Origin of the sequence: Skermanella stibiiresistens SB22 (assembly GCF_000576635.1) — a bacterium.
In the GTDB taxonomy this organism is placed as follows: domain Bacteria; phylum Pseudomonadota; class Alphaproteobacteria; order Azospirillales; family Azospirillaceae; genus Skermanella; species Skermanella stibiiresistens.
In genome coordinates, this window is record NZ_AVFL01000030.1 from 1 (window position 1) to 55,813 (window position 55,813).

56 protein-coding genes and 2 pseudogenes (1 of these 58 cut by a window edge) are annotated in these 55,813 nt (G+C 66.4%); 23 read left to right on the forward strand and 35 right to left on the reverse strand.

The genetic code is table 11. The features are described 5' to 3' along the window. A partial coding sequence (locus N825_RS40130; protein WP_211098422.1) for a hypothetical protein occupies nt 1–339 on the forward strand: 339 nt, incomplete at its 5' end. A gap of 141 nt (nt 340–480) precedes the next feature. Here the strand turns inward: N825_RS40130 and N825_RS39225 are convergent. The 3 genes from N825_RS39225 to N825_RS28330 all read right to left on the reverse strand — a co-directional run bounded on the left by N825_RS39225 (nt 481) and on the right by N825_RS28330 (nt 4,178). Further along, nucleotides 481–627, reverse strand: coding sequence for a hypothetical protein (locus tag N825_RS39225; RefSeq protein WP_157619592.1), 147 nt, complete (start codon nt 625–627; stop codon nt 481–483). Next, complete coding sequence (locus N825_RS40945; RefSeq protein WP_051513377.1) at nt 628–2,493, reverse strand: methyl-accepting chemotaxis protein; 1,866 nt, start codon at nt 2,491–2,493, stop codon at nt 628–630. Nucleotides 2,494–2,645: 152 nt separating this feature from the next. Beyond that, complete coding sequence (locus N825_RS28330) at nt 2,646–4,178, reverse strand: response regulator (RefSeq protein WP_157619593.1); 1,533 nt, start codon at nt 4,176–4,178, stop codon at nt 2,646–2,648. Between the two features lie 349 nt (nt 4,179–4,527). Between N825_RS28330 and N825_RS28335 the strand changes: the two genes are divergently transcribed. Beyond that, the gene (locus tag N825_RS28335) at nt 4,528–5,487 is read left to right on the forward strand and encodes a crotonase/enoyl-CoA hydratase family protein (protein ID WP_198038930.1); all 960 of its coding nucleotides are present in this window, start codon (nt 4,528–4,530) and stop codon (nt 5,485–5,487) included. Here the strand turns inward: N825_RS28335 and N825_RS28340 are convergent. Then, entirely contained in the window at nt 5,484–8,234 is a 2,751-nt protein-coding gene (locus N825_RS28340) for an ATP-binding protein (protein WP_157619594.1), read from the reverse strand. The two genes, N825_RS28335 and N825_RS28340, sit on opposite strands and share 4 nt — an antisense overlap. Nucleotides 8,235–8,376: 142 nt before the next feature. Between N825_RS28340 and N825_RS28345 the strand changes: the two genes are divergently transcribed. From N825_RS28345 to N825_RS28360, 4 genes are all read left to right on the forward strand, one after another. Beyond that, the gene (locus N825_RS28345; protein WP_037459364.1) at nt 8,377–9,288 is read left to right on the forward strand and encodes an MBL fold metallo-hydrolase; all 912 of its coding nucleotides are present in this window, start codon (nt 8,377–8,379) and stop codon (nt 9,286–9,288) included. Between the two features lie 81 nt (nt 9,289–9,369). Beyond that, entirely contained in the window at nt 9,370–9,705 is a 336-nt protein-coding gene (locus N825_RS28350; RefSeq protein WP_037459366.1) for a cupin domain-containing protein, read from the forward strand. A gap of 114 nt (nt 9,706–9,819) precedes the next feature. After that, a complete protein-coding gene (locus tag N825_RS28355) occupies nt 9,820–10,062 on the forward strand; it encodes a hypothetical protein (RefSeq protein WP_037459367.1) in 243 nt (80 codons plus the stop codon). Nucleotides 10,063–10,065: 3 nt separating this feature from the next. Beyond that, on the forward strand, nt 10,066–10,329 hold the full coding sequence (locus N825_RS28360; RefSeq protein ID WP_037459372.1) for a hypothetical protein: 264 nt from the start codon (nt 10,066–10,068) through the stop codon (nt 10,327–10,329). A 13-nt stretch (nt 10,330–10,342) separates the two neighbouring features. Here the strand turns inward: N825_RS28360 and N825_RS28365 are convergent, their stop codons facing one another. From N825_RS28365 to N825_RS28375, 3 genes are read right to left on the reverse strand one after another with little or no spacing between them, the layout of a single operon-like run. Beyond that, a complete protein-coding gene (locus tag N825_RS28365) occupies nt 10,343–10,948 on the reverse strand; it encodes a CDP-alcohol phosphatidyltransferase family protein (protein ID WP_037459373.1) in 606 nt (201 codons plus the stop codon). A gap of 22 nt (nt 10,949–10,970) precedes the next feature. Next, nucleotides 10,971–11,825, reverse strand: a complete 855-nt coding sequence (gene pssA, locus N825_RS28370; RefSeq protein ID WP_037459374.1) for a CDP-diacylglycerol--serine O-phosphatidyltransferase — start codon at nt 11,823–11,825, stop codon at nt 10,971–10,973. Between the two features lies 1 nt (nt 11,826). Beyond that, on the reverse strand, nt 11,827–12,573 hold the full coding sequence (locus tag N825_RS28375; RefSeq protein WP_281174387.1) for a phosphatidylserine decarboxylase: 747 nt from the start codon (nt 12,571–12,573) through the stop codon (nt 11,827–11,829). A 175-nt stretch (nt 12,574–12,748) separates the two neighbouring features. Between N825_RS28375 and N825_RS28380 the strand changes: the two genes are divergently transcribed. Next, nucleotides 12,749–13,195: a hypothetical protein gene (locus N825_RS28380; protein ID WP_037459376.1), complete on the forward strand. Its 447-nt coding sequence runs from the start codon at nt 12,749–12,751 to the stop codon at nt 13,193–13,195. A 24-nt stretch (nt 13,196–13,219) separates the two neighbouring features. Here the strand turns inward: N825_RS28380 and N825_RS28385 are convergent, their stop codons facing one another. Further along, complete coding sequence (locus tag N825_RS28385) at nt 13,220–14,371, reverse strand: LysM peptidoglycan-binding domain-containing protein (protein WP_037459381.1); 1,152 nt, start codon at nt 14,369–14,371, stop codon at nt 13,220–13,222. Between the two features lie 301 nt (nt 14,372–14,672). On the opposite strand from N825_RS28385, the gene N825_RS28390 reads away from it, so the two are divergent. The 4 genes from N825_RS28390 (at nt 14,673) to N825_RS28405 (ending at nt 18,132) form a co-directional block, all read left to right on the forward strand. Continuing rightward, nucleotides 14,673–15,257 carry an LOG family protein gene (locus tag N825_RS28390; protein WP_037459382.1) on the forward strand — a complete coding sequence of 195 codons (585 nt, stop codon included), beginning with the start codon at nt 14,673–14,675 and terminating at the stop codon, nt 15,255–15,257. A 220-nt stretch (nt 15,258–15,477) separates the two neighbouring features. Beyond that, nucleotides 15,478–16,701, forward strand: coding sequence for an NADP-dependent isocitrate dehydrogenase (locus tag N825_RS28395; protein ID WP_037459384.1), 1,224 nt, complete (start codon nt 15,478–15,480; stop codon nt 16,699–16,701). 173 nt (nt 16,702–16,874) lie between these two features. Then, on the forward strand, nt 16,875–17,252 hold the full coding sequence (locus tag N825_RS28400; RefSeq protein WP_037459386.1) for a Gfo/Idh/MocA family oxidoreductase: 378 nt from the start codon (nt 16,875–16,877) through the stop codon (nt 17,250–17,252). A 304-nt stretch (nt 17,253–17,556) separates the two neighbouring features. Next, nucleotides 17,557–18,132, forward strand: coding sequence for an OmpA family protein (locus tag N825_RS28405; RefSeq protein WP_198038931.1), 576 nt, complete (start codon nt 17,557–17,559; stop codon nt 18,130–18,132). A gap of 199 nt (nt 18,133–18,331) precedes the next feature. On the opposite strand, the gene N825_RS28410 is transcribed toward N825_RS28405, so the two are convergent. The 13 genes from N825_RS28410 to flgB all read right to left on the reverse strand — a co-directional run bounded on the left by N825_RS28410 (nt 18,332) and on the right by flgB (nt 31,935). After that, nucleotides 18,332–18,700, reverse strand: a complete 369-nt coding sequence (locus tag N825_RS28410; protein WP_037459387.1) for a GcrA family cell cycle regulator — start codon at nt 18,698–18,700, stop codon at nt 18,332–18,334. A 466-nt stretch (nt 18,701–19,166) separates the two neighbouring features. After that, nucleotides 19,167–20,354 carry a vWA domain-containing protein gene (locus N825_RS28415; protein WP_037459395.1) on the reverse strand — a complete coding sequence of 396 codons (1,188 nt, stop codon included), beginning with the start codon at nt 20,352–20,354 and terminating at the stop codon, nt 19,167–19,169. A gap of 75 nt (nt 20,355–20,429) precedes the next feature. Continuing rightward, complete coding sequence (locus tag N825_RS28420) at nt 20,430–20,753, reverse strand: hypothetical protein (protein WP_037459397.1); 324 nt, start codon at nt 20,751–20,753, stop codon at nt 20,430–20,432. Nucleotides 20,754–20,836: 83 nt separating this feature from the next. Next, entirely contained in the window at nt 20,837–21,691 is an 855-nt protein-coding gene (locus N825_RS28425; RefSeq protein ID WP_037459399.1) for an AAA family ATPase, read from the reverse strand. 3 nt (nt 21,692–21,694) lie between these two features. Continuing rightward, nucleotides 21,695–24,355, reverse strand: coding sequence for an alanine--tRNA ligase (gene alaS, locus N825_RS28430; RefSeq protein WP_037459452.1), 2,661 nt, complete (start codon nt 24,353–24,355; stop codon nt 21,695–21,697). Nucleotides 24,356–24,582: 227 nt separating this feature from the next. Beyond that, nucleotides 24,583–25,659, reverse strand: a complete 1,077-nt coding sequence (gene recA / locus N825_RS28435; RefSeq protein ID WP_037459400.1) for a recombinase RecA — start codon at nt 25,657–25,659, stop codon at nt 24,583–24,585. Between the two features lie 148 nt (nt 25,660–25,807). Then, nucleotides 25,808–28,345, reverse strand: a complete 2,538-nt coding sequence (locus N825_RS28440) for a PAS domain-containing hybrid sensor histidine kinase/response regulator (RefSeq protein ID WP_245613259.1) — start codon at nt 28,343–28,345, stop codon at nt 25,808–25,810. A gap of 167 nt (nt 28,346–28,512) precedes the next feature. Continuing rightward, a complete protein-coding gene (gene flhB / locus N825_RS28445; RefSeq protein ID WP_037459401.1) occupies nt 28,513–29,589 on the reverse strand; it encodes a flagellar biosynthesis protein FlhB in 1,077 nt (358 codons plus the stop codon). A 7-nt stretch (nt 29,590–29,596) separates the two neighbouring features. Next, nucleotides 29,597–30,373 carry a flagellar biosynthetic protein FliR gene (locus tag N825_RS28450; RefSeq protein ID WP_245613260.1) on the reverse strand — a complete coding sequence of 259 codons (777 nt, stop codon included), beginning with the start codon at nt 30,371–30,373 and terminating at the stop codon, nt 29,597–29,599. 4 nt (nt 30,374–30,377) lie between these two features. Then, on the reverse strand, nt 30,378–30,650 hold the full coding sequence (gene fliQ, locus N825_RS28455; protein ID WP_037459402.1) for a flagellar biosynthesis protein FliQ: 273 nt from the start codon (nt 30,648–30,650) through the stop codon (nt 30,378–30,380). Nucleotides 30,651–30,713: 63 nt separating this feature from the next. Continuing rightward, a complete protein-coding gene (fliE, locus tag N825_RS28460) occupies nt 30,714–31,019 on the reverse strand; it encodes a flagellar hook-basal body complex protein FliE (RefSeq protein WP_037459403.1) in 306 nt (101 codons plus the stop codon). A 49-nt stretch (nt 31,020–31,068) separates the two neighbouring features. Continuing rightward, nucleotides 31,069–31,479 carry a flagellar basal body rod protein FlgC gene (gene flgC / locus N825_RS28465; RefSeq protein ID WP_037459404.1) on the reverse strand — a complete coding sequence of 137 codons (411 nt, stop codon included), beginning with the start codon at nt 31,477–31,479 and terminating at the stop codon, nt 31,069–31,071. A 45-nt stretch (nt 31,480–31,524) separates the two neighbouring features. Next, complete coding sequence (gene flgB / locus N825_RS28470) at nt 31,525–31,935, reverse strand: flagellar basal body rod protein FlgB (protein WP_037459405.1); 411 nt, start codon at nt 31,933–31,935, stop codon at nt 31,525–31,527. 320 nt (nt 31,936–32,255) lie between these two features. On the opposite strand from flgB, the gene N825_RS28475 reads away from it, so the two are divergent. The 4 genes from N825_RS28475 to fliP all read left to right on the forward strand — a co-directional run bounded on the left by N825_RS28475 (nt 32,256) and on the right by fliP (nt 34,065). Beyond that, nucleotides 32,256–32,564, forward strand: coding sequence for an EscU/YscU/HrcU family type III secretion system export apparatus switch protein (locus N825_RS28475; RefSeq protein WP_037459406.1), 309 nt, complete (start codon nt 32,256–32,258; stop codon nt 32,562–32,564). Continuing rightward, on the forward strand, nt 32,561–32,929 hold the full coding sequence (locus N825_RS28480) for a hypothetical protein (protein WP_037459407.1): 369 nt from the start codon (nt 32,561–32,563) through the stop codon (nt 32,927–32,929). Before N825_RS28475 ends, N825_RS28480 begins: the two co-directional genes overlap by 4 nt. 63 nt (nt 32,930–32,992) lie before the next feature. Continuing rightward, entirely contained in the window at nt 32,993–33,289 is a 297-nt protein-coding gene (locus N825_RS28485) for a flagellar biosynthetic protein FliO (protein WP_084165137.1), read from the forward strand. Next, complete coding sequence (fliP, locus tag N825_RS28490) at nt 33,286–34,065, forward strand: flagellar type III secretion system pore protein FliP (protein ID WP_051513386.1); 780 nt, start codon at nt 33,286–33,288, stop codon at nt 34,063–34,065. Before N825_RS28485 ends, fliP begins: the two co-directional genes overlap by 4 nt. Before the next feature lie 100 nt (nt 34,066–34,165). On the opposite strand, the gene N825_RS28495 is transcribed toward fliP, so the two are convergent. The 3 genes from N825_RS28495 to N825_RS28505 form a co-directional block, all read right to left on the reverse strand. Continuing rightward, nucleotides 34,166–35,056 (reverse strand): YsnF/AvaK domain-containing protein, encoded by an 891-nt coding sequence (locus tag N825_RS28495; RefSeq protein ID WP_051513388.1) that lies wholly within the window; start codon nt 35,054–35,056, stop codon nt 34,166–34,168. A gap of 22 nt (nt 35,057–35,078) precedes the next feature. Further along, nucleotides 35,079–35,477 (reverse strand): DUF2382 domain-containing protein, encoded by a 399-nt coding sequence (locus N825_RS28500; protein WP_037459408.1) that lies wholly within the window; start codon nt 35,475–35,477, stop codon nt 35,079–35,081. A 191-nt stretch (nt 35,478–35,668) separates the two neighbouring features. Continuing rightward, on the reverse strand, nt 35,669–36,577 hold the full coding sequence (locus N825_RS28505; protein WP_037459409.1) for a LysR family transcriptional regulator: 909 nt from the start codon (nt 36,575–36,577) through the stop codon (nt 35,669–35,671). 341 nt (nt 36,578–36,918) lie between these two features. Here N825_RS28505 and N825_RS37065 point away from each other — a divergent pair, with 341 nt between their 5' ends. Further along, nucleotides 36,919–37,641, forward strand: a complete 723-nt coding sequence (locus N825_RS37065) for a YsnF/AvaK domain-containing protein (RefSeq protein ID WP_051513390.1) — start codon at nt 36,919–36,921, stop codon at nt 37,639–37,641. A 69-nt stretch (nt 37,642–37,710) separates the two neighbouring features. Here N825_RS37065 and pyk read toward each other — a convergent pair whose 3' ends face one another. Beyond that, nucleotides 37,711–39,132, reverse strand: coding sequence for a pyruvate kinase (pyk, locus tag N825_RS28515; RefSeq protein WP_037459410.1), 1,422 nt, complete (start codon nt 39,130–39,132; stop codon nt 37,711–37,713). Between the two features lie 322 nt (nt 39,133–39,454). Next, nucleotides 39,455–40,528, reverse strand: coding sequence for a tartrate dehydrogenase (locus N825_RS28520; protein WP_037459411.1), 1,074 nt, complete (start codon nt 40,526–40,528; stop codon nt 39,455–39,457). A 307-nt stretch (nt 40,529–40,835) separates the two neighbouring features. On the opposite strand from N825_RS28520, the pseudogene N825_RS41060 reads away from it, so the two are divergent. Together N825_RS41060 and N825_RS41065 are read left to right on the forward strand one after the other, a co-directional pair. Next, nucleotides 40,836–40,880, forward strand: a pseudogene (locus N825_RS41060) (hypothetical protein); the annotation flags it as partial. A 149-nt stretch (nt 40,881–41,029) separates the two neighbouring features. Next, nucleotides 41,030–41,179: pseudogene (locus tag N825_RS41065) on the forward strand (LysR family transcriptional regulator); the annotation flags it as partial. 129 nt (nt 41,180–41,308) lie between these two features. Here N825_RS41065 and N825_RS40495 read toward each other — a convergent pair. The 7 genes from N825_RS40495 to N825_RS28560 form a co-directional block, all read right to left on the reverse strand. Continuing rightward, nucleotides 41,309–41,590, reverse strand: a complete 282-nt coding sequence (locus N825_RS40495; RefSeq protein ID WP_037459413.1) for a hypothetical protein — start codon at nt 41,588–41,590, stop codon at nt 41,309–41,311. 78 nt (nt 41,591–41,668) lie between these two features. After that, nucleotides 41,669–44,785 carry a tetratricopeptide repeat protein gene (locus N825_RS28535; protein ID WP_051513392.1) on the reverse strand — a complete coding sequence of 1,039 codons (3,117 nt, stop codon included), beginning with the start codon at nt 44,783–44,785 and terminating at the stop codon, nt 41,669–41,671. 6 nt (nt 44,786–44,791) lie between these two features. Continuing rightward, nucleotides 44,792–45,442, reverse strand: coding sequence for a protein phosphatase CheZ (locus N825_RS28540; protein WP_037459414.1), 651 nt, complete (start codon nt 45,440–45,442; stop codon nt 44,792–44,794). Between the two features lie 85 nt (nt 45,443–45,527). Beyond that, nucleotides 45,528–46,346: a MotE family protein gene (locus N825_RS28545; RefSeq protein ID WP_051513393.1), complete on the reverse strand. Its 819-nt coding sequence runs from the start codon at nt 46,344–46,346 to the stop codon at nt 45,528–45,530. 34 nt (nt 46,347–46,380) lie between these two features. Beyond that, complete coding sequence (locus tag N825_RS37070) at nt 46,381–47,133, reverse strand: DUF6468 domain-containing protein (protein ID WP_051513395.1); 753 nt, start codon at nt 47,131–47,133, stop codon at nt 46,381–46,383. Continuing rightward, nucleotides 47,130–48,212, reverse strand: a complete 1,083-nt coding sequence (fliM, locus tag N825_RS28555; RefSeq protein ID WP_037459415.1) for a flagellar motor switch protein FliM — start codon at nt 48,210–48,212, stop codon at nt 47,130–47,132. Before fliM ends, N825_RS37070 begins: the two co-directional genes overlap by 4 nt. 40 nt (nt 48,213–48,252) lie before the next feature. Next, nucleotides 48,253–48,840, reverse strand: coding sequence for a flagellar basal body-associated FliL family protein (locus N825_RS28560; protein ID WP_037459416.1), 588 nt, complete (start codon nt 48,838–48,840; stop codon nt 48,253–48,255). 482 nt (nt 48,841–49,322) lie between these two features. Between N825_RS28560 and flgF the strand changes: the two genes are divergently transcribed. The 5 genes from flgF to N825_RS28585 all read left to right on the forward strand — a co-directional run bounded on the left by flgF (nt 49,323) and on the right by N825_RS28585 (nt 54,433). Then, a complete protein-coding gene (gene flgF / locus N825_RS28565) occupies nt 49,323–50,048 on the forward strand; it encodes a flagellar basal-body rod protein FlgF (RefSeq protein ID WP_037459468.1) in 726 nt (241 codons plus the stop codon). 37 nt (nt 50,049–50,085) lie between these two features. Then, nucleotides 50,086–50,871, forward strand: coding sequence for a flagellar basal-body rod protein FlgG (flgG, locus tag N825_RS28570; RefSeq protein WP_037459417.1), 786 nt, complete (start codon nt 50,086–50,088; stop codon nt 50,869–50,871). A gap of 15 nt (nt 50,872–50,886) precedes the next feature. Then, nucleotides 50,887–51,840, forward strand: coding sequence for a flagellar basal body P-ring formation chaperone FlgA (gene flgA, locus N825_RS28575; protein WP_051513396.1), 954 nt, complete (start codon nt 50,887–50,889; stop codon nt 51,838–51,840). 100 nt (nt 51,841–51,940) lie between these two features. Then, on the forward strand, nt 51,941–52,738 hold the full coding sequence (flgH, locus tag N825_RS28580; protein ID WP_037459418.1) for a flagellar basal body L-ring protein FlgH: 798 nt from the start codon (nt 51,941–51,943) through the stop codon (nt 52,736–52,738). A 381-nt stretch (nt 52,739–53,119) separates the two neighbouring features. Continuing rightward, nucleotides 53,120–54,433: a Gfo/Idh/MocA family protein gene (locus N825_RS28585; protein ID WP_037459419.1), complete on the forward strand. Its 1,314-nt coding sequence runs from the start codon at nt 53,120–53,122 to the stop codon at nt 54,431–54,433. A gap of 16 nt (nt 54,434–54,449) precedes the next feature. Here N825_RS28585 and egtD read toward each other — a convergent pair whose 3' ends face one another. Together egtD and N825_RS28595 are read right to left on the reverse strand one after the other, a co-directional pair. Beyond that, a complete protein-coding gene (egtD, locus tag N825_RS28590; protein ID WP_051513398.1) occupies nt 54,450–55,451 on the reverse strand; it encodes an L-histidine N(alpha)-methyltransferase in 1,002 nt (333 codons plus the stop codon). A gap of 89 nt (nt 55,452–55,540) precedes the next feature. Further along, nucleotides 55,541–55,813, reverse strand: the 3' portion of a protein-coding gene (locus N825_RS28595; protein WP_037459420.1) for a GNAT family N-acetyltransferase. The gene runs 9 nt beyond the window's last position; 273 of the gene's 282 nt are visible here — the last part of the coding sequence; the start codon falls outside the window, past its right edge — the gene reads right to left on this strand; the stop codon is at nt 55,541–55,543.

Consider the following 55,813-nt stretch of genomic DNA (forward strand, 5'->3'; position numbering starts at 1 on the left):
CCGCCTGCGCATCCCTTCTCTCTATCGATCAACTTGTCAAAGATCCGGGCGATCCATCGGGGATCGCGACCGCCGAAGCGGCATTTTCAATCACTCCAGACACCAACCGCGAGCCGTCCCAAAACCCTTGGGCCGAAGCTCACCGTGTCATCCGGGAAGATATTGAACCGCGAAGCGTCGTCCGCGTTTCGTACCTTCTATCTAGCAGGCCGTTCGAGCTTCGTCAACCCGTTCAGCGAACTTTTTTCAGTAGTTCCGTTCGACCCAAGGGCTAAACGAAGAACTTGTGTTGATTTAGTAGTTTTCGCCGCCGAAAACAAGTTGAGCAATGCTGCCTGATCTTGTTCTTTGGCAATCGATTACTCGACCTGCACAAGCGTCCCATTTGGAGTTTACTGCTTCCGGGCTGTCCGTGAACCGCCCGGCTCCGTGTGGGAGGCGCCTTATATGGGGGTTCCGTGGCCGTGTCCAGATCAAAAATCATCCCATCCGCTTTTCCGCCGATCCGCCGTCACGCCTGAAGAAATCCATCAACTCGTTCAAATGCCCGGCCTGCCCGGTCAATGTCCGCGCGGCCTCGGCGCTTTGGATGGCCAGATCGGCGTTGCTCTGCGTCATCGTGTCCATCTAGGCGACCGCGCCGTGGATCTGCTCCAGCCGGGTGGCCTGTTCCCGCGTGGCGTTGACGATGGTGATGGCGCGATCGGCGACCACCGTGACGGATGCGGCGATCGCGTCCAGCGCCTTGACGGCGGCGGTCACCAGATCGACCCCACTGACCACATGGCCGCCACTCTCCTTCAGCAGCCGCTTGATGTCGCCCGACGCCTCCCCCGCCCTGCGGGCCAGCATGCGGACCTCCGCCGCGACCACGGCGAAGCCCCTGCCCTCCTCGCCGGCCCTCGCGGCCTCGACGGCGGCGTTGAGGGCGAGCAGGTTGGTCTGGAAGGCGATCTCGTCCATCAGCCCGATGATCTCGGCCGCCCGCTGGGACGACCGTTCGATCCTGTGCATGGCGCTGACGGCGTCCTCGGCCACCTGCCCCGCGGAGTTGGCGAGGCTCCGCGCCTCCTCGACCGAGCGGGAGACCTCGACGGCACTCTCGGCGTTGCCCCGCACCGATGCCGTGAGGTCGCGCATGGCCGTGGCGGTGCGCTCCAGGTGCTCCGCCTGTAATTCGGCGCTGCCGGCCAGATCGCGGCTGCCGTCGGCGATCTCCCCGGCGGTCCCGCCTATGCTGTCGGCGGCGGCGTCGATCTCCGCGACGATCCGGCCCAGGCGCTCGGCCATGCGATTGGTGTTGGTCTTGATCGTGGCGAAGACGCCTTCGAAGTCGTCCTCGATCCTGCGTTCCAGATCACCGCGGGAGATCGCCGACAGGACACCGTCGATCGCCGCCAGACTGGTGCTGACGGTCGCGGTCAGGTCGTTGATGCCGCCACACAGCAGGCCCATCGCCCCGTCGGTGACCTCCAGCCGGCGGCCGAAGTCGCCATGGGACGCCGCCTCGACCAAGCTGGTGATCTCGTGCTCGACCTCGCCCAGGATGCGGTCACGCTCCGTCATGTCGCCGACCGAGCGGTTGATCACCTCGGCCACGGCGCGATAGCAGCCCTTCAAGCCGGTCAAGGTGACCTTGCGGTAATAGAGCTTGCGGCTGGCGTGATCCATCGCGGCCCCGACCTCCCGGCTGAAGCAGTCGGCCAGATCCAGCACGTCGTTGACCCTGGTGAACAACTGGCGGAGGTCACCGCCCTCCGCGATCCCGGTGATCCGGTGATCGTAGTTGCCGGCCGCCGCCTCCGCGCACACCGCGTCCGCCTGATGGATCGCCCGCTGGATCCTGCCCACCATCAGGAGGATGCCGAAGGCGGCGCCCAGGGTCGCCAAGGCCGGCGGCACGATCCACCATGCCGGCGGAGCGTCGACCAGCGCCGGGGCCAGCGCCGAGACCAACATCGACGCCACCCCGGCCACCGCGGCGAGGACGGCCAGTCGCCTGATCCTAGAGAGAGAGAGGATGAACGCGTCATAGTCGCACCCCTTGCGCTCCAGCACCTCGTGAAGCATCGCGGTGGATGCCGCCATGCCGTCCTGGCGGCTGCCCGCCGCGGTCTCGACCTCGAGCATGCGGTCGTAAAGCGTCTCCACCGCCGCGATGGCGTCGCGCCTCGCCCAGCGCCGGAACGAATGATAGCCGGTGATGGCGCCGGACCGGTCGAAGCTGGGCGTGACATGGGCGAAGACCCAATAATGGTCGCCATCATGGGCCAGGTTCTTGACGTAGGCGAAGATCTCGCGACCGCTGGAGATGGCGTCCCATAGCAGCTTGAACACCGCGCGCGGCATCGCCGGATGGCGGATCATGCTGTGGGGCTGGCCCAGCACCTCCTCCTCCGTGTAGCCGGCGATCCTCAGGAAGACGGAGTTGGCATAGGTGATCCGGCCCTTGAGGTCGGTCTTGCTGACGATGATCTCGTCCTCACCAAACATCCGTTCGCGCCCGGTCGGGGCCGCGTCGTCCTTCCCGCACGGTTCGCCATTTGGTTGTCCCCTTCGCTATCAGGACATCCTTATACACGAACACGAATATATGACATTTGATCTAAATCAAGCTGTCTCGGGTTGAACTCCCGGGTTGGGCGTCAGGCGGCCTCGAACAGGCTGGAAGGCACCGTCAGCGAGATACGGGCGCGGCCATCCCGTTCGCCCAATCCGATGCGGGCCTCGAGCTGGTCGGCCAAAGCCGCCATGACGGCTGGACCCAAGCCATAGCGGCCTCCGACGCGCGGCGGCCCGGTGGCCGGATCGCGGTCGAACTCGAAATCCAGCGTCAGTCCACCCGATTCGTGGGTGATCCGAACGGTGAGACCGCCATCGGCCCCACCCTCGGTCTGGCCACCCTTGGGTACGGCGTCATCCGCGGCGGTGAACAGGATCTCGCCGATCAGGAGCCCCAGCGGACCGGCCAAATCCAGTTCGAGCGCCAGTGATCCGATGTCGGCCCCCCGCAGGAGTTGCCGGGCCGCGTCGAAATTCGGGACCAGACTGGTGCAGAGATCCACCAGATAGCCGTCGAACCTGACGCTGGTGATCCGTCGCGGCCCCAGCAAATTCCGGAACAGCAGGCCCAGGCCGTCGATCCTCTGCTGCGTCCTGCGGAAGCCATGCTTGAGATCGTCGTCCGGCATGCTCAGGGTTTGCAGATACAGGACGGTGCTGATGACCTGCAGATTGTTGCGGACGCGGTGGTGCAGCTCGCGGAGCAGGATCTGGCTCTCCGCCAGCGCGTCGCGCAGCGCCGCCTCCATGTCGCGGCGGGTCGTGATGTCGTGGGTGACCATGGAGAAACCCGCGAGTCCCCCGGCGTCGTCGCGCATCGCCGTGACCAGGATATCCGCTTGGAAGCGGGACCCATCCTTGCGGACGCGGACGTGCTCGCCATGGACGCTGCCGTCGGCGGCGGCCGAGGCCAGCATTGCGCCCACCCCGGCGCCCCCTCCGGCGCCCATCGCGGCGGGAGCGGGATCGGAACCGTCGGCGCCGGTCGCCGCGGCCGGATCGAGCAAGCCGGCGGGCTCCCCCAGGATCTCCGATTCGCAATACCCCAGCAGCCGTTCCGCCCCGGCGTTCCAGCTGGTCACCAGACCGGCCGGATCGAGCATCACGATGGCGTAGTCGCGCACCCCCTCCACCAGCAGGCGGAAGCGCTCCTCGCTCTCGCGCACGGTCTGGCGGTGGATCACCACTTGCTGGGCGCGCAACCTCAGCAGATTGCGGGCGCGGGTCTGGAACTCCCACGGATCGACCGGGCTGAGGATGAAGTCGGTCGCCCCCGCCTCCAACGCCTCGCGCCGGATCTCGTGGTCCTCGTAGGCCGTCACCACGATGACCGGGACATCGGCGGTGCTGGCCTGCCGCCGCAGTTCGCGGATGAAGCCGGCGCCATCCATCAACGGCATCTTGAAATCGGTGATGACGAGATCCGGCACCGTGCGCGAACAAGCCTCGAGCGCCTCGACCGGGTTGGGAAAGGCGGACACGGTGATGTCGTCGCCAACCGAGGACGCGAACTTGGTCAGGATCTTCCGATTGACGCTCCGGTCGTCGATGATGAAGACCTCGGCACCCATGATCGCGACCCCGGTTTCGGATACGGAAACCCTTAAGAAACTCACCGTTAAGACTGTCCCCTCAAGATCTCGGACCAGATGGCATTGGGCGCTCGCATATCAGGGCAACCCTCAAAAGGAGATGGGGGGAACGACTCACGCACAGGTCAGGTTCATCCTTGCTCCGTAAAACTTTATCGAACGTAGATACGAGTTTCGAGGCAATCCTTACGGAGGTAAATCTAGATCCCCCCCACCAATAAATCAAAGCCCGCTTTAGACCCGATAGATACGATTAACTGTTTCTTAGGGGAGTACCACCAAATATTGGGTGAGCGAGCGCCCGCGAAGACATTGGCACTTGGGCATCATATCCGGCTGTTACATTGCATTCTATGAAGTGATGGAGAAAGTCATGCTTGAGCGGATCAGCGGCCAGCTTCTCAACTCGGTTATGATTGAAAAGACCGCGGTCGTGCCGGAGCAACCGAGACAGGCTCCGCTGCATCTGGACCGGCAGTTCCGGGAACTGGACATCGACTTCGACGCAGGGAACGGGGTTTTCTGGTGCCGTTTCCGCTTCAGCGACCGCCCGAGCTTCACGCCCGGCGTTCTCCAGGAACTGCGGCGGGTCCGCCAGATGCTGGCGTCGCGCGGCGAGGCGACCGAGCCGCAGGTCAAATACGTGGTGCTGGGCTCCAGGATGCCGGGCGTCTTCAACCTGGGTGGCGATCTCGGGCTGTTCGCGGAACTGATCCGCCGCCGCGACCGCGACGCCCTGACGACCTACGCCCGCGCCTGCGTCGCCGAGATCCACGCCAACTCGATGGCGCTCGACCTCCCGGTCATAACCATGTCCCTGGTCCAGGGCGACGCGCTCGGCGGGGGCTTCGAGGCGGCGCTGTCCAGCAATGTGATCGTGGCCGAGCGGAGCGCCAAGTTCGGCCTACCCGAGGTGATGTTCAACCTGTTCCCCGGCATGGGCGCCTACAACTTCCTGGCCCGCCGCAGCAGCGCCGCCATCGCCGAGAAGCTGATCATGAGCGGCCGGGTCCACACGGGGGCCGAGCTGTTCGACATGGGCATCGTGGACGTGCTGGCGGAGGATGGCGAGGGCGAGGAGGCGCTGCTCGACTATGTCCGCAAGAACGGCCGCCGCCACGCCGCCCACCGCGCCATCTACCAAGCCCGCCAGCGGGTCAACCCGATCACCTTGCGGGATCTCAACGACATCACCGACCTGTGGGTCGACACCGCCCTGACCCTCGGCGCCTCGGACTTGAAGATGATGGAGCGGCTGGTGGCCGCCCAGGACCGCCGCCGCGCCCGCACCGGCGGCGGCGACGACTTGCGGCTGGGTGCCGTCGGCGATTAGGCCAATTCCCTCAGGCTGGCGCGGACCCGGACGAACTCCGCCTGGATATCGCGGACGCGCCGGTATCCCTGGTCGGTCAGGTTCTCCCGCGACAGATCCCGGCACGACAGCAGCATCCGCACCATGGGCGCGGCACCGACATAGGAGGCGCTGCTGCGCAGCGAATGGGCGTGGTCCTTGAAGGCGTGAAGGTCGCCGCACGCCCAGGCGTGCTCCAACTCGCCCAGCAACTCCTCGGCGTCGCGCACGAACTCGTCGGCGATTTGGGACAGGAACGCCGGATCGTCATCGACCGAGCGCAGGCGGTCGAGCGCCGTCACGTCGATGCTCGGCTCATCGAAGCCGGGGCCTTGATCCGAGAGCGACGGGAGCACGGGTCCCAGCGGCGGGAGATCGGCCGCGGCAGAAACCGCCGGGGTTGATCCGGCCGGTTCCGAATGGGCGTCGACCAGGCGCGCGATGGTCGAGAACAGCGCCTGGGGGTCGACCGGCTTGGTCAGGAAGGCGTCCATCCCAGCCTCGGCGCACTGACGCCGCGCCGCTTCGGTCGCTTCCGCCGTCAAGGCCACGATCGGGAGATGCGGCCGGTCGGTATGGGTGAAGCGGTACATTCGGGCGACATCCAGGCCGCTGACCGCCGGCATGTTCATGTCCATCAGCACGATGTCGAATCGGGTGCGGTCGAGCAGGTCGAGCGCCTCGTCGCCATCGGACGCGAAGATGGCGTCGTGTCCGGCCCGTTGCAGGATCTTCTCGATCACCCGCCGGTTGATCGCGTTGTCCTCGGCGACCAGGATGCGGCAGCGCCGGCCAAGGCGCTCCAGAGGGATCGAGGGATTGGCGGCTCCCGCCGCGATAACGGCCAATCCCCCCGCGACCTCCAGCGCCTTCGCCACCTGCCCGCCCTCGTCGGAACAGCTCAGCACCAGCTCCGCGCGCCATCCCCGGGCTCGGCGCACCGCCTCCATCGGCGGGGCTCCCACCAGCACCACGACGGCGCGCTCCACCCCCTCGCCGCTTTCCAGCCAAGCTTCCAGGGCGTTGGTCTGGTCGTCCAGCGCGTCGACGGGGATCAGCAGGACGGGAGAGCCTTCGCCCGCGCGGAGCGCCGTGGACAGCAGGGCGTCGGCATCCAGCGAATCGGTGATGCCGCCGGTCTCCCCGCCGGTCTCCCCGACGGTCGGTCCGCCCCTGTCCGAATCGAGGGCGGCCCTGATGGCGGTGACCCGAGCGGGAGCGCCGACCGTCACCGGCAGCGCCGTCACGGGCAGGCTCGCCGCCGCGCGGACCGGGCTCTCCGCCCCATCCAGGTTGGAAGGCAGGTTCAGGGGCAGCGTGATCCAGAACTCGCTACCCCGATGAAGCTCGCTCGCCACGCTGATGGTGCCGCCCATCAACTCGATCAATTGGCGCGAGATCGCCAGCCCCAGACCCGTGCCGCCATAGCGCCGGTTGATGTCGTCCTCGGCCTGCGTGAAACGGTCGAAGATGCGGTCCAAATGCTGGGGGGCGATGCCGATGCCGGTGTCGCTGACCCGGAATTCCAGCACCACCCGGCCCCCCACCCGCTCCGGAGCGCCCTTGATCATCCGCACCGACAGGGTGACATCGCCGTCCTCGGTGAACTTGACGGCGTTGGCGAGCAGGTTGGTCAGCGCCTGCTGGAGCCGCCGATCATCGCCGATCACCCGGCGCGGCACGGCCGAGTCGATCGCCAGGCGCAATGTCAGCCGCTTCGCCCTGGCCTGCCCGCGCAGCATCAGCCGCGTGTCGTGCAGCACGCGGTGGAGATCGAACGGACCGGTATCGATGGCGAGCTTGGCTTCCTCCAGTTGCGAGAAGTCCAGCACATCGGTGATCAGCGACAGCAGTTGCTTGGCCGACGCGTTGATGGTGGCGCCCATCTCCCGCTGCTCGCCGTCCAGCCGGGTGTTCATCATCATGTCGCCCATGCCGATGATCGCGGTCAGCGGCGTCCGAAGCTCGTGGCTGACGGTCGCCAGGAAGCGGCCCTTGGCCCGGTTGGCAGCCTCGGCCTGGACCTTGGCCTCGGTCAGCTGGCGGATCAGGCGGGCGACATAGGCCGGCAGGACCACCAGCGCCGCCAGCAATCCATAGGAGACATGGGGAATCTCGAGCCAGAACGGCGTGACGTGGATGACCCAGGCGAAGCCGATGGCGCCCAGCACCGCCGACGACATCAGGAAGCGGGGGCCATACCGGAAGCCATTGCCGAAGGTGACCCACAGGTAGATCAGGTACCAGGGCGCCGCGATGTCGCCGCCGATCTGGAGGAAAGCGCTGACCATCGTCATGTCGAGCAGGTTGCCGACCAGCCGGCGCGGCACGGAGGGCGCCGGTTCCAGCAACAGGTGGACCAGCAGCAGCCAAGCCCCCGCGAACACCGTCGGCAGGATCAGGACCGACCACACCAGATGGTCGGCGGCGCCGCCCGCCAGGATCAGGGACAGGACATAGGCCAGGATCAGGCTGACCAGCAGGATTCGGATGACGATCTGCTCGTGCTCGCTGTCGGAACGCGCGGCCAGCAGACGGCGCATCCCGGCGAGCCGCATCCGGAAAGCCAACAAGCCAGCCAAGGCCGGCGGCGCCACCAGTGTCGTGACCAGGCCGGCGCCCTCGAGCGGGGCCGAGGACCACAACCCAGCCTCCCTCAGCACGAATTCGAATCCACCGATGCCGAACACCGCGCAGATCAGCAGGATCACGCACCAGGAATGAATCACCGTCCTCCGTCGTCTTTCCGGCCGCGTCATCCGCGAAGGATGTCGGCGCGACCGTCCCGTCACCGTTGCTCGTGACCGCCGTGATTGTGGGGGAGCGGCGGGACCGGCGCAACCGCGCGCGGGGTATGCTAAACTTGCCGCCATGTTCGAGATCACATTCCTGGGCACCGCGGCCAGCGTTCCCTCCACCAGCCGCGGCCTCTCCTCCCTACTGGTGGAACACGGCCGGCAGCGTTTCATGATCGATTGCGGCGAAGGCACCCAACGCCAGTTGATGGCGAGCGGGCTGGGATTCCGACGGCTGGACACCATCCTGCTGACCCACGGGCATCTGGACCACCTGCTGGGATTGGGTGGTCTGGCCGGCACGCTGAACCTATGGCGCGCCACCGAGCGGCTGGCGATCCACGCTGGCCCCGCCCCCTTGCGGCTGGCCCGCCGGCTGCTGGAGGATGTCGTGTGGCCAGACGCCTCACCGCGTTTGGCGCTGGAGTGGCGCGAGCTGGCGCCCGGACCGTTCGTCACGGGACCGGAACTGACCGTTTCGGCTTTTCCGGTCCGGCATGCCGCGCCCGACTGTTTCGGCTTCCTGTTCGAGGAGACGCCGCGCAGGCATCTGATCGCCGAACGACTCGACGCGCTGGGCGTACCGGCCGGTGGGGAGCGTGGCCGGCTGGCCCATGGTGAGGCGGTCACCCTGCCGGACGGCAGGCGGGTCGAGCCAGAGGAGGTGATGGGGTCCGAGCGGATCGGCCGCAGGGTGGCGGTGGTCGGCGACACCGAGAGCACCGACGACCTGCTGGAACACGTAAGGGGCGTCGACCTGCTGGTGATCGAGGCGACCTTCCTGGACCAGGACCGCGACAAGGCCAAGGCGCGCAGCCACCTGACGGTGGGCCAAGCGACCGCGCTGGCCCGGGACGCCGGTGTCGGCGAGCTATGGCTGAACCACCAATCCCCCCGCTATCCGGCGGGCGCGGTGGAACGGGAGGCCAGGGCCGGGTTCGGCAATGTCCACGTCGCCGCCGACTTCGACCGCGTCACGGTCGGGTGAGGGGAACCACATCGGGCGGGTCATGTTGGGGGAGACGATCAAGGTTGACCGGCTCGACCGGTAACACCCCAGGAGAATCCCATGGCCGACACCACCGTGACGAAAGTCGCCTCCGCCCACTCGCCCAAAGGGGAACAGGGTCAGAAATATCTGGCATCCGGCAAAAGCCTGTCGATGCGCCTCTGGCAGGATGAACAGCCCGCCGACGCCAAGCCGGCGACCACCCGCGAGTACGAGACCGTCGGCTATGTCGTGTCCGGCAGCGCCGAACTCCACATCGAGGGCCAAATGGTCAAGCTGGAGGCCGGTGACAGCTGGGTCGTCCCGAAAGGCGCCAGCCACACCTACAAGATCTTGGAAGCCTTCACGGCAGTCGAGGCGACCAGTCCGCCGGCCGAGGTCCATGGCCGCGAATAGGGGCCGGGGTCCATCTCGCGAATAGGGGCCGGGGTCCATCTCGCGAATAGCGGCCGAATCGGCTCCTGAGGCGTTTACCGGAGCGCACCGGAGACAAGATCGGGAGAGAGGGTGATGAGGATCATCTACAGTTATGAGGGCGAGCGCGACGAAGGGCTCGAAGGTTCCGTCCTAAAGGACATCGGCGAACGCTTCGGACAGGTCGGCGCGACCGGCAGCCATTCCGGCGAGGACGGTCTGACGACCGTGACGCTGGATCTCGGCGCCGGCCAGCACTGGCGGGAAGTGGTCGACGCCTTGGAGCGGCGGGGCGATCTGGTCGAGGTCGCCGGCGAGTCGTTCGGCGAAGGGGCCTGACCCATGGCCAACCGATTGGCTACCGCCCTGCCCGTGATCCTGGCCTTGCCCTTGGCCCTATCCGCCTGCTCCACCCCCGATCAACCGGTGCGCCTGCCGGCGGCCGTGACGATCACTCATCCGGCCGATGGCCGATCCGATCTGGCGATCGACACCGAGGCCGAGGGCATCTGCCGGCAGTGGGGCCGTGGCGCCTCGGTGGTCGAGCGGTACGAGAACGAGTCCCGGAACAGCAAGGTGTCGGCCTATACCTGCGTCGCCGGCTGATGCCTTGATCCGATCAGGTCCCGAATGTCCGGGACGCCGCCGCGACGCGTGCGGCGGTGGTCAGCCAGCATAGTGCGCCGAAGACCCAAGCCAGGGGCGCGAAGGCGGTGGGGAATAGGCAGATCACGACGAACAGGGCAATGGTTTCGGCGCCTTCGGTGATCCCGCCAAGGTAATACAATGACTTGGCTCCCCGGATCTCGGTGGTGATGCCACGTTTGGCGGCCATGATCGCGTAGGCGAGGAACGACGAGCCGGTGCCGACGAAGCTGAAGATCAGGAACGCGGCCGGCAACGCGTCCTCCGGCCGTCCCACCGCGACGAAGAAGACCACGCCCGAGTAGAACAGGAAATCGCAGACGATATCCAGGTATCCACCGAAGTCGGTGGCACCCGCGTGCCGCGCCACGGCGCCATCCAGGCCGTCCATGACCCGGTTCAGCAGGATCAGGACCAGGGCGGTGCCATATGCCCCCAGCGCCAGGGCGGGAAAGGACGCGGCGCCGACCAGGAAACCCGCCAGCGTCACGGCATCCGCGCCGACGCCACGCCGGGCCAGCGCGGCGCCGATCCGGTTGAGCGGCGGATCGATCAGCGGGCGCAGGCGGGCGTCGAGCATGGCTGTCGATCAGGGATGGCGATCAGGGAAGGATGGGATCGCCCGACTCCCGGTCGGGCTCCCGCCCCGTCCCGCCTTGGGCCTCCGCGTGCAGCAGTTCCGCCTCATGCCGCAGGCGGCGGTACTGTCGGAAGCTGAACGGCAGGCTGATCAGATAGGCGATGCCGATCATCGCCAAGGTCAGCCAGGGAGTGCTGACCAGCATCGCCGCGATGATGCCGACGGCGGCGAGCAGCGGGATGACGTATTTCTGCGGAACCCGGATGCCCTTGAACGAGAAGGTCGGCCATTGGCTGACCATCAGCAGCGCGATCACCACCGCCCATAGCCCCACGAAAAACGGATGGCCGAACACCGTCGGCCCCGCCTCGAACGAGATCACCAGCGGCAACAGCACCAGACCAGCGGCGGCGGGGGCCGGCACGCCCGTGAAGTAGTTGTAGGCGTAGGGCGGCAGGTCGCTGTCGCCAAGCTTGCTGTTGAACCGGGCCAGCCGCAGGGCGGCGCAGACGCTGAACGTCAGCACGGCCAGCCAACCCGGCGTCCCGGCGCCGGCCAGCACCCAGAGATAGAGCGTGATGGCGGGGGCGACGCCGAAGCTGACGACATCGGACAGGCTATCCAACTCCTCGCCGAACCGGCTCTGACCGTTCAGCAGGCGGGCGATCCTGCCGTCCAGCGCGTCGAACACGGCGGCGATCATCACCGAGAATACCGCCGCCTCGAACCGTCCCTGGATCGCGAAGCGCATGGCGGTGACGCCGGCGCACAGCGCCAGCATGGTCAGCATGTTGGGCAGCAGCCTGTTGATCGACAGGCCGCGCAGGCGGGGCGGACGGTTGCCGCGGCGGCGGAGGCGTTCGGCGCGCGTGTTCATGTCAGCGGACCTCCCCTAGCCGGGCCGGTTCGGTCGACTCGAGGTCGGCGATGATCGTCTCTCCCCCGATCGTGGTCTGGCCGACGATCACCTTGGGCTGGACGCCGTCGGGCAGGTAGATGTCGGTCCGGCTGCCGAAGCGGATCAGGCCATAGCGTTCGCCCGCGGTCACCGTCTGGCCGGGCTTGAGATGGCAGATGATGCGCCGCGCGACGAGGCCGGCGATCTGGACGAAGGCGATCTCCCGTCCATCCTCCAGCCGCAGCCGGATCGCCATCCGCTCGTTCTCCTCGCTCGCCTTGTCCAGCGCCGCGTTGAGGAACTTGCCCTTGTGGTAGGCCGCCGCCTCCACCGTGCCAGCCGCCGGGGTGCGGTTGACGTGGACGTTGAAGACGTTGAGGAAGATGCTGACCCGCAGGCGCGCCTGTTCGCCCATGCCCAATTCGGGCGGTGGGACCGCCGGTACGATCATCTGAACGGTCCCATCGGCCGGGCTGACCAGCAGTCCGGGCCGGGTCGGCACCACGCGGTCGGGATCGCGGAAGAAATAGACGCACCACGCGGTCAGCAGCGCCCCGATCCAGCCGAGAGGCTGGGAAATGTAGGCCAGGACGGCGGTGGCCGCAGCGAAGAGCGCGATGAACGGCCAACCGGCTCGGTTGATCGGAACGACGACGGATTGCAGTGCGGACATGGTCGAAGGCTGATTCCTGCGAGTGGGCCGGCGGCCAGTGGGCCGCCGACGGATGGGCTGGTGGCGGGTTGGCCGGACCCCGATACTTATGGCACCGGAGCGGACATGCAAACCACTTCAACCGTGCGGCGGTCTGTCTTTACCCGATTTTAAGCCGAAAAACGCGATTGTGGCCGCTGGCGACGGCGCCTCGCGCGGTCCACACCATCCATTCCGGAGCGCGCGAAACATGCAGGCAATCGCCGAAGTCTCCCAGGCGGCGCTGCCCTTGAGGCTGGGGACCGTCCACGTCAACTCGGACGGGCTGCTGGGCATCGCGGCGGCGCCCTCCCCCTCCAACCAGCGGTTCGTGCTGGATGACCTGATGTTCCACATCTCCACCACCCCACTGGGCGCCGAGTTCGGCTTTGGCACCCGGTTCCGCATCTGGGCGGAGATCGGCTGGGTGCCCTACACGGCGCAATCGCCGCGGGCGCGCCGCGACGTGCTGGCGATCCTGCGCGCCTCGCGGCATCTGGAACGGTCCTGCTTCGTGATCGACGAAGGCCAGAAGATCCTGGTTATCGGCGAATCGCGGGTCGATGAGCACATCGACGTGACCGGCCTCGTCCAAGAGACGCTGATGTTCCTCCAGGAAGTCAGGCCGTACTTGCGAATCCTCGCCGATCACCTGTGACGCGGCAGGTTCAGTTGGGCCGGTTCAGTTGGTCCGGGGCACGCCGAAGATCTGGCCTGGATAGATCAGGTCCGGGTCGCGGATCTGATCCAGGTTGGCCTCGTAGATCTGGCTGAACCGGATGCCTGTACCATAGGTCCGGCGCGCGATCCGCCACAGGCTATGTCCCGGCTGCACCACCACGGTTTGGCCCGCCGCCAGGATTGGATTGTGCTCCGCCATCTGGAACGGGATCTCGGCGCGCGCCGCCACCCGCCCGTCCTCGGCCACTTGGTCGGCGCGCAGCGCGTAGCGGCCGGACCGCACGGGCTGGTCCGGTGTCAGCGCCCAGCGGCCGTCCGCGGCCGCGATGGCGTGGCCGATCAGGATATTGTCGAGATAGACCTGCACCCGGCACCGGGCCGGCGCGCGGCCACCGATGTTGACCTGTCCGTCCACCCCATAATCGACGATGTCGACCGTGACGCCGCCGGGTGGTGGCGGCGCCATGCCGACGCGGTCGTCGGGACGCCTTCCCGTTCCCGGCATCGGCGCCGGCGGCGCCTGAAGCACCGCCGAGACGCCCGCCCCGTCGCGGGGGACCGCCAGCGCCAGCGCGCCGGACCGGTCGGGAGACGGACGGCCGGCGAGGTCGTGGGCGGGTTCCGGCAGCACCAGCACGACCACGTCGTCGGACCGCACCGGCTCCGCCGCCGCCGGTGCCCGAGCCGATAGGCTGAGTTCGCGGCCACCCGGCTTCAGCGCTTCGTCCGGCAGCAGCACCCACTCGCCGCGCTGGTTGGCGACGGTTTCGCCAATCACCTTGACGCCATCAAGGACCGTGACGGTGGAATGCGGCTGGGCCCGTCCGGCGATGACCGCGTTACCCTGCGGACTGACACGGACGACATCGAAGCCGGGCGACGATCCGGCCTTGAGCTCCGGAGCTGGCGCGGTGGCGGCCAGTGCCGTCTCACCGCGCGGATCGATGGAGGCGAGCGATGATTCGGAAGCCGATTGGAGGGGCACCTGGGCCGCCTGCGAAGGTGCCGGCGGTGACACCGGTTCCCGCGCGCTGGTCGCGACGGACGAAACCGCTCCGATCACCGGACCGTCGTTCCGGTCGAGCCACGTCAAACCCGTCGCGGCGCCCAGCAGGCCCACGCCGATGCCACCTATGATGAGCGCTCTTTTCACGGTTGCCCCGCTTGCCGCTCTCCGAACCTTCTGTCCGTCGTCCGACACGCATTCTATTCGGTCTAGATCAGGATGCATAGAAGTTAAGTCAATAGCCGATATCGCATCAGCCGGAATCATGACCCGTCATTGGCCGCCATGGCGTGTCGAGGTCCCTTGGAATCGAAGGTTGGGCCGGGACCGCCGGTGAGGGACTGGCGGTTGGGGCCCCATCGTGAGAAGCTTGGCGGCACGGACGGATCGACCGTTGGTGGCAGCCGCCAGTCGCGGCCCGGCCGCCGCGGTCCGCAAAGGTGATGGAATGAAGGACCTATTTTCGATTTGCGTCTATTGCGGCTCGTCCAGCCGGGTGAGCGACACCTATAAGGACGCCGCCCACGAGCTTGGCACGGAACTGGGAAGGAAGGGCCACCAGCTGGTCTATGGCGGCGGCAGGGTCGGCCTGATGGGAATCGTCGCCGACGCGACGCTGGCGGCAGGCGGGTCGGTCGTCGGCATCATCCCCGAGCATATCCAGGTGCTGGAGGTCGAGCACACCGGCCTGACCGAGTTGCTGGTCGTCGACAGCATGCATACCCGCAAGAACATGATGGTCGAGCGGTCCGACGCTTTCGTGATCCTGCCCGGCGGACTGGGCACGCTGGACGAGACGTTCGAGATCCTGACGTGGAAGCAACTGCGCCTGCACGACAAGCCGGTCGTCGTCGTCAACATCGACGGCTATTGGAACCCGCTGGAGGAGTTGCTCGACCACATGATCGCCGAGGGCTTCGCCCAACCGGCCCACCGCAAGCTGTTCACCGTCGTGACGCGGGTGGAGGACGTGCTGCCGGCCCTGTCGGCGCAGCCGGAGCCGACGATCGATCCCGAGACCAAGTGGCTTTGACGCCCTCGCCGGGCGCCTGACGGGTTCCCCGCCGGAAGCCCGCCTGCGACCTGCGCGCGCTCTCGCCAAGTGCGTCTTCTTATGACGGGGGGACGGTGCTATAAGTCGCGCCGTCCAAACTTCTGGCACGCCGCGCGACGTCTCCTGAACCGCCAGTCCACGGCGGTATCCAGGGCGCCCAAGAATCACACACTACCCGCTCCAACCGGGAGAATCACACATGGCAAAGATCAAGGTCGCTAACCCGGTCGTCGAACTCGACGGCGACGAGATGACACGGATCATCTGGCAGTTCATCAAAGAGAAGCTGATCCTGCCCTATCTCGACATCGAGCTGAAATACTACGATCTGGGCATGGAGAGCCGCGACAAGACCGGGGATCAGGTCACCGTAGACGCGGCGAACGCCATCCAGCAATACGGCGTCGGCGTCAAATGCGCGACGATCACCCCGGACGAGGCGCGCGTCAAGGAGTTCGACCTCAAGAAGATGTGGAAGTCGCCCAACGGCACGATCCGCAACATCCTGGGCGGCACCGTCTTCCGCGAGCCGATCATCTGCTCGAACGTTCCCCGTCTGGTGCCCGGCTGGACCAAGCCGCTGATCATCGGCCGCCACGCGTTCGGCGACCAGTACCGCGCGACCGACTTCCAGGTTCCCGGCCCCGGCAAGCTGACCATGACGTTCACGCCCGATGGCGGCGGCGATCCGGTCACCTACGACGTCTTCCAGTTCCCGGAAGCCGGCGTGGCGATGGGCATGTACAATCTGGACGAAAGCATCCGCGGCTTCGCCCGCGCCTGCATGAACTATGGCTTGTCGCGCAAGCTGCCGGTCTACCTGTCGACCAAGAACACGATCCTGAAGGTCTATGACGGCCGCTTCAAGAACCTGTTCGAGGAGGTCTTCGAGGCGGAGTTCGCGGAGGAGTTCAAGAAGCAGGGCCTGACCTACGAGCACCGGCTGATCGACGACATGGTCGCCAGCGTCATGAAGTGGGACGGCGGTTTCGTCTGGGCCTGCAAGAACTACGACGGCGATGTCCAATCCGACACCGTGGCGCAGGGCTTCGGCTCCCTGGGCCTGATGACCTCCGTGCTGCTGAGCCCCGATGGCAAGACGGTCGAGGCCGAGGCGGCGCACGGCACCGTGACCCGCCATTACCGCGAGCACCAGAAGGGCCGCGAGACTTCGACGAACCCGATCGCGTCCATCTTCGCCTGGACGCAGGGCTTGGCCTATCGTGGCCGGTTCGACAACACCCCCGAGGTCACCCGGTTCGCCGAGACCCTGGAGAAGGTGTGCGTCGACACGGTCGAGGCCGGCTTCATGACCAAGGATCTCGCGATCCTGATCGGTCCGGAACAGCCTTGGCTGACGACCAAGCAGTTCCTCGACAAGCTCGACGAGAACCTGACCAAGGCGATGGCCGAAGCGGCCTGATCCGCTCGCCCCAAGACCTTCGTTCAAAGGCGACCCCGCCCGATTCGTTCGGGCGGGGTTGCTTTTTTGTGCTTGACGGGTAAATCTAGGCAAGTTCTCGCGATATGGTGTAAGCCGGACGCGCGGTGATACCGGCGGGATATATGTGTCCGCCGTGCAGAGGAATTGCAAAGATGCCACACAAGATCAGAATCGCGATTGTCGGGGCAGGTGAAACCGGCGCACCACTGCTGGAACAGCTGCTTTCAGCGGACTTCGTCAAGATTGTCGGGATCGCGGACTTGGATGACAAGGCTCCAGGCATTGTATTGGCACAGTCGAAAGGTGTCAGGACCTATGGCGATTTCATGGATCTCGCCCGTCTTGGCGAAGATATCGATATACTCATCGACGTCACTGGTGTTCACAAGGTTCGGGATGGATTACGGCAGTACATGCGTGACTCTGATAATCACCATACCGTGATCATGCATGAGCTGATCGCCGTCCTACTACTCTCCCTATCCAAAGGAGAGCTGGTACGGATCAAACATGGTGACTTGGATTATTAACCAGTGTTTAGTGATTTGATCTATCGCTCGATTATGTGATTATGGGGCGGGGCATGGGTGGCGCGAGCCGTGATTACCCCGCTGTTGTGTCGTTTGTACGGTCGAGCCGATCCTGTGGGTCTGTCCGCGAAGCTTGTGGAAAACGTTTGTTTTCGGCAGGTTACTCCTCGTTCTGGATGTTACGGACTAGCCTCCGTTCTTCGGATCGGATAGGAACCGTGCCCGCGCCGTATGTGTTTTCAGCATTGGACTCTCGCGTGTACGCGTTACGTTGATGCACCAATTCAGCTCAAGGGAGAAGGTCGTGCGCCTTAATCAAATCGCTGCCTCGGGCGTCTTTGCGTTCCTGGCGATGTCGGTCGTTGCGCCCGCCAGCGTACTGGCTCAAAGCGTCTCGGAAAAGTGCAACACGGTGGTCGACTCCACCGGCAAGCCCGTGATCGCGGCCAACAACACCGCCGTTCTCCACGCCGGAAGCTATGACTGCCCGCCGCCTCCGGCAGCCGCCGCCGCTCCGGCCGCGGCCGTTCCGCCCGCCGCTCCGCTGGCGAACGCCGTGTACTTCGTGTTCTTCGACTTCGACAAGTCGGCCATCACGCCGGCCGCTCAGGACATCCTGAACACGGTCGTCACCGATGCCCGCCGGACCAACGCCGCCCGCCTGAACGTGCTCGGCCACACCGACACCTCGGGCTCGCCGGCCTACAACCAGCGTTTGTCGGAGCGTCGCGCCACCGCCGTGCGTGAGGCCCTGGTGCAGCGTGGCGTCCCGTCGACGCAGATCACGACCCGCGGCGTCGGCGAGAGCCAGCCGCTGATCGCGACCGGCGACGGCGTGCGTGAGCCGTCGAACCGTCGCGCCGAGATCCGCTTCCAATAATCGAGCGGTTCTCAAGCGACTTCGGTCCGCTCCTTCCCGACGGGGATGAGCGGACCACGGAAGGGGCACCTCGCGGTGCCCCTTTTTGTTTGCCGAAATGCCGCGCGATTCGGATGACGAAAGTTGAAACCGGGAAGCCGGGCAAAAAAAAGCCCGCCGACAGGGCCGGCGGGCTTTCGTTGGGTCCACGGATGTGGGATCAGGCGGCGCCGACCTTGCGTTCGCGGTCGTCGTCGCGCTTCTTCGAACTGGGCTGGTAGGCGATCGCGGCGTGCTCGGCGCAATAGGGCATGCCAGGCTGGGCGGTCTTGCCGCAGAAGTGGAAGTCGGCGTGCTTGGGATCGCCGACCGGCCACTTGCACATGCGCTCGGTCAGGGCGAGGATCGTGGCGCCGCGTGACGGCTTCTTCTTGATCGGGGAGGGCCGACCCGAAAGGCCAAGGCGATGGGCCTTGCCGATCACGGCGTTGCGGGTGACATCACCAAGGGTATCCGCGATCTCGCTCGCGCTCATCCCCTGACCCCAGAGTTGCTTCAGGCGTTCCACCCGTTCGTCAGTCCAACTCATTGTGCCGTCTCCACTCATCCGGGTCCCTATTATTTGTTGCCGACAGGAGTATGGTGGGCCGCATATGGCGTGCCGCTTTCCATAAAAACCTATATCTAGTGCCGACGCGGAAACAAGCTACCAGATAAGCTTGCCCATGCCTAGAGGGTTGCTGTTACAATTATATGCGAAGGTGGTAAATCCTTTGTTTATTTCCCAGGGGCGGTCAAGTCTTCCCAAGGGTTGAAAGCGTTGGCCGCTTGTCCCGGATTGACTTGATGAAGCGCATATTACCCAATCATTCCAAGGGAATACAGGAGAAGTCGCGAAGCTGTCCGATCGCCGCGATCCGGTTTTCGTCCCAGGCGAGGTTCGCTCCGCCGGCACCCGACCGAAAAATTCCGCCCCCCCCACCGACCTTCGACAAACAAAACAGCTCGACACCGTGACCTCCCAGACACGCCACCGATCCATCACCGGCCCCCAATCACCGGCTCAGCTCGCGCATCCCCGCGTCCAAGCCATCCAGCGTCAGGGGATACATGCGTCCGCCCATCAGCCGCTGTAGGATCCGGGTGCTCTCGGTATAGCCCCAGTGGCGTTCCGGCGCGGGATTGAACCAGACGGAGCGGTTGTAGGTGGACAGCAGGCGCTGAAGCCAGACTTGCCCCGCCTCCTCGTTCCAGTGCTCGACGCTGCCTCCGGGATAGACGATCTCGTAGGGGCTCATGGCGGCGTCGCCGACGAAGACCAGCTTGTAGTCCGCCCCATAGGTGTGCAGCACGTCGAGCGTGGACATGCGTTCGGTGTGGCGCCTGCGGTTGTCGCGCCAGACGCCCTCGTAGACGCAGTTGTGGAAGTAGAAGTATTCCAGGTGCTTGAACTCGCCTCGCGCGGCCGAGAACAGCTCCTCGCAGATCCGGATGTGATCGTCCATCGAACCGCCGATATCGAGGAACAGCAGCACCTTGACGCTATTGTGCCGCTCCCGGACCATCTTGAGGTCGAGCGTGCCGGCGTTGCGGGCGGTCGAGCGGATCGTGTCGGGAAGGTCCAGTTCCTCCGCCGCGCCATCGCGGGCGAACTTGCGCAGCCGGCGGAGCGCCACCTTGATGTTGCGGGTGCCCAACTCGACCGTGTCGTCCAGGTTCTTGAACTCGCGTTTGTCCCAAACCTTGACGGCGCGGCGATGGCGGCTCTTGTCCTGGCCGATGCGGACACCCTCGGGATTGTAGCCATAGGCGCCGAACGGCGAGGTGCCGGCGGTACCAATCCACTTGGAGCCGCCTTGATGGCGCCCCTGCTGTTCCGCCAACCGTTGCGCCAAGGTCTCCATCAGCTTGTCCCAACCGCCCAGCGCCTGGATTTCCCGCTTCTCCTCCTCGGTCAGGTACTTCTCGGCGAGCTTCCTCAGCCACTCCTCGGGGATCTCGGCGGTGACGGGGTCGGTGCCATCTCCGGTGTTCTCCAGGCCCTTGAAGACGTGGCCGAAGACCTGATCGAACCGATCCAGGTTACGTTCGTCCTTAACGAGACAGGTGCGGGAGAGATAATAGAAGTCATCGACGCTGTACTCGGCGACGCCTTCGCGCATTGCCTGCATCAGCATCAGATATTCCTTGAGGGAGACCGGAACCTGCGCCTTGCGCAGTTCATAGAAGAAGTTGGTGAACATGGCTCGTCCGGGTGCCGCGCGCGGTAAAACGTCAGGGCCGCCATAGTGCCATGGATAGGGGACGGAGTTCCGCCCTTATTTCCCCACTTCGGCGCGGGCCAGTGCCGGCACATAGGCGAGGCTGGTCGGCATGCGCCGGCTGATCTCCTCGACACGGCCGCGAAGTTCCGCGACGTCGAGTATGCCGTCATAGCGCTTCGCGCGTTCCTCGGCGGCCGTCATCCGGTCCTCGAGCCTTTCCAGTACCTGCGCGACGCGGGTCTGTTCGGCGCCCATGCGGGTCATCTCACCCCTCATGCCGGTCATTTCGCCCTTCATGCCGGCCATTTCATCAAGGATCCGGCTGAGGGCGGGTTCCAAACGCTGGAGGATGGTCAGCGCGTCATCGGGCTGTTTCATGTCGCGGGCTTCTTCCGATAGCGATCTCCGAGACATACTACCCGTCACCCCCGTGTTGGTCACCAACTTTAGGGGTATCCCAGTCAGTCACCACCGCGTTCGCGCCGGCTGAGGAACGCCAAGCGTTCGAACAGGTGAACGTCCTGCTCATTCTTCAGCAGGGCGCCGTGGAGGGGCGGGATCAGCTTCTTGTTGTCATGGGTGCGGAGCGTCTCGGGCGACACGTCCTCGACCATCAGCAGCTTGATCCAGTCCAGCAGTTCGGAGGTGCTCGGCTTCTTCTTGAGGCCCGGCGTCTCACGGACCTCGTAGAACAGCGTGAGCGCGTCCCGCAGCAGGTCGCCCTTGAGGTTGGGGTAATGGACCTCGACGATGTGGGCCATCGTCTCGGGATCGGGAAAGCGGATGTAGTGGAAGAAGCAGCGGCGCAGGAAGGCGTCCGGCAACTCCTTCTCGTTGTTCGAGGTGATGATCACGACGGGCCGCTGGCGCGCCTTGATCACCTGCCGGGTCTCGTAGACGAAGAACTCCATCCGGTCGAGTTCAAGCAGCAGGTCGTTCGGAAACTCGATGTCCGCCTTGTCGATCTCGTCGATCAGCAGCACGGGGGCCTCGGGCGCGTCGAACGCTTCCCACAGCTTGCCCTTGACGATGTAGTTCCCGATATCCCGGACCCGCTCGTCGCCCAGCTGGCTGTCGCGCAGGCGGCTGACCGCGTCGTACTCGTACAGGCCCTGCTGGGCCTTTGTGGTAGACTTGATGTGCCACTGGATCAGGGGACGGTCCAGCGCGCGGGCGATCTCCTCCGCCAGGATGGTCTTGCCGGTACCGGGTTCCCCCTTGACCAGCAGGGGACGCTGAAGCGCCACCGCCGCGTTGACCGCGACCCGAAGGTCCTCGGTGGCGACGTAGTTCTCGGTACCGGTGAACTTCTTCATGCGTCAGACCGCCCCTTCCATCGCCGCTTCGATCGCCGCCACCGCGTCGTGGGCGTTGGCGCCGTCGGGACCGCCCGCCTGCGCCATGTCGGGACGGCCACCACCGCCCTTGCCGCCCAGCGCCGCGGCGCCCGCCTTCACCAGTTCGACCGCGCTGAAGCGGCCGGTCAGGTCCTCGGTCACGGCGACGACCAGCGAGGCCTTGCCGTCGTTGACCGCGACCAGCGCCACCACGCCGGAACCAACCTGCTTCTTCATCTCGTCGGCCATCGGCTTCAAGTCCTTGGCGGGCATGCCGTCCAGCACCCGCGCCGCGAACTTGACGCCCGCCACGTCCTTCTCACCGCCACCGGCCGGGCCGGAGCCACCGCCCATGGCGACTTGGCGGCGCAGATCGGTCAACTCCCGCTCCAGCTTGCGCCGCTCGTCGACCAAGGCCGCGACCCGCGCCGGCACCTCCGCCGGGGTCGCCTTGAGGGCGGCGGCGGTCTGGTGCAGCAGGTGTTCCTGCTCGTTGAGGTAGGTCGCGGCGCCGTATCCGGTCAGCGCCTCGACGCGGCGGACGCCGGCCGCCACGGCACCCTCGCCGACGATCTTGAACAGGCCGATGTCGCCGGTGCGGCGGACATGGGTGCCGCCGCACAGCTCGATCGAGAACTCCTTGCTGGCGTCCGGGTCGCGCCCGCCCATCGAGACGACGCGGACCTCGTCGCCGTATTTCTCGCCGAACAGCGCCATGGCGCCCAGGCCGACCGCCTCCTGCGGGCTCATCAGCCGGGTCACGACATCGCTGTTGCCCAGCACCCGCCGGTTGACCTCGGCCTCGACCACGGCGATGTCCTCGGCGGTCAGGCCGATCGGCTGGCTGATGTCGAAGCGCAGGCGCTCGGGCGCCACCAGCGAGCCCTTCTGGGTGACATGGTCGCCCAGCCGGCGGCGCAGCGCCTCGTGCAGCAGATGGGTGGCGGAGTGGTTGGCGCGGATCGCGGAGCGGCGCGCGGTGTCGACCCGCAGCTCGACCACGTCGCCGACCGCCAGCGTCCCCTTGGCGACCTTGGCGACATGGACCCAGAGGGCGCCCAGCTTCTTCTGCGTGTCGGATACCGGCACCTCGGCGCCCTCCGGCGTGAACATCACGCCGCTGTCGCCGACCTGACCACCGGACTCGCCATAGAACGGCGTCTGGTTGACGATCACCTGGACATCGGCGCCGGCCTCGGCCCGCTCGACCCGCTTGCCGTCCGCGATCAGGGCGAGGACCTTGCCCTCGGCCACCTCGGTGTCGTAGCCCAGGAACTCGGTGGCGCCCAGCTCGTCGCGCAGTTCGAACCACAGGGTCTCCGTCGCGGCCTCGCCGGATCCGGCCCAGGCCTTGCGCGCCTCCGCCTTCTGGCGCCCCATGGCCTGATTGAAGCCGTCGATGTCGACCGTGCGGTTGCGGCCGCGCAGCACGTCCTGCGTCAGGTCGACCGGGAAGCCGAAGGTGTCGTAGAGCTTGAACGCGGTCTCGCCCGGCAGCGAGCCGCCCTCGGGGATATTGGCGGTCTCCTCGTCGAGCAGGCGGAGGCCGCGCTCCAGCGTCTGCTTGAAGCGTGTCTCCTCCAGCTTCAGCGTCTCGGTGATCAGCGGCTGCGCCCGGACCAGTTCGGGATACTGCGCGCCCATCATCTGGACCAGCGCTGGCACCAGCCGGAACATCAGCGGCTCCTTGCAGCCGATGATGTGGGCGTGGCGCATGGCGCGGCGCATGATCCGGCGCAGCACGTAGCCGCGGCCCTCGTTGGAGGGCAGCACGCCGTCGGCGATCAGGAACGAGGTCGAGCGCAGGTGGTCGGCGATGACCCGGTGAGACACCGCGTGCGGTCCGTCGGCCGCGACCTTGGTGGCGTCGGCCGACGCCAGGATCAGCGCTCGCAGCAGGTCGATGTCGTAGTTGTCGTGCTTGCCCTGCAGGACGGCGGCCAAGCGCTCCAGCCCCATGCCGGTGTCGATCGACGGCTTGGGCAACTCGATCCGCCTGTCGGGCGAGAGCTGCTCGTACTGCATGAAGACGAGGTTCCAGATCTCGATGAACCGGTCGCCATCCTGGTCGGCGCTGCCGGGCGGGCCGCCGGCCACCTGCGGACCATGATCGTAGAAGATCTCGGAGCACGGGCCGCACGGACCGGTGTCGCCCATCCGCCAGAAATTGTCGTCGGTCGGGATGCGGATGATCCGGCTGTCGTCGAGGCCCGCGATCTTCCGCCACAGCGCCGCAGCGTCCTCGTCGGAGGAGTGGACCGTCACCAGCAGCTTGTCCGGCGCCAGCCCGTACTCCTTCGTGATCAGGTTCCAGGCGTGCTCGATGGCGCCTTCCTTGAAGTAGTCGCCGAACGAGAAATTGCCGAGCATCTCGAAGAAGGTGTGGTGCCGGGCGGTATAGCCGACATTGTCCAGGTCATTGTGCTTGCCGCCGGCGCGCACGCATTTCTGGCTGGTGGTCGCCCGCGAATAGGGTCGCGTCTCGGCGCCGGTGAAGACGTTCTTGAACTGCACCATGCCGGCGTTGGTGAACATCAGCGTCGGGTCGTTGCGCGGCACCAGCGGGCTCGACTCGACGATCTGGTGACCCTGGCTGGCGAAATAGTTCAGGAAGGTGGCGCGGATGTCGTTGGCGGTCTGCATGATGGCGCTCGGTTCCCAGGACGCGGGTTGGTGCGGCCCCCTGATCAACGGTTTCGGCTGATCGAAAGGTTTCGGCCGACACGGACTTTCCCTGTTTGTAGCGTGCGGACCGGGCGCCTGTCCACCGATGCCCTGAGAGGTGCCTCCCCTGGAAAAACTCAATTGAAAAAGCCGCGCGACCCTAGAGGACCGCGCGGCTCATCGAACCGCCACCGCGTTGGCGACGATCAATCCGGGGTGCTGGCCTCGGCGTCGGACTCCGGCGTGCCCATCATCGCGTTGGCGACGAGCCCGGCGTTGGCGCGGATCTTACCTTCGATCGATTCCGCGATCTCGGCGTGCTGGCGCAGGAACGTCTTGGCGTTCTCACGGCCCTGGCCGATGCGCTGGCCTTCGTAGCTGAACCACGAGCCCGACTTCTCCACCACGTTGGCCTGGACGCCCAGGTCGAGCAGTTCGCCGACCTTGGAGACGCCCTCGCCGTACATGATGTCGAACTCGACCACGCGGAACGGCGGGGCCATCTTGTTCTTGACGACCTTGACGCGGGTCTGGTTGCCGACGACGTTCTCGCGGTCCTTGATCGCGCCGATACGGCGGATGTCCAGCCGGACGGAGGCGTAGAACTTCAGCGCGTTGCCGCCGGTGGTGGTCTCCGGGTTGCCGAACATCACGCCGATCTTCAACCGGATCTGGTTGATGAAGATGACCGTGGTGTGCGACTTGGAGATCGAGCCGGTCAGCTTGCGGAGCGCCTGGCTCATCAGGCGGGCATGCAGGCCGACATGGCTGTCGCCCATCTCGCCTTCCAGCTCGGCGCGCGGCACCAGGGCCGCGACACTGTCCACCACCAGCACGTCGATGGCGCCAGAGCGGACGAGGGTGTCGGTGATCTCCAGCGCCTGCTCGCCGGCGTCGGGCTGCGAGATCAGCAGCTCGTCCACATCGACGCCCAGCTTGCGGGCGTAGCCGGGATCGAGCGCGTGCTCGGCGTCGACGAAGGCGCAGGTGCCGCCATTCTTCTGGGCCTGGGCGATGGCGTGGAGGGCGAGCGTGGTCTTGCCCGAGCTTTCAGGACCGTAGATTTCGACGATGCGGCCACGCGGCAGGCCACCGATGCCGAGCGCGATGTCGAGGCCGAGCGAACCGGTCGAGACGACCTCCGCCTCCGTCGTGGCCTCGCGCGCGCCGAGCTTCATGATCGAGCCCTTGCCGAACGCGCGTTCGATCTGACCGAGGGCCGCGTCTAGTGCCTTTTGCTTATCCATGGGACTTTCAACCAAACGCAAGGGTGCGGACGACATGCTGGGGCCCCTCTTCTCTCACACGGTCATCGGGAGTGCAACGTGAAGAGAATGTACTCATTCCGTTCTCCCTTGCCAAGAGGAAACAAGAACGGAATGAGAACAAAATGAGTCCTCCCAACGGGGGGATCCAGGGTGGAACCTGGTGTCAGCCGTCGCGCAGGACCTCTTTCACCTTGCCGGCCAATTGCTTGAGGCTGAACGGCTTGGGCAGGAAATGGATGTGCTCGCCGGCGTCGATCTGGTCGCGGAACTTGTCCTCGGTATAGCCCGATATGAAGATGACCTTCATGTCGGGCCGTTTGTCGCGGACGTGGCGGATCAGCGTCGGGCCGTCCATGTGCGGCATCACGACATCGCTGACCAGCAGGTCGATCCGGTTGGTCTCGGAGTTCAGCACGCTGAGCGCCGCCTCGCCGCTCCGGGCCTCCAGCACCTGATAGCCTTTGTTGCGGAGCGCCCGGGCGCTGAACACGCGGACCGCGTCCTCGTCCTCCACCAGCAGGATCGTTCCGGTCCCAGTAAGATCGCCGGCCGACCGCTCGCGCGCCTCGCTCTCGGCCTCCGCCGTCACGCTGGCGACCTTGGCCGCCTGATGGCGCGGCAGATAGATGGTGAACTTGGCGCCCTCGCCCAGCGCGCTGTCGACGAAGATGAAGCCACCGGTCTGGCGCACGATGCCATAGACGGTCGACAGGCCCAGCCCGGTGCCCGACCCGACCTCCTTGGTCGAGAAGAACGGCTCGAAGATGCGGACCAGGTTCTCCTTGGGAATGCCGGTGCCGGTGTCGCCGACCTCGATCACCACGTATTCGCCGGGCGGCATCTCCTCGTGTTCGCGCCGGGTCGGCGTATCGGTCGAGACGTTGCTGGTCTGGATGCTCAGGCGCCCGCCATCCGACATGGCGTCCCTCGCGTTGACCGCCAGATTGATGATGACCTGCTCCAACTGGCCCTGGTCGACCTTGATCAGCCCAAGCTCGCGGCCATGGGTCATCTTGAGTTCGATGTTCTCGCCGATCAGGCGGCGCAGCAGGTTGGACAGCTCGGCCAGCACGTCGGTGATGTTGAGCACGCGGGGCTGGAGCGTCTGCTGGCGCGAGAAGGCCAGCAACTGGCGCACCAGATTGGCCGCCCGGTTGGCGTTCTGCTTGATCTGCATGATGTCGCTGAACGACTGGTCGCCCGGCTTGTGGCGCAGCAGCAGCAGGTCGCAGAAGCCGATCATCGCGGTCAGCAGGTTGTTGAAGTCGTGCGCCACGCCGCCGGCCAGCTGGCCGATCGCCTGCATCTTCTGGCTTTGGGCGAACTGCGCCTCCAGGCTCTTCTGCTCGGTCAGGTCGATGAAGTGCAGGATCATTCCGGATCCGGAACCAACACCGTTGCCGGTGGCGCCGGCCATGCGGCGCGCGTAGAGCTGCGCCATCTTCTTCTCGCGGCCCAGGACCCGCAGGTTGACCTCGAAGGGCGCTATCGTATCGGAGCCGGACTTGATCTCGTCGAGCCGGGCCAGCACGGTCGACCGCTCGACCGGGCTGAACAGCTCGGCCAGCGGGCACCCCATGATGCTGGGCAACGGCCGCCCGACCATGGTCAGGAACGCCTGGTTGCACTCCGCCAGCTTGCCGCTCTCGTCGATCAGCGCGATGCCGATCGGCGCCTCCTCGAAGAAGCTCTGGAAACGCTGCTCCGACAGGTGCAGCTTCTCCCGCCACTCGCGCTCCGGCGTCAGGTCGCGCACCACCGAGCGGGTCCGGAGCGACCGGCCATCGCCCGACGCGACCACGGTCTGGATGATCGAGGCCTGGAACCGGCGGCCCTCCACCCCATTCCGGGACAACCCCTTCATGGCGACATCGCCGCGGTTCTCGGCACCGGTGAACGGGCTATGGGCGGCACCCGGCGCCGTCGCGGAATCCGCCAGTACGTCACGCAGCCGGACCGATCCGTCCATCAGGTCCTCCGGCGCGCAGCCGAGCCATTCCGCCAGCGTGGCGTTGACGTAGAGGAAACGGCCGTCCTGATCGACCGAATAGAAGCCGATCGGGGCGCTTCCCATGAAATCGGATAGATTGGCCTGCTCGTCGCGCAGCCGCTGCTCGGCCTGCTTGCGGTCGCTGATCTCCTCGAACACCCATTTCACCAGTCCATCGTTCCCGGCCCCCTCCTCGGAAAGGGGCATCACGCGGACCATGTACCAAATGACGGGGCCGCCATCTCCCCGCCCACCGGACGGCAGCGCCAGCTCGGCGGATGCCGGGACGCCGTTGCGGGCCGCGTCGACCAGCCCGCGGAAGCGGGCGGACATCTCCGGATCGTGATCGAACCGGTGCCGGAACATGTCCAGCGACCCCACCCCGGCGTTGGATATCAGGTCGCGGAAGGCGGAATTGGAGCGCACCACATGGCCATCCCGGCCAGTGATCAACCTGCCCATGGATCCGGCCTGGAACGCCTGGGACAGCGTCAGGCGCTCGCCATCGGCGTTCCCTTCAGCCTCGGCTTGGACGGCGGCCTCGACCGTGGAGACCCGCTTGGCCAGTGCCACCCCACCGACCGCCAGCAGCGCGAACACGCCGCCGCTCAGGACGACGGGGTCGGTCACCAGCCCGGAGGCGGCGAGACCAAGCCCGGCGGCCCCGACGGCGATCAGCCCGCCCGCCCCGAACATCGCGGTCCGCGCCACGCCGCCGTCACGCGGCCGTTTCCGCGCGCCTGCCTGCGCCTTCCCTTGCCCTGGCCCCGGCCCTGGGAGATCGAGGGCGGATGACGAAACCTGATCCTGCACTGCAGCCCCATGACATTGATTGCCGGTGGATCCTACTACCCCTAAGCGTTCCAGGCGAGGAACGGTTAGCCCCCTTGAAAGCGATTCTTCAGCTTGAACACGTAGGATATGACCTCCGCCATGGCTTTATAATGCTCAGGTGGGATTTCCTGGTCGATCTCGACCGAGGCGAACAACGCCCGCGCCAGCGGCGGGTTCTCGACCAGCGGAATGTCGTGCTCCTTTGCGATCTCGCGGATCTTGGCCGCCACGGCGTCCGCCCCCTTGGCCAGCACCACCGGCGCCGTCATGGCCGACTGGTCGTATTTCAAGGCCACCGCGAAGTGGGTCGGGTTGGTCACCACCACGTCGGCCTTGGGAACGGCCTGCATCATGCGCCGCCGCGCCTTGTCGAACCGCAACTGGCGCAGGCGCCCCTTGATGATCGGGTCGCCCTCCTGCTGCTTGTACTCCTCCTTCTGGTCGTGCTTGCTCATCCGCATCTTCTTGGCGAACTGGAAGCGCTGGTAGAACAGGTCGCCGCCCGCCAGGAACAACATGATGATGGTGACCCAGAGGAACAGCTTGACCACCAGATGCTGGATCTCGGCCAGCAGCATCTCCATCGGCATGCCGGCGTAATGCTCGACGCTGGTGATCACCGGCGTCAGGATGATCGCGCAGACGGTGCCGATGACGATCATCTTCGCCAGCCCCTTGATCAGCTCCAGGCTGTTCTGGAACGAGAACAGCCTCATGAAGGCGGGCAGCGGGTTCAGCTTGGTGATATCGGGCGTGATCTTCTCGGTGGAGACCAGCCAGCCGATCTGGAGGATCGTCCCCAGGATGCCGGCCGCCGCCATCACCAGCACGGGCAGCAGGATCGCCAGGATGGCCGTGATGGCGGTGTCGGTCAGGATCTGGCCGATCGCCCCCTGGTCCATCGGCACCGTGCCGGCCTGTTCGATATAGGCCACCAGCGAGCCGCTGAGCCGCCTGACCGACCCCGGCGCCACCAGCGAGACGACGACCAGGCTGCCGAGCAGCATCAGCCAGGTCTTCGTCTCCTGGCTCATCGGAACGTTGCCCTTCTCGCGGGCGTCGCTCAGCTTCTTGCCGCTGGCCTCCTCCGTTTTGGAGGCGTCATCCTCATCCTCGGCCATCGGGCGCTCAGCCGAGCAGGCCGGAGAGGGTGGTCTCGACCGCCTGGAGCCAGAACAGCATCGTCGCCGAGACCACGATCGTGAACAGGGCCAGGCCCAAGGCCACCTGCCCGCCCATGATCACGCTGAAGGCCTGGAGCTGCGGCATCATCTTCTGTAGCAGGCCGAGCGCCAGGTTGAACATGATGCCGACCGCCAGGAAGGGGGCCGCCATCTGGGCGCCGATCATGAAGCTCTGCCCGACCATCCTGGTCATCATGTCGGCGAGGTCGCCGACCGGCAGGGTGGCGCCGGGCGCGAAGACCTCGTAGCTGCCGATCACCGCCAGGATCAGCATGTGGTGCAGGTCCGTGACGAACAGCAGGATGATGCCGATATAGCCCATGTAGGCGCCAATCAGCGTCCCTTGCGACGCCAGCGCGGGGTTGAACATGAAGGCGTTGGAAAGTCCGATCTGCATCGAGATGATCGTCCCGGCGATATCCAGCGCCGCCGTCAGCATGCGGGTCAGCGTGCCCAGGAAGACCCCGACGAAGCTCTCCATCACCAGCAGCACCGCCAGCCCCAAGGCTCCCGCCGGCACCGGCGGCAGGGTCGGCATCAGGATCGGCAGGACCACGAGGGTGATGGCGAGCGCCATCATCAGACGGATGCGGGTCGAGACATAGCTGTCGCCGAATCCCGGCAGCAGCATGAAGGCGGTGCCGACCCGCGAGAAGATCACCATGAAGGCGTAGATCTGGCCGTTGAGCGCGTCGTTCAGGCTCAGCAATTCCATCGGCATGGGATCACGAGGCTCCCATGCCGATGATCCTGTCCGCCAATTCCTGGGTGAAGGTGACCAGCGTCGCCAGCATGAACGGCATCAGCAGCAGCAGGACGCCGAACACGATGACCACCTTGGGCACGAAGGTCAGCGTCATCTCCTGGATCTGGGTCAGCGCCTGGAACAGGGAGATGACCAGCCCGACGACCATCGAGATGATCATGATCGGACCGCCGATCTTCAGTGTCACGATGATCGACTCGCGGACGACCTCCATCACGTCGGTCGCGTTCATGGCCTCAAGACTCCCCGGCTCCCCATCCGATCCCGCAAGATCCGTCCGACCCCATCGGGCCGCTCAGATCGGCATGCGCAGGATTTCCTGATACGCCTGCACCACCTTGTCGCGGACGCTGGTCGCCGTCTGGAGCGTCAGCTCGGCGTTGGTCACGGCCGTGATCACCTCGGTTAGGTCGGCCTTGCCGACGACGGCGGCGGCGCTGATCTGCTCGCTCTTGTGCAGCTGGCCGATGCCCTGGACCGTGGCGTCCTTGACCAGCGACGCGAAGGACGGCCCTGCGTCGGCCGGCGCCACGCCCGGCGAGCTGCCGGTCGCGGCCATCTTGGCATAGGCGCTGAGCGCGTTGGCGACGGAGGCGACCATGGTTCAGGCTCCCGTGGAGGGCGTGGGGGTTGGCGGTTTGCCCGGCGGTTCAGCCGCGCAGGATCTCGATGGTGCGCATCAGAAGCGTCTTGGACGCCTCGATCACGCTCAGGTTGGCCTCGTAGCTCCGCTGCGCCTCGCGCATGTCGTTGCTCTCGACCAGGGTGTTGACGTTCGGGTACAGGACATAGCCCTCGGCGTTTGCGCTGGGATGGGTCGGATCGTAGCGCCGCTGGAAGTCGCTCTTGTCCTTGTCGATCTTGCGGACGCGCACGGTCTCGACGCCCATCTGGCGGTCCAGCGCGTTCTCGAAGCTGATGACCTTGCGCCGGTACGGCAGGTCGTTCGGTGTCTCGGCCGTCGAATCGGAGTTCGCCATGTTCTCGGCGATCACCTTGATGCGGGCGCCTTGCACCTTCATGCCCGCGGCGGCGACGTTCAGGCTGTCGCGCAGATCCATCTCGTTTCCTCCAAGGGTCGGGAGTCAGGTTCCCAAGGGTCGGGTCTAACTGGCGCCGCGGCCGATCACGGTGCGGACCAGGCCGACCTGCTTGCGATAGAGGTTGGTGACCAGCTGATAGGTCATGCCGGTGTCGGCGATCTTGGTCATCTGCTCCTCCATCACCACCGCGTTGCCGTCGGGCGCCACCTCGTAGTTGCTCTTCGGCTTGTCCTGGCGCACATCGTTGCCGCGCGCCGAACCGGGTCCCGCCATATGGCCGACCGCCGTCAGGCGCGGCGCCAGCCTCTGGCTTTGCCCCAGCGCCCGATCGAAGGTGAAGGCGGTCAGATCGTTGGGACGGTATTTCGGCGTGTCGGCGTTGGCGATGTTCTGGGCGAGCACCTGCTGACGCTCGGTCAGCCAGTCCAGCTTGCCCTTCATGAGCTTGAACAGACCCGTATTGCCCAGATCCATGGTGCCTTCACCCTTCGCAACGCAAGGTTCCAGAATTACCCGGATCGCGTTAATTTGCCGTTAACGTGTCCCCTCCGGGACCGATCCCCCAATCACCAAGCAAGTTCCAAGCCACCCCAGGGCGTGAGGTGAAACCCCCCGTCCCGCATGACGAACCGTCCACTCCACCAGTGCCGCGGCAGTTCTTGCCGGGTCGAGATTGCCGGCCTCTCCTTCAGATTTGGTTAAGCATGACCGGATAGGGTGGCGATCGTTCCGCGTCAGCGGACGCCCGTTTCAATCCGGTCGAGACCTTCGTGGCCTATCCAGACAGCTCAGACATGGGATACCCCCGTGGCCGGCCGGCCAAGCCGCGCCGCCCGATCGCCGTGGCGCTCCAATACGAGCTGGATGGCCCGACGCTGCCACGCGTCGTCGCGAGCGGCCAGGGCCATGTCGCGGAGCAGATCCTGGAAATGGCCTTCGCCAATGGCGTCAAGGTCCGCGAGGACGCCGATCTGGCCGAACTGCTGTCGGTGGTCCAATTGGACAGCGAGATCCCGGCCGACGCGCTGGTCGCGGTCGCCGAGATCCTAGCCTACATCTATCGCGCCAACGGCAAGCTGCCGCCGCGCGGAGGCCAGCCATGACAGACGCGCCGGCCACCCGCCACCTCGACGGGGTCGAGCGGGACCTGGAGCTGATCGCCCTGGCGGTGGCCGACACGCGCGTGGCCTTGAGCGGCGGCGGCGTGATCGACTTGGCCGGACTGGACGACAGGATCGCCGCCATCTGCGCCACACTGGAAGGCCAGCCACCGGAAGCCTCGCGGGCCTTGCTGCCCCGACTGCTGGCCCTGGTCCAGGATCTCAACGAGTTGTCGGCCGCGTGCGAACGCGCCAGGGCGGACACCTCCCTCGAATTGGAGCGGGTTTCGACCCGCAACAGGGCGTCGCAGGCCTATGGCCGCCAGCCGATTCCCTTCCCGCCCCCGCCCGAACCATCGGGCGAGTGATCGGCGCCCAATCTCCGACCGCTCCCCAACCGCTCCCGGAACAAGCCTGGAACCCCGCCCGCCATGGAGATGGAAACTTATCTGCGCTTCGTCCTGGCCCTGGTCTTCGTACTGGGTCTGATCGTCGTCGCCGCGTGGCTGATGCGCCGGTTCGGCTATGCCGGGGCGGTGGCGGCCCGGCCTGGACGGGTCCGGCGGCTGGGCGTCGTCGAGGTTGCCCAAATCGACGCCCGCCGGCGGCTTGTCCTGGTCCGCCGCGACGATGTCGAACATCTGGTGCTGCTGGGAATGAACAACGACCTCGTGCTGGAGGCCGGCATCAGGGCGCCGGCGGACGCGGTGCCGGGAGCGGCGCCATGAAGCCGGCCGTCTGGCCCCCGATCTGGCCCCCGATTTGGCGTGGATGGGTCCTGCTGGCCCTGGTGACCGCCCTGTGGACGGCGGCTCCCCCCGCCTTGGCGCAAAGCTTCAGCCTGGACCTCAACCGCGCGGGGGGGTCCAGCACCTCCCAGATCATCCAGCTTTTCGCGCTGATGACGGTGCTGTCGCTGGCCCCGAGCATCCTGGTGATGGTGACGGCGTTCGTCCGGATCGTCGTGGTGCTGTCGTTCCTGCGCACCGCCATGGGCATCCAGCAGACGCCGCCGAACTCGGTGATGGTCAGCCTGGCGCTGTTCCTGACCGCCTTCATCATGGCCCCGACCATGCGGGAAGCCTACGACAACGGCATCGCCCCCCTGATCGCCAGCGACATCGACGAGATGGAGGCGTTCGACCAGACCATGAAGCCGTTCCACGTCTTCATGATGAAGCATGTCCGCGAGGCCGACCTGATCCTGTTCGCCGACATCGCCAAGACAGGCGAGATCAGGAACCCGGAGGACACGCCGCTCCAGGTGCTGATCCCGGCCTTCATGATCTCCGAGCTGCGCCGCGGCTTCGAGATCGGCTTCCTGCTGTTCCTGCCGTTCCTGATCATCGACATGGTCGTGGCGTCGATCCTGATGTCGATGGGCATGATGATGCTGCCGCCGGCCGCCGTCGCCATGCCGTTCAAGATCATCTTCTTCGTGCTGGTCGATGGCTGGCACCTGATCTCGGGAACGCTGGTCCAGAGTTTCGGCACCATATCCTGACGCGCCGCCGGCCCGGGATCATCGGCGGGATCATCGCTGGCCCACGCGTGAAAAAGGACGGGACGCCAGCGGCGTCCCGTCCATCATCGGATCCGCCCGATCAGATCTTGGGCGCGCGCGGGGTGACGGGGGTCGTCACCGCCGTATCCACGGCCGCGACCTTCTCGCCGGGAATGCGCTCGATCTCGACCTCGTCGCGGCGGACGGTGTCCTTGACCGTCTCCACGCGGTCGGCGACCTCCTTCCGCAGGACGACCTCCTCGGTGACGCGCGCGGTCTTGGCGACCACGACCTCCTCGTCGGTCTCGGTCATCTCGAAAGTCTTCTCGGTGAAGTCGGTGGCGGAGACCGGAACGTCGCCGGTCACGGCGCGGCGCTCGACCGTGACGGTCTCATCCCGCAGCGCGACGCTCTCCTCGACCGGAGTCTCGACCACGAAACGGCGGACCCGGGTGGTGCCGCGGTTGACCGCCCGCTTGCCGACCGCCAGCTGTTCCTCGGCCAGTTGGATGGCATCGCCGTCCGTCGCGGCCGTGCCAGTGCCGGCCAGGCTGCCACCGGTCGTGGTGCCGCTCGTGGTGCCGGTCGACGCCAGGGCGGTGGGAGCGGCGGTCCTGGTCTCCGAGACGCCATAGGCCGACGCGCGCTCGTCGATGTCGACGGGGCCATGTCGCTCCAGGATCTCGGTCACTTCATCGGCGCGTGGCCCGGAGGCGCGGACCGTCACCAGCGACGATCCACTGCTCAGGCTGCGCTCGTAGACGCTATCGTCATCGGAACCACCGCCGAACAGGCTGGCCCAAAAGCCCTCCTCGCGCGGCGCGGCCTCGCTGGTGGAATCCTGGGACACGCCATCATGGCGGCTGATGGCGTCGGCCGGAATATTGGCGGCCTTCAGGTCGCGGACGGCGGCATCGGCGTCGGCGGCGGTGTCATAGACCGCGACGATGGTGTCATCGGTGGCGGCGCCACGGTTGTTGTTCTCGATCATTTAGCTAGCTCCTGGAAATGGTTCAGGCGGAGTGGTCCGCCTTGGTCCGGGTGATCACGGCTTCCTGGTCACGCACCAGCACGGTTTCCCGGTGATGCCCGGTGACCTGGACGCGCCGCATGTGGATCTCTTCCTTGAGGACGAGCCGGCGCTCGACCACGACGACCTCCTCCACGACCGGGATGATCGTGACGTCGCCCTCTTCGCGGACGGGCGGCACGGCGTCGACCACGCGGCCGATCGCGACCCGCTCCACCTCGACCCGGTGGTGGGTGACTTGCTCGTCGATCAGCCGTTCCCGCTCATGGGTGACCGTGTCGACGCGCACGGTGTCGCCGGCGACGACATGGCGCGTGACGGACAGTTCCTCGGTATGAAGGGGAACGACCAGCTCGCAGGCATCTGCTTCGACGGATGACATGCGATCGCCTTTTGGAAAATCGACGTTCTTCGCCCCGTGGCGAATGGTCAGGGATTGAAACAAAGGCGGCGGACGGAAGTTGTGCGCCACGGCGAAGCCGTTTGCGGTGACCCACTATGCGTAACCGGCTGGGCGAAAAGACCGCTCCGGGCGGAACTTCCGGGAATGATGGGACGGGCGGCTTCTACGCCCTAGGGTTTTTCCCCGGCGGAGGGAGACAGGGTGGTCTCCAATTCATGGACGCAGTCGGCGATGTGGTTCAGGACGGTGCGGACGCGCGGCGTGTGGCGGTTGTCGCGATGCACGACCAGACGGATCGCCGTGCCCGGCGGTGGCGCCGGCGGGGTCAGACGGATCAGCTTGTCCTCGCGGTCGGCGCGGAACCGGGCGAGACAAGCCAAGCCACCGCCGTGGGTGGTGGCGAAGACGGCTGATTCATGGCTGTTGGTCCGCATCGCGACACGGGCCCGGCTGGCGAGGTTGGACAGCCAGTCGGTCTGCGCCGCGTCCTGGATATCCTCGACCTGCACGATCAGGTGATGACCTGGGCAGCCGGTCGCGAAATCGAGGCCATCGTGACCTTCCAGATAGGGCGTGCTCGCGTAGAGCCCGAATTCCAGGCCGCCGATCTTGCGGACGACCAAGTCGTGCTGGTCCGACCGTCCCAGCCGGACGGAGATATCGGCCTCCCTCATGGAAAGGCTCAACTCACGCGCGGTCGATATCAGTTCGACCGTGATTTCCGGATGCCGCTCGCGCAACGCCGCCAAGCAGGGGCCGAGGATGTGGCTGGCTATCGTCTCGGCGCAGGAGACGCGGACGAGTCCGGCGAGCCGGGTGTCGCGGCCGGCGACGGTGCGCTCCAGGGCCAGCGCCTCGGCCTCCAGGCGCTCCGCCTGTTCGTGGACCTCCCGTCCGGCGTCGGTCGGCACATAGCCATCGGGGGTTCGATTGAGCAGCCGAACTCCCAGGCTCGCCTCCAGCGAGGCCAAGCGGCGCCCGACCGTCGACTGGGCGACGCGCAGATCCTTGGCCGCGGCCGACAGGCTGCCGTTTCGGGCCAGGGCCAGGAAGAACCTGAGATCGTCCCAATCGAGCATCGACCAACCGCCAAGCGTTTTCGCATTCCCATTCGTCGTGTTTGAACACGTGACCGTCGCGTTCGGATCACTTAAACCAGACACTCGGCCGAGATTGCCGCAACGCACCCAAAGGGCGCCCAATCTCTTTGTAAGTATACCATCAGTTCAGATCGTTTTGTCCCAGTTTTTAATGAGAAATCGAAGTAGTTACTGAGATACTTTATCCCAGACGAAAAATGAATTTTTGAAGATCGATGAATCAATCGGAACTTGTTGCGCCGCAACATGTTGTTTTCCACAGACGAGATCGGCATGACGTCGACCGTTAAATTTTAAAATACTTAATCAAAGGAATTCCCATGACCACGTCCATCATCGGTCTTTTCGAAACCCGTGAAATCGCCACCAAGGTCCAGGGGGCACTCACCAAGTCCGGCTTCAAGAAGGAAGCCATCGAAATCCTCAACGACGTCACGTCGGCCAAGATCTCCAAGCGTCTGGTCGAAGCCGGCTACGAGAAGGACAAGGCCGACGAATACGGCGCGGCGATGCGCGACGGCGGCGCCCTGATCGTGGCCGAGGCCGCCGACGACGCGGCCGACGACGCCCTGGCTACCATGCGCAAGTTCAACGCCCTATCGCCCGACGCCTTGCAGGAACTGGTTGGCGATAAGCCGTCCGATGAGGCCGAGGGCGCCACCGAGAGCGCCCAGGTGATCGAGGAGGAGCTGGAGGTCGGCACGGCCAAGACTGTGGGCGGCAAGCGGCTGGCGGTGTCGGTCAGCGAGCACGAGGTGCAGGAGACCGTCATCCTCCACGACGAGACCGTCGAGGTCGAGCGCACCCCGGTCGATCGGGTCATGAAGGCCAGCGAGGCCGACAAGGCGTTCCAGGACCGCAGCATCGAGATGGTCGAGATCACCGAGAAGCCGGTCGTCACCAAGCAGGCCCACGTGATCGAGGAGGTCTCGCTCGCCAAGAAGTCGAAGGAGCGCGAGGTCACCGTCACCGGGACCGTGCGCCACCAGGACGTGACGGTCGAGGAGATGGACCGCCAGACCAAGACGGTCAAGAAGGCCTGACCCTCGGGTCCTCTTCCAAAGGTGTCGCTCGCGCCGTGGGTCCAGCCGGACCCACGGCGCGAGCCGCGTTCAGCCCTCGCCGACTTGGACGACCCTCAGGTTGTTGGTCGTTCCGGCCTGGGCGAAGGGAATGCCGGCGACGATCACGATGGTGTCGACCGGCTTCGCGAAGCCTTCCGACCGGGCCGTCGCGGTGGCCCGCTGGACCATCTCCTCGTAGGTGGTGATGTCGTCCGACAGGATGCTGTGGGCGCCCCAAAGCAGGCAGAGCCGGCGGGAGACCTTGGCGTCGGGCGTGATCGCGACGATCGGCATCGGCGGACGCTTCCGCGCGATGCGGGCCGGCGTCGTACCGCTTGACGTGAAGGCCACGATCGCCGGGGCGTGGACGGCTTCGGCCAGATCGGCCGCCGCGGCGGCGACCGCGTGCGGCGCCGTCTGTTCCTCGCCGGGCCGGGTCGCCTCGATGATCGAGCGGTAGAGTTTGTGCTGCTCCGTCGCCTTGATGATGCGGTCCATCATGCCGACCGCCTCGACGGGATAGCTGCCGGTGGCGGACTCGGCCGACAGCATGACCGCGTCGGCGCCGTCATAGATGGCGGTCGCGACGTCGGACGCCTCGGCCCGCGTCGGCGTCGGGGCGGTGACCATGCTGTCCAGCATCTGGGTCGCCACGATCACCGGCTTGACCGCCAAGCGGCAGGCGCGCACCAGCTCCTTCTGCCGGCCCGGAACGAACTCGTGCGGGATCTCGACGCCCAGGTCGCCACGCGCGACCATGACGGCGTCGGACAGGCGGATGATATCCTCGATCTGGTCGAGGGCGGCCGGCTTCTCGATCTTGGCCATCAGGCCGGCGCGGTCGCCGATCAGGCCGCGCGCCTCGATCATGTCGCCGGGCTTCTGCACGAAGGACAGCGCCACCCAGTCGACGCCAAGCTCCAGCCCATAGGCCAGATCGGCGCGGTCCTTGGCGGTCAGCGGCGACAGGTCGAGCACGGTGCCGGGAAGGTTGACGCCCTTGCGGTTGGAGATCACGCCGCCAACCATCATCTCGGCTTCGATCCAGTCGTCGCCCAAGCCCGTGACACGGACCCGCACGCGGCCATCATCGATCAACAGCTCATGTCCCGGCAGGATCGCGGCGAAGATCTCGGGATGGGGCAGCGGAATCGACATTTGGTCGCCGTCGCTGCCCGACAGGACGAAACGGATCTTCTCACCGGCCTTCAGGGTGAGCTTGCCGTCGCGGATGGTGCCGACCCGGATCTTGGGACCCTGGAGGTCCTGGAGGATGCCGATGGGACGGGCGACCTCCGCCTCCAGCGCGCGGATGGCGGCATGGACCTTGGCGTGGTCGTCATGGGTGCCGTGGCTGAAGTTGAGCCGGAACGTGTCGACTCCCGCCTCGAGCAGCTTTTTCAGCATCTCCGGCGACGAACTCGCCGGTCCCACGGTGGCGACGATCTTTGCTCGGCGGTAACGGCGCATTTTCTCTATCGGCCTTGAGGCCGCCTCTCTGCTGGGCCGGCCCCGATCGCGGAACCCTGAATACCGGAGGGTGCCGGGCGACCGGGACAGCGCGGAATTCGTTGACATGACGCGGGACCGGTCCGGATCGATCGTCCCCACCCATGCCATCGAGGAATCCGGCTGTCAGTCGTGGCGGTATCGACGCGGGTGTTGGAGCCCAGCCGCGCGGGCCACCTGACAGCCTAGGTATTGTCGCCGCGAACCCTAACAGGAACTCCCGGCCACGACCACCCCACCCGGCAGGGGTTCGCCCATGCCGATGGTCATAGTGGCACCCCCATCAGACGTTCGAACTATGAATGGCGTCGACCACCGCCGCCGTGACGTCCTTGGTCGTGCTGGTGCCGCCGACGTCCGGTGTCAGGATACCCGCCGCGGTCACCAGCTCCACCGCCCGCATCAGACGTTCGGAAGCCTCGTGCTCCCCGAGATGGTCGAGCATCTGGGCGGCGGTCCAGAACGTCGCCACCGGGTTGGCGATGCCCTTGCCGGTGATGTCGAAGGCGGAGCCGTGGATCGGCTCGAACATCGATGGGAAGCGGCGCTGCGGATCGATGTTGGCGGTTGGGGCGACCCCCAGGCTCCCGGCGAGGGCGCCCGCCAGATCGGATAGGATGTCGGCGTGCAGGTTGGTCGCGACGATGGTGTCCAGGCTTTTCGGGTTCAGCGTCATTCGGACGGTCATCGCGTCCACCAGCATCTTGTCCCAGGTGACATCGGGGAATTCTGCCGAAACCTCCTCCGCGATCTCGTCCCACATCACCATGCCGTGGCGCTGGGCGTTGGATTTGGTGACGACGGTCAGGAACTTGCGGGGGCGCGACTGGGCCATCTTGAAGGCATAGCGCATGATGCGGGTGACGCCGACCCGGGTGAAGATCGCGACCTCGGTACCGACCTCCTCCGGCAGACCGCGGTGGGCACGGCCACCATGGCCGGAATACTCGCCCTCGGAGTTCTCGCGGATGATCACCCAGTCCAGATCGCCGGGGCCGACATTGGCGAGCGGCGACTTGATGCCCGGCAGGATCTTGGTCGGGCGGACGTTTGCGTATTGGTCGAAGCCCTGGCAGATCGGCAGGCGCAGGCCCCACAGGGTGATGTGGTCGGGCACGTCGGGAGCGCCCACCGCGCCGAAGTAGATCGCGTCGAACCGCTTGAGCGTCTCGAGTCCGTCCGCCGGCATCATGACCCCGTGCCTCTTGTAATAATCCGAACCCCAGTCGAACGTCTCGATGTTGAACTTGATGTCGCCCATCCGCTTTTCGAGGCTGGCGAGGACTGTGGTGCCGGCGTCGATCACCTCGGGGCCGATGCCGTCGGCGGGGATGGCGGCGATGGAGTATTCACGCATGGGGGTCTTCCTTCCGGCTTTTCTTGATGGGGGTGGCGGGCGTCAGTGCTGACCAACGGTGTTGGGAGTGGCCAACTTATCCCTGTCGCGCTGATCGCGGGCCAGCGGCAACGTCAGGACCGCCGAGAGGACCAACAGGCCGGCGACGAAGAACAGCCCACCCTCGAAACTTCCGGTCGTATCCTTGATCCAGCCGATCATGGAGGGGCCGACGAAGCCGCCGGGATTGCCGATCGAGTTGATCGTCGCGATGCCGGCCGCGGCGGCGGAGGAACCGCATTTCGGACGCGCGGCGCGGCGCCTGGACATGTTGCCGGCGGCGCTGGGGCGGCACATCCGTTTCCTTGATGAGGATTTGGGAACGCGGCTGAAGACGCGGACCACGCGGAACGTCGCCTTGACCAACGACGGCGCGTCCCTGCTCGACGAGACGCGCGTGCCGCTGGCCCAGGCCGATGGTTTGGCGGCGCGATCGACAGCGCCGCGGCTGGGACGCTGCCCCTGTCGCTCCACGATTTCCGGAAACGCCGGCCGGAGGTCGTCATCCAACCGCTGGAGGACAAGACCGTGCGCCTGGGGACGCGCCTGCTCCCCGGCCGGCTGGATCCGGCGTTCGTCCGGCCCCCCGGGCATCCGGACAAAAACCTGGAATTCCACTTCCTGTTCCACGAGACGGCGGTGGTCGCCGTGCCGTCGCGCGATCCCTCCGCGACGAGATGCTCGCCACGCCGCGGGCCGGCCTGTCCGGCTATTCCGAACAGGCGTGACGGCGCCGCGGGATCACGAGGTCGCGGGCGCCGCTTGCGGACTGTCGTCGGTTTCGGCCCCATCGGCGGCGGCATCGGCCCGCTCGGTCCCGTCCGCGACGGGATTGGGGCCTTTCTTGTCCTTGGCGACGTCATAGCCGGAACCACCGCTGCTGGATGCCGCCGCCGTGGGACTGCCCGGCCCCGCCGGCTCGCCCATCTCGGTGCCGTCCGGATTCTTCTGGACCGGCTGGCCCGGCCGGAACCTCAAGCGGTCGATAGGGTCGGCACCGTTGTCCTGAGCGTCATCCGACATCGTCGTTCCTCCTGTCGCGGTTGAAGCGTCAGGAGGGGAACAGGGCCCGGCGGTCCCTGTTCCGTCACCCAAGTTCCATCAATTGACCGCTGGCGCCGATCCCTGCCGGCTGGCGATGAACTTCTGGAAGGTGCCGACCTCCTTGACGCGGGACTGGATCGAGGCGAGATCGACCAGATTGCCCGACTGCCCCGAGCGGGCCAGCACGCGGAAGGTGTCGGCGTGCGGACCCGCCGACATCGCCGGGGTGAACTGGGCGCGCAGCTTGTCCAGCCCGGCGCTGTCGCCGGCCAGCGACAACGCCACCGCCTGGTTCAGCACCAAGTCGGACTTGTCCTTGGACAGCGGCGTGCCGTCGGGTGGCGCCGGGCCGATCACCCTGGCGAGACCCGCCGCCGCCTCGGCCCACTGGGCGCCGCGCCACGCGATGTCGACGCGCAGCAGCTCGGCGGATTGGCTGGTATCCTCCTTCAGCAAGGCGACCGCCTCGCCATAGCGCTTCAGGTCGGCCAAGGCCCGGGCGCGCAGCAGGCGGCGGCGGGCGACCAGTTCCGGCGGCACGGGCGGGACCTCGGACATGTCGAGCGCCGCGATCGTCTGATCGGGCTTGGCGTCCTGGAGCCGGATCTCGGCCAGCCGGGTCCCGACCTCGACCTTTTCCGGCCCCTGCAGCTTGGTCGCGACCTGACCTTGCAGGAGATCGCCGGCGCGTCCCAGCAGGTCGATCTCGACCATCCGCTCCGCCAGCTTGCGCACGACCAGATCGCCACGTGGACCCGCCGGGGCCAAATCCTTGAATTGTTCGTAGAGGTTGAGCGCCTGTACCGGCGGCAGGGCGGCGGCGCCGTCCTTGATGTAGAGGTTGGCGAAAGTGTCCGAGACGCCGCGCGACAGCTCGGCCGCGCGTGGGTTGTCGGGGAACAGGGTCGCGATCTGCTGGATCGTGTTGATCCCGTCGGGGAAGTTGCCGGCCTTCATGTAGGCTTCCCCCAGCCGCTGGAGGATGTCCATCTCCAGGTCGTCGCCGCGCCACGCGAAGCGCAGGCGCTCCAGCCGGGCCGCCGCCTCCATCGGTTCCAAGGTGCCCAGTTCCTGTTCCATGTCGACCAGCGCCAGCTCGGCGCGGGTGCGGTACAGCCGGTCGGTGCCCTTGGCCGCCGCGCGGTAGGAGGCCATGGCACCGTCCTTGTCGCCGGCGAGCTGCTGGAGCTGGGCGCGTAGGAACTGGCCGGCCGGCTTCTTCTCGAACCCGCCATTGGTGCGTTTCGCCAGCATATCCAAGGTGCGGGCCGCCCCCGCGCGGTCGCCGGTGCGGATGCGGGCCTCCGCCGCCATGGCGGCCAGCTTGGTGTGGAACGGATCGGGATAGCCGTCCAGCTTGGCGCGCGCCCGGTCGAAATCGCGGGCGGCCGCCGCCCAGTCGCCGCGTCCCGCCTCGGCGGCGGCGCGCCACAGGATCGCCTCCTCCTTGCCGTCCAGCGCCGGGTTGGCCAAGTCCTCGGCACCCCCCACCGGATCGCCATAGAGGACGCGGGCGGCGCCGCGCAGCGCCTGGAACTCGGGCCGGCTCTCCAGGTCGGGCTGATTGCCGGCGAGCATACCCAGCAGGCCGAGGCTCTCGGCGGAATAGCCATGGGCGAAGTAGAAGTGGGCGAGATCCATCCGGGCGCGGTCACGCTCCACCTCCGGAGCCTTCACCACGGCTTGCTGGACTTCCTGGCGCAGTTTGTTGAACTCGCCGGTCGGGCCGCGCCGCCATTTGGCGAGGTCGAACAGGCCGGCCGGAGCCTCGACGTCGCGCCCCTTGCCGCTCAGCCGGGTCTGCGACACGCCGACCAGATCGCCGGGCGGCGACAGCATCAGGCCGCCCGTGGTGGTGACCTCGACCCCATCGCGGATCGGCCGGACGGAAACCGTGTCATCCAGCGGTTCGACGACGATGCCTTGGGACGCCGGCAGCAGGCGGACCTGCGCGAAGCCGTGGGGCTCGCCGACGGCTTGACCGGGATTGGGCAGCGGCACCAGGAAGAGCTGGTCGCCGACCACCGGGTCGTTCATTTGGATGACCTGCTTGGCGTCCGGCACGCCGACCACCAGCCGGGCGCCAAGCGGAAAGTCGCGCTGGGCATCGACCGGCAAGCCCTCCGGACGGGTGACGGCGCGCGGTCCCAGCGAGATACGCCACGTGTTGCCGTCCCGCTCCACCCGGGGCTCCAGATCATCGGGCATCGCCATGCGGAAGGCGGTGGCGCCCCGCATCGGCACCGTCTCCGCCCCGCCGAGGCCGGGGATCAGCGTGTCGACCTTGATCCTGCCCTCCAGGTCGAGCGGCCGTCCGAACACGGCGTAGAGGAAGCCGGCACGGACATAGACGGCGGCGGCGGCTGGCTCCTGGGCCTCCACCGTGACGGTGCCGCGCCGCGTCTCGACGCCGGTCGCCGCCGGCGCGGAACCGGTCGACGGCTCCTCCACCACGGGCCGCCGCGGCGAGGCCGATGGTGGTGGCGGCGTCGAGGAGGCGCTGGGGCCCGCCGGAACCGGCTGCTGACCACCCTGGGTCGTGGCCTGCTGCTGACCCTGCGGCGGGACCTGAGGCGGGAGTTGGAGCGTTCGCGGTGGCGCCTGCTTGGCCTGTGTCCCAGTGGCGGAGCCGGGCGTCGCCGCGGCGGGCGCCGGGGTCTTCGGAGGTGTCGCCGCCGGGGGGGCCGGCTCCGGTCGCGGGGCGGCGCCCGCAACCTGGGGAGGTGTGGGGGCCGGCGCCTGGGGAGCGGCGGGAGCCGGAGCCTTGGCGACCGCGTCGCGTTGCGGCGGATCGATGACGTCGAGGACCACACCGCTTTTGTTGATCCGGAAATCGCTGATCGCGCTGCCCGGCGGAATGGTGATCTGGACGATCAGCTTGCCGTCGGCCAGCGCTTGGCCGATCGTCGGGACATTGCGCAGGCGGGTCTTCTGAACCCGGGCGAAATCGGCCTTGCCTGGCTTTGAGAAGGTGATCTGGACCGTGTCTCCCTGCTGGGCGACGGTGTAGTCGACGGCTTCCGGCCAGTCGAAGACAAGCCTGTTGCGATCGGGATGCACGCCCGCCCGCACCCCGACGACGGTCTCGGCCGTCGCGGCGCCCAGCGCGGTCGAGAGCGACAGCGCCGCCACCAAGGCGGCACTCGACCAGATCGCTCTCCACCGGATCGTCATGACGGTTCAGTCGAAGCTGGCAAGCAACTTGTCGATCTCGCTCTGATCGATCGCGTTGCCGGGAAGCTGGGGACCGTTCAGGAGCGAGGCCTCGTCATTGGGATCGGCCGCGGCGGCGCTCTTGTGGCTTTTCTGGACCTCGTCTCCCAGCACCGCGATCAGCACGTCGATCCTGCTCTCGATGTGCTTCAGCGTCCGCACCACCTTGGTGATGCGCTGGCCGGTGATGTCCTGGAAATTACAGGCCTCGAAGATGCGCGTGACCGCCTGGTTGAGGGCGGCGCCGTTCTCGGGATCGACCTTGCCGGCGATGACGCCGATCTCGTCGCAGGAATCCATGATCTTGTTGGTCGCGTCCTCGGTGGCGCCGACCACCGCGTCCAACTCGTCGGTGGCGCTGGCGATGTGCTCGCCGCCGATGTCGTCCGGGCGGATCGCCGCGATCTCGCGCTTGGCATGCTGGATGTAGCGCGCCAGGGACTCCAGCTCGCCATAGAGCTTGAGGTCGTTGGCCGAGACGTCGCCATTCATCGAGGTGAGGACGGCGGTCACGATCTCGACCACCTCCTCGCGGGGAAAGGGCTGGCGGGCTTCTTCACGCGCCAGCGCCAAGCGCTGGTGGAGCGGCGGCGTCTCGCCGATCAGGTCGGTGGTCATCGGTCACCTTCTTGCAAGCGCGGCATCGGTTGGCCGCGTTCATCGCCGGCGCCGGTATATTCTGGTACCGGCTTGTGGGATCGGCTTATTGGGTCGCGGTTGGCAGGGCGCGGCGCTCCATCAGGGACGCCGTTACCTCCTTGGCCTTCAGGGGGTCCATGGCGGCCAGGATCGGGGCGCTCTTGCCCTCGCGCATCCGCTCCACCACGTCGAGCAGCACCGGCATCTCCAGCGCCTCGAAGATCCGGGCGGCATCCTTGGGCTTCATGGTCTCGTAGATCTTGACCAGGCTTTCCAGCTGGGCGACCTGCTTCTCGTCGACCTGCCGCAGCAGTCCCTCGATGTTGGTCCGCAGCTCGGTCAGTTCGGCGACCTTCTGATCGATCCGCTGCTGTGCGGCGGTCAGCAGGGCATCGCGCTGGTCCAGTTCGCGGCTCCGCCGGTCGAGTTCCTCCCGCCTTTCGGTCAGCCGCTGGAACACCTCGGCCTGGACATTGCCGAAGCCCTCCTCGCCATGCTCCTCGGTCGAGGCCGTCACCATCCGCAACGGCGGCACCGGGGACGCCGCGCGGCTGGCCGGGGCCGGAGTGTGGGGGACCGCCGGAGACGCCTCCGGAGTTGCCGCGGGAGGCGCCGCCGCGGGTGCGGGAGCGGCCGGTTCCTTCGCCTGCGCGATGGTGAACGGGTCCCGCATGCCGCTACCCAGCGCCAGCCAGATGTCGCCGACCCGCACCCCCAGCATCAGCACCGCGACGAAGATCGTCAGCGGCAACAGTCTCGGGCGGAAGCGCGACGGCAGGCTAAACGTGGTGATGGGAGCCTGGACGGGGGCCGCCTTCGCCGGGCTCCGAGAGGGCGCCTGGGTGGTGGCCGGGGATTTCCTGGTGCTGGTGGTTTTGGACATGGCGGTGGTCTCGACGCTGGATCTGGCGCGGGTTCTAACGCAGGTTTTCAAGGGCACGCAGCAACTCGCGCTCAGCCCGCGAGCGGGCCTCGTGTGGCGGCGGCGGTGGGTTCGGCGGCGGCGGCTCCTGACGCTCCTCGTTCGAGGACACGGGTGGCTTCCGCTGGTCCTGGCGCGGCTCGCGCCGGGGTTCGTAAGCGTCGCCGGACTGTGGGGTGTGCGACGGGTTGTGCTGGGCGTTGTGGGCGGAGTTGTGCTGAGCCTCGGCTTGGGAGTTCGGCGCTCCCGACGCGCGGCGCTTTGGCGAGTCCATCATGGCGGGGCGGTTGGGACCGCTCGCCGACAAAGGCGCCTGACCGGATGGCTGCCCACCGGAAGAATTCCCCGACAGCCCGTCCCGCGACCGCGACGCTCCGGCCGCCTTGATCGCGGCGGGCGATGGCCCTGTGGCGGCGCGCAGCGTGTGGGTGCCGACCGATCCTTCCAGCCGGCTCGCCAGACTGTCCGCCGCCTCGATCATGAATTGAAGCTCGTCGCGCAGGTTCTGGGCACGGTCGATCGATTTCTGCAGGGTGTCGGCGACCTTGGCCGCCGTCTCCTTCATGCCGGCGACGCTGGTCTCCGCCCGGCCCGCCGCGTCGGCGAAGCCCTTGACCAGCGCGTCCAGCTCGTCCTTGTTCTCGCGCAGGCGATTGAGCCTACGGTTCAGCACGATGGAAAAGCCGATTGTCGCCGACAGCAGGACGACGATCAGCAAGTCCAGGATGAGGGGAAAGGTGATGCTCATCGCCGGGTATCCTCCTCGCGCGGCGCCTCGCGCTCGATCCGGACGGCGATATGGCCGCCTTTCCGCCCCATGCGGCCGTCGAACATGGAGACGTCGCCGCAGCGCAGCTCGATCGTGTCGTCGGGCGTGGCGTTCAGCAGGATGCGGGTGCCGACCTTCCAATTGAGCACGTCGTAGAGCTGGACCGTGATCTCGTCCAGCACGGCGCTGATCTGGACCTCGGTCATCCAAAGCTCGCTCGCCAAGTGGGTTTCCCAGATCGAGTCACGGCCGAACTTCTCGCCCATGAACATCTGAAGCAGTAATTCGCGCACCGGTTCCAGCGTCGCGTAGGGGATCAGCAGCTCCAGCCGGCCGCCGCGATCCTCCATGTCGATCCGCAGCTTGGCCAGCACGGCGGCGTTGGCCGGGCGCGCGATGGTCGCGAAGCGCGGGTTGGTCTCCAGCCGGTCGAAGCGGAAGGTCACCGGCGACAGCGGATCGAAGGCGGCGGACAGGTCGCTCAGCACGACATGGACCATGCGCTCGACCAGGTTGCGCTCGATCGTGGTGTAGGGACGGCCCTCGATCCGCATCGCGGCGGTGCCGCGCCTGCCGCCCAGCAGCACGTCGACGATCGAGTATATCAGCGCGCTGTCGACCACCATCAGGCCGTAGTTGTCCCACTCCTCCGCCTTGAAGACCGACAGCATGGCCGGCAGCGGGATCGAGTTGAGGTAATCGCCGAAGCGGACCGACGAGATCTGGTCCAGGCTGACCTCGACGTTGTCCGAGGTGAAGTTGCGGAGCGAGGTCGACATCATGCGGACGAGGCGGTCGAACACCACCTCCAGCATGGGCAGGCGCTCGTAGTTGACCAGCGCGCTGTTGACCAGCGCCATCAGCCCGGAATTGTCGCCGTCGCCGGCGCCATCGCTGTCGAAGCCCAGCAGGCTGTCGATCTCGTCCTGATTGAGGACGCGGGTCGAGGTGCCGCCGCCTTCGCCGCCGCCGCCGTCGCTGCCCTCGTCGGCCAGCGCCGCCCATTCGGCGGCCAGCCGTTCCTCCTCGCTCAGGCCGTCCAGCTTGGGGTCGCTCATGCCATTGGTCCCGTCACGCTTCGCGCCATTCCGTACAAGGTCACTGGATCAGCATTTCGCGGAACAGGACATCCTTGACCTGCACCGGCTGGGCCGCCACCCCGACCCGCATCAATAGCTCCTCGCGCAGGCGGTAGATGCCGGCCGAACCCCGCAGATCCTCCAGCCGGAGTTCGCGCAGATAGACCTGGAAGTTATCGACGATGCGGGGCATGACCTTCTCGATCTCCGGAACATCCTCCGGCTTGGTGACCTCGATGCTGATGCTGATCTTGAGGAAGCTGGGACGGCGCCCGGTGCTGTTCAGGTTGACCACCAGATCGGGGACGTTGAAGAACATGCCGCCTCCACCGCCATGACCCCCGGCGGGGGCGCCGTGGTCGCCGCCGCCCTTGGCCGGTTCTCCATGGGCGGGAGCCGCCTCGGTGCTGGCCGCGGCCTCGCCATGCCCCTCCTCCGCCGCCGGCTCGGCCGGGCTGAAGACGCCGGCGAAGAACGCGGCGGCGCCGCCCCCAAGCACCAGCAGCAAGGGCAGGACGACGAACAGCACCAGCTTCTTGCCGCTGAACTTTTTCCGCGGGACGGCATCGCCCGCGGCATCATCCTCTTCGTGTGTTGCACCCGCCATAATCACTGGGCTCCCTGCGACCGCCGCGCGTGCGAAAAACTAGGTAAACAGTTAACTCGGGATAGTTAACAAGTCATTGAAGCTACGCGGCTTTATTAACGGGGACTATCCGATGCAAAGGTTGGACCACCGCAACCTTTATTTATTTTTAATCATAATATACACCGACATTCGAGGTTATGCCGGATAAGGCTCGCGCGGACGCCAGGGAGCGCTGGCGCCCGCCCGGTCCCGCGCGCGGGTGCTCACCCCGCCCCGGCATCCTTTTCCCACCCATGGCGGCGCGGCACCGGCAAATTGTGCCGGGCAATCCCTGCTCCCATCTCCGACGACAGCCATCGCGGCGGTGTGCCGGGAGCGTCTTCTCCAGCGGCCACGCGGGTTTCCACCATCGCCCCAGGATCTGGCACGCCGTCTGCAATGGGGATCGTGGGATGGCGACGGGCGCCGAACCTCGGACACTGGAAGCGAGAGCGACGATCATGGAAAACCCCATCTACATCGCCCTGTCGCGTCAGGACGCGCTGCGCCGGCAGATGGACGTCGTCGCCAACAACCTCGCGAACATGACGACGCCCTCCTACAAGAACCAGCGCATGATGTTCCTGGAGTATCTGGCCAAGCCGGCGGCGACGCCGGTCGAGAAGGTCTCGATGGTTCAGGACTACGGCGTCCTGCGCAACACCGCCCCCGGCCCTATCACCTCGACCAACAACCCGCTGGACGTGGCGCTGCAAGGCGACGGCTACCTCGCGGTCGAGACCCGCGACGGTCAGAAGTTCACCCGCAACGGCCACTTGACCCTGGACCTCGACCGCCAGATCGTCGACGTCAACGGCCTTCCGGTCCTGGACGAGCAGGACAACCCGCTGACCGTCCCGCAGAACGCGGGCGCCATCACGATCACGGCGGACGGCATGGTGTCGTCGTCGCAGGGCCAGATCGGCCGCCTGAAGGTGGTCCGGTTCGAGCGCGAGCAGTTCATGAAGGAACTGGGTGGTGGGCTCTACACCGCCGACGAGGAGCCGCGGCCGGCCCCCAACACCAAAGTCATCCAGGGCGCCGTCGAGGACAGCAACGTCCAGTCCGTCGTCGAGATGACCCAGATGATCGAGATCTCGCGGCAATACGCGAACAACCAGAAGATCATCGACGCCGAGCACGAACGGCAGCGCAACGCCATCACCAAACTGTCCCGGCTGAGCTGAAGCCCCGGCTACACCTGAAGAGAAAGAGGATCATCCCATGCGTAGCCTGAGCATCGGCACCACCGGCATGTTGGCCCAGCAGCTGAACGTCGAGACGATCTCGAACAACATCGCCAACATGACCACCACCGGGTACAAGCGCCAGCGCGCCGAGTTCCAGGACCTGCTGTACCAGAATCAGCGCCGCGTCGGCTCGACCTCGTCGGATGCCGGCACGATCGTTCCCTCGGGCATCCAGATCGGCGCGGGCGTCAAGGCCGCCGCCGTCTACCGGATCAACGAGCAGGGCAACCTGTCGGTCACCGACAACGCGCTGGACCTCGCGGTCAACGGCCAGGGTTATTTCCAGATCACCATGCCCGACGGCGGCACCGGCTATACCCGGGCCGGTTCCTTCCAGATCAACGCCGAAGGCACCGTGGTCACCTCGGATGGCTACACCGTGCAGCCCGGCATCGTCGTTCCGGCCGACGCGGTCGACATCACGGTCAACGCCAGCGGCGAGGTCCAGGTCAAGCTGGACGGGCAGATCCAGCCGCAGACGGTCGGCCAGATCCAGTTGGCCGTGTTCCCCAACGACGCCGGCCTGGAGGCGATCGGCAGCAACCTGCTGCTGGCGACCCCCGCGTCTGGCGACGCCGTTCCCGGCAACCCCGCCGCCCCCGGCTATGGCCGGCTGGTGCAGGGCGCCCTGGAAACCAGCAACGTCAACATCGTGGCCGAGATCACCAACCTGATCACCGCGCAGCGCGCCTACGAGATGAACTCGAAGGTGATCAGCACGACCGACCAGATGATGACCACCACCAGCCAACTGCGCTAAGCGGAGGATCGATAGATGAACAAGCTCTCCCGGATCGTCCTCGCCGCGGCGCTCTCCATTTCCGCCCTCTCCCTCTCCACAGCCGAGGCCGCCACCCTGCGGGCCGACGCCACCATCGACGGCGACACCGTCCGGCTGGGCGACCTGTTCGACGATGTCGGCGACAAGGCCGGCGAGCAGATCGGCCGCGCCCCGGCGCCGGGCAAGCGCGCCACTTACGACGCCAACTTCCTGTACCGGCTGGCCTCGTACCATCAGCTGTCCTGGCGTCCGGCCAGCGCGTTCGACCGGATCGTGGTGACCCGCGACAGCGCGGTCGTCAACGCCGAGATGATCCGCGCCGCCGTCGCCACCGAACTGGCGGACCGCACCGACGCCGACCGCCTGGATGTCGATCTGGACAACAAGCTGGTCGAACTGCATCTGCCGACCGGTCAGGCCGCGACACTGCGGCTGGAGTCGGTGTCCTTCGACCAAGTCCAGGGCCGCTTCAACGGCGTCGTCGTGACGCCGGCCGACGGTCCGGACCAGACCCGCACCATGATCTCCGGCCGGGTCGCCGCGATCATCGAGGTTCCCGTCCTGACCAAGCGCGTCAAGCCCGGCGAGGTCATCACAGCGGGCGACATCGGCTTCACCGAGGTCCGCATGAACCGGATCGGCGCCGAACTGCTGCGGAACGCCGACGAGTTGGTCGGCCAGACCCCGCGCCGGCTGATCACCGCCAACACCCCGGTCCGGGCCCGTGACATCCAGCAGCCGCAGGTCGTCAACAAGGGCGCGCTGGTCACCATGGTGCTCCAGCACAAGTCGATGATGCTGACCGCCCAGGGCAAGGCCCTGGAAGCCGGCGCCGACGGAGCGGTGATCCGCGTCGTCAACACGATGAGCAACCGGACCGTCGAGGCGGTCGTGACCGGCCCCAACCAGGTCGCCGTCATGAAGCCCGGCGCCACCGCGCTCAACTGATCCAGCAAGTCCGAAACAACCCAATCCGAGCCCTCCGGCGCCGACCCTCCCGAGCCGCCGACCGCCCGCCCAACGGCCCGACCCTCCTAGGAATTCCGCCATGTCCCTCGCCCGCATCGCCCTGATCGCCGCCGCCGCCGCTTCCCTCTCCGCCTGCAACGCCGCGAGCCGTCTGGCCGATGTCGGAGGCACCCCGGCCCTGACGCAGATCGAGAACCCGAACCGCGTCCCCGGTTACGTGCCGGTCAGCCTGCCGATGCCGGCGCCGCAGACGGGAGTGCGCGAGGCCAACTCGCTGTGGCGGTCGGGCGCCCGGGCGTTCTTCAAGGATCAGCGGGCGAGCCGGGTCGGCGACATCCTGACGGTCACGATCAACATCAACGACCAGGCCCAGCTCAACAACCAGACCACCCGGACCCGCGCCAACAGCGAGAACGCCGGCATGCCCGAGGTCTTCGGCTTCGACCTCAACAAGATCCTGCCCGGCACCAGCGCCGCCAAAGCGCTGCTGGAAGGCAAGCTGGACGGCAACTCGACCCAGTACGAACCGGGCGGCCGCGACAGCCTGCTGGGCCTGACCAGCGACACCAGCAACAAGGGCACCGGCCAGATCAACCGCAAGGAGACGATCACCCTCCAGGTCGCGGCCCTGATCACCGACGTGCTGCCCAACGGCAACCTGGTGCTTCAGGGCCGCCAGGAGGTCCGGGTCAACTTCGAGGTGCGCGAACTGCTGCTGTCCGGCGTGATCCGGCCGGAGGACATCAACTCCGCCAACTCGATCAGCTACGAGAAGATCGCGGAGGCCCGCATCTCCTACGGCGGCCGCGGCCAGATCACCGACGTCCAGCAGCCCCGCTACGGCCAGCAGATCTTCGACATCATCATGCCGTTCTGATCGAGCCGGACCGGTTCGACACCCGAGACTTGGTTGCCGATGGCGGGGCGCCCTGGTTCAGACCAGGAGCGCCCCGCGGGCGTTCCGAAGGCAGGCGCGCCGCGTATGCGCCCGGGCGGGTGGGGGGATGGCGCGCTGTCCATCACCAACCGTTTCCCGCCCCCGAGCGTGATAAATCCCTCCACCCGCTGTTGTACTTTCCAAACCGAGGATGATCGGTTGGTCAACTGAAGGGAGATTGACGATGTTGAAAGGTGGAATCCTCTGGATGATGGGCGTTCCGGTGATCGTGATCGTCGTGTTGCTGGTGATCGGCGTCATCTGAGCCGGCATTCGGCCAAAACCTCATCGCCAAAATTCTGGCCCCCACTTCCGGACGCCATGTCGTTTGAAATCCCATCGCTATCCCGGCGGAACCTGATCAGAACGGGTTCCGCCGGATTGCTGACCGCCGTCGCCGCCCCCGCCATCATCGGCGTCGCCAACGCGGCGACGGGTCCGGCACTCCCCGGCCCTTCGCCACTGGATACCGGAAAGGTGGAAGGCGGCAAGGTCGAGTTCCCCAATTGGCGGGGTGAGGCGGACCGGCCATCGCCTGCGCCTCCGGCACCGCTGCCGCCGGATCAGCGGGTCGGTTTCGCGATCGTCGGGCTTGGCCGATTGTCGCTGGAGCAGATCTTGCCGGCCTTCGCCGAGTGCAAGAAGGCTCGCGCCGTGGCGCTGGTTTCTGGCTCGCCCGAGAAGGCCAAGCTGGTCGCGGCCCAGCATGGCATTTCGGACTCGGCGGTTTATGATTACCAAGATTTCGACCGGATCGCCGACAATCCCCAGATCCAGGCCGTCTATGTCGTGCTGCCCAATGGCATGCATCGAGAATACGTGACGCGCGCCGCCAAGGCGGGCAAGCATGTCCTCTGCGAAAAGCCGATGGCGAACAACTCCGCCGAGGCCCGCGACATGATCGCCGCCTGCGATCAGGCCGGCGTCAAGCTCATGATCGCCTATCGCTGCCAGTACGAACCCTATAACCGGGAGACGATCCAACGGATGCGCTCCGGCGAGTTGGGTGCGGCGCGGTTCATCGAGGCGACCAACACCCAGGTGATGGGGCCCGCCGACCAGTGGCGCTTCAAGAAGGCGCTGGCAGGCGGCGGAGCCCTTCCAGACATCGGGCTGTACTGCCTCAACACGGCGCGCGCCATCACTGGCGAGGAGCCGGTCGAGGTCTTCGCACGGATCTTCAATCCCGATGGCGACCCGCGCTACCGGGAGGTCGAGGAGACGATCGGCTTCATGCTGCGCTTCCCCTCCGGGACCATCGCCAATTGCTCGTCCAGCTATGGCGCCCATGAGAGCAAGGACCTACGGGTGCGAGCCGAGAAGGGCTGGATCAACCTGGAGAACGCCTTCGCCTACGAGGGCCAGGAACTGCGCGTCGCCCATCGCGAGGGCAAGGCGGAATCCATCGAAAGGTTACGCCTGCCCCAACGGAACCAGTTCGCCCTGGAGATCGACCACATGGCGACCTGCGTCAAGGAGAACCGGGTTCCGCACACGCCGGGTCAGGAAGGTCTGCAGGACCATATCGTGATGGAGGCGCTGTACGAATCGGCCAGGACCATGGCTCCGGTCAGTCTGGCGGCGGTTGGCGAGTTGGACGCGACACGGGGTCCGGAGCCTCGACAGGAGGGTTGAGGCTCCGGAGCCGCGTTCAGGCGCGAAGCCGGGACGGCGCTCCGATGGCTGTCAGCAGATGGACGCTGAATAGATCCTCGGCGTCCGTCCAGGTTTCCTCCAAATCCCAATGCGCCTCGCGCGCCAAGTCGGCGAACTCGGCGACCGCATATTTGTGCGACACCTCGGTGTGGATCGTCTCGCCCTCTTGAAAACGGAACGGCACCCCGGCGACCGTAATCGTCTGGGGCCGAAGGCTCTCCAGGTGCATCTCGATCCGGCCGAGCTGGTCATTATAGAAAGCCCGGTGGGCGAAGCTGGAAAGGTCGAAGGTGCCGTCCAGCTCGCGGTTGATCCGCTCCAGCAAGTTCAGATTGAACGCCGCCGTCACCCCGGACGCGTCATTGTAAGCGGCTTCCAGACGCGCCTTGTCCTTCTTCAAATCGACGCCGATCAGCAGCCGGCCGCCCACTCCCAATTGCCGACCCAGGCGCGCCAGGAAGGCTTTGGCCTCATCCGGCGAGAAATTGCCGATCGTCGATCCCGGGAAGAACGCCAACGCGCGTTCCGGGCCACCCTTCACCGACAAGGGAAAAGGGCGGTTGTAATCGGCGTGGATCGGCTTGACCGTCAGATCTGGATAATCCGCCGCCAGCCGCGCCGCCGAGGCTTCGAGATGCTCGCCGGAGATATCGACCGGAACATAGGCGGCGGGCTCGTCGAGCACGTCCAGCAGCAGGCGCACCTTGACGCTCGACCCGCTGCCGAGTTCCACCAGCGTCATTCCCCGGTCCAGCCGCTCCGCGATGTCGCCTGCGTGTCGCGACAGGATGGCCGTCTCCGTCCTCGTCGGATAATACTCGTCCAACTCGCAGATCCGGTCGAACAGCTTGGAGCCCCGTTCATCATAGAAATACTTGGCGGGTAGAGCCTTGACCGTCCGGCCGAGGCCGTCGAGAACGTCCTTGAGGAAGTCGGCGTCCCAATCCGCTTTGGTCGCGGGCATGTGGTCACGGCGGCTGGCTGTTCCATCCGTCATCTTGATTCCCCATCGTGATTGATTTGGCCGGAAAGCGGATCGGCCAGTTGGGCGACGTGGGCGGCGGGCGCCGTCCGCGGATCGTTCGCCTAGTCGGTCGCGCGGACGAGATCCTGGTATTCGGGATGCTTGTCCAGGAAGCCGCGCACGAAGGTGCAACTCGGCACGACCTTCAAACCCCGGCGCCGGATATCATCAAGGGTGCCACGCACCAGCTTGGAGCCAACGCCGTGCCCGGACAGCGCGTCGGGCACTTCGGTATGGACCAGGACGATGGCATCGTCCCGCATCATGTATTTGATGAAGGCGACGGTGCCGTCGACGGTCATCTCGTACCGGTGCCGCGCCTCATTATCGGTAAC

Excerpts from the sequence above, each read along its gene's own strand:
- N825_RS39225 (WP_157619592.1), bottom strand. The coding sequence starts at position 627 with ATGGACACGATGACGCAGAGCAACGCCGATCTGGCCATCCAAAGCGCC.
- N825_RS40945 (WP_051513377.1), bottom strand. The coding sequence starts at position 2,493 with ATGTTTGGTGAGGACGAGATCATCGTCAGCAAGACCGACCTCAAGGGC.
- N825_RS28335 (WP_198038930.1), top strand. The coding sequence starts at position 4,528 with ATGCTTGAGCGGATCAGCGGCCAGCTTCTCAACTCGGTTATGATTGAA.
- N825_RS28345 (WP_037459364.1), top strand. The coding sequence starts at position 8,377 with ATGTTCGAGATCACATTCCTGGGCACCGCGGCCAGCGTTCCCTCCACC.
- N825_RS28350 (WP_037459366.1), top strand. The coding sequence starts at position 9,370 with ATGGCCGACACCACCGTGACGAAAGTCGCCTCCGCCCACTCGCCCAAA.
- N825_RS28355 (WP_037459367.1), top strand. The coding sequence starts at position 9,820 with ATGAGGATCATCTACAGTTATGAGGGCGAGCGCGACGAAGGGCTCGAA.
- N825_RS28360 (WP_037459372.1), top strand. The coding sequence starts at position 10,066 with ATGGCCAACCGATTGGCTACCGCCCTGCCCGTGATCCTGGCCTTGCCC.
- N825_RS28365 (WP_037459373.1), bottom strand. The coding sequence starts at position 10,948 with ATGCTCGACGCCCGCCTGCGCCCGCTGATCGATCCGCCGCTCAACCGG.
- pssA (WP_037459374.1), bottom strand. The coding sequence starts at position 11,825 with ATGAACACGCGCGCCGAACGCCTCCGCCGCCGCGGCAACCGTCCGCCC.
- N825_RS28380 (WP_037459376.1), top strand. The coding sequence starts at position 12,749 with ATGCAGGCAATCGCCGAAGTCTCCCAGGCGGCGCTGCCCTTGAGGCTG.
- N825_RS28390 (WP_037459382.1), top strand. The coding sequence starts at position 14,673 with ATGAAGGACCTATTTTCGATTTGCGTCTATTGCGGCTCGTCCAGCCGG.
- N825_RS28395 (WP_037459384.1), top strand. The coding sequence starts at position 15,478 with ATGGCAAAGATCAAGGTCGCTAACCCGGTCGTCGAACTCGACGGCGAC.
- N825_RS28400 (WP_037459386.1), top strand. The coding sequence starts at position 16,875 with ATGCCACACAAGATCAGAATCGCGATTGTCGGGGCAGGTGAAACCGGC.
- N825_RS28410 (WP_037459387.1), bottom strand. The coding sequence starts at position 18,700 with ATGAGTTGGACTGACGAACGGGTGGAACGCCTGAAGCAACTCTGGGGT.
- N825_RS28415 (WP_037459395.1), bottom strand. The coding sequence starts at position 20,354 with ATGTTCACCAACTTCTTCTATGAACTGCGCAAGGCGCAGGTTCCGGTC.
- N825_RS28420 (WP_037459397.1), bottom strand. The coding sequence starts at position 20,753 with ATGAAACAGCCCGATGACGCGCTGACCATCCTCCAGCGTTTGGAACCC.
- N825_RS28425 (WP_037459399.1), bottom strand. The coding sequence starts at position 21,691 with ATGAAGAAGTTCACCGGTACCGAGAACTACGTCGCCACCGAGGACCTT.
- alaS (WP_037459452.1), bottom strand. The coding sequence starts at position 24,355 with ATGCAGACCGCCAACGACATCCGCGCCACCTTCCTGAACTATTTCGCC.
- recA (WP_037459400.1), bottom strand. The coding sequence starts at position 25,659 with ATGTCGTCCGCACCCTTGCGTTTGGTTGAAAGTCCCATGGATAAGCAA.
- flhB (WP_037459401.1), bottom strand. The coding sequence starts at position 29,589 with ATGGCCGAGGATGAGGATGACGCCTCCAAAACGGAGGAGGCCAGCGGC.
- N825_RS28450 (WP_245613260.1), bottom strand. The coding sequence starts at position 30,373 with ATGCCGATGGAATTGCTGAGCCTGAACGACGCGCTCAACGGCCAGATC.
- fliQ (WP_037459402.1), bottom strand. The coding sequence starts at position 30,650 with ATGAACGCGACCGACGTGATGGAGGTCGTCCGCGAGTCGATCATCGTG.
- fliE (WP_037459403.1), bottom strand. The coding sequence starts at position 31,019 with ATGGTCGCCTCCGTCGCCAACGCGCTCAGCGCCTATGCCAAGATGGCC.
- flgC (WP_037459404.1), bottom strand. The coding sequence starts at position 31,479 with ATGGATCTGCGCGACAGCCTGAACGTCGCCGCCGCGGGCATGAAGGTG.
- flgB (WP_037459405.1), bottom strand. The coding sequence starts at position 31,935 with ATGGATCTGGGCAATACGGGTCTGTTCAAGCTCATGAAGGGCAAGCTG.
- N825_RS28475 (WP_037459406.1), top strand. The coding sequence starts at position 32,256 with ATGGGATACCCCCGTGGCCGGCCGGCCAAGCCGCGCCGCCCGATCGCC.
- N825_RS28480 (WP_037459407.1), top strand. The coding sequence starts at position 32,561 with ATGACAGACGCGCCGGCCACCCGCCACCTCGACGGGGTCGAGCGGGAC.
- N825_RS28485 (WP_084165137.1), top strand. The coding sequence starts at position 32,993 with ATGGAGATGGAAACTTATCTGCGCTTCGTCCTGGCCCTGGTCTTCGTA.
- fliP (WP_051513386.1), top strand. The coding sequence starts at position 33,286 with ATGAAGCCGGCCGTCTGGCCCCCGATCTGGCCCCCGATTTGGCGTGGA.
- N825_RS28495 (WP_051513388.1), bottom strand. The coding sequence starts at position 35,056 with ATGATCGAGAACAACAACCGTGGCGCCGCCACCGATGACACCATCGTC.
- N825_RS28500 (WP_037459408.1), bottom strand. The coding sequence starts at position 35,477 with ATGTCATCCGTCGAAGCAGATGCCTGCGAGCTGGTCGTTCCCCTTCAT.
- N825_RS28505 (WP_037459409.1), bottom strand. The coding sequence starts at position 36,577 with ATGCTCGATTGGGACGATCTCAGGTTCTTCCTGGCCCTGGCCCGAAAC.
- N825_RS37065 (WP_051513390.1), top strand. The coding sequence starts at position 36,919 with ATGACCACGTCCATCATCGGTCTTTTCGAAACCCGTGAAATCGCCACC.
- pyk (WP_037459410.1), bottom strand. The coding sequence starts at position 39,132 with ATGCGCCGTTACCGCCGAGCAAAGATCGTCGCCACCGTGGGACCGGCG.
- N825_RS28520 (WP_037459411.1), bottom strand. The coding sequence starts at position 40,528 with ATGCGTGAATACTCCATCGCCGCCATCCCCGCCGACGGCATCGGCCCC.
- N825_RS40495 (WP_037459413.1), bottom strand. The coding sequence starts at position 41,590 with ATGTCGGATGACGCTCAGGACAACGGTGCCGACCCTATCGACCGCTTG.
- N825_RS28535 (WP_051513392.1), bottom strand. The coding sequence starts at position 44,785 with ATGACGATCCGGTGGAGAGCGATCTGGTCGAGTGCCGCCTTGGTGGCG.
- N825_RS28540 (WP_037459414.1), bottom strand. The coding sequence starts at position 45,442 with ATGACCACCGACCTGATCGGCGAGACGCCGCCGCTCCACCAGCGCTTG.
- N825_RS28545 (WP_051513393.1), bottom strand. The coding sequence starts at position 46,346 with ATGTCCAAAACCACCAGCACCAGGAAATCCCCGGCCACCACCCAGGCG.
- N825_RS37070 (WP_051513395.1), bottom strand. The coding sequence starts at position 47,133 with ATGAGCATCACCTTTCCCCTCATCCTGGACTTGCTGATCGTCGTCCTG.
- fliM (WP_037459415.1), bottom strand. The coding sequence starts at position 48,212 with ATGAGCGACCCCAAGCTGGACGGCCTGAGCGAGGAGGAACGGCTGGCC.
- N825_RS28560 (WP_037459416.1), bottom strand. The coding sequence starts at position 48,840 with ATGGCGGGTGCAACACACGAAGAGGATGATGCCGCGGGCGATGCCGTC.
- flgF (WP_037459468.1), top strand. The coding sequence starts at position 49,323 with ATGGAAAACCCCATCTACATCGCCCTGTCGCGTCAGGACGCGCTGCGC.
- flgG (WP_037459417.1), top strand. The coding sequence starts at position 50,086 with ATGCGTAGCCTGAGCATCGGCACCACCGGCATGTTGGCCCAGCAGCTG.
- flgA (WP_051513396.1), top strand. The coding sequence starts at position 50,887 with ATGAACAAGCTCTCCCGGATCGTCCTCGCCGCGGCGCTCTCCATTTCC.
- flgH (WP_037459418.1), top strand. The coding sequence starts at position 51,941 with ATGTCCCTCGCCCGCATCGCCCTGATCGCCGCCGCCGCCGCTTCCCTC.
- N825_RS28585 (WP_037459419.1), top strand. The coding sequence starts at position 53,120 with ATGTCGTTTGAAATCCCATCGCTATCCCGGCGGAACCTGATCAGAACG.
- egtD (WP_051513398.1), bottom strand. The coding sequence starts at position 55,451 with ATGACGGATGGAACAGCCAGCCGCCGTGACCACATGCCCGCGACCAAA.